At 48.0% G+C, this 53,859-nt stretch carries 51 protein-coding genes; 39 read left to right on the top strand and 12 right to left on the bottom strand.

Annotated elements, in window-relative coordinates; all coding sequences use genetic code 11:
- A partial coding sequence (locus AK963_RS33065; protein ID WP_175404408.1) for an MFS transporter occupies nt 1–1,442 on the bottom strand: 1,442 nt, incomplete at its 3' end.
- 49 nt (nt 1,443–1,491) lie between these two features.
- Here AK963_RS33065 and AK963_RS33060 point away from each other — a divergent pair.
- The 22 genes from AK963_RS33060 (at nt 1,492) to yieH (ending at nt 25,752) form a co-directional block, all read left to right on the top strand.
- Nucleotides 1,492–1,638 carry a hypothetical protein gene (locus AK963_RS33060; RefSeq protein ID WP_175404407.1) on the top strand — a complete coding sequence of 49 codons (147 nt, stop codon included), beginning with the start codon at nt 1,492–1,494 and terminating at the stop codon, nt 1,636–1,638.
- 269 nt (nt 1,639–1,907) lie between these two features.
- Nucleotides 1,908–2,798 (top strand): myo-inosose-2 dehydratase, encoded by an 891-nt coding sequence (gene iolE / locus AK963_RS01490; protein WP_066013488.1) that lies wholly within the window; start codon nt 1,908–1,910, stop codon nt 2,796–2,798.
- A gap of 240 nt (nt 2,799–3,038) precedes the next feature.
- Complete coding sequence (iolD, locus tag AK963_RS01485) at nt 3,039–4,892, top strand: 3D-(3,5/4)-trihydroxycyclohexane-1,2-dione acylhydrolase (decyclizing) (protein ID WP_066013487.1); 1,854 nt, start codon at nt 3,039–3,041, stop codon at nt 4,890–4,892.
- Between the two features lie 114 nt (nt 4,893–5,006).
- Nucleotides 5,007–6,167: a Gfo/Idh/MocA family protein gene (locus AK963_RS01480; RefSeq protein ID WP_066013485.1), complete on the top strand. Its 1,161-nt coding sequence runs from the start codon at nt 5,007–5,009 to the stop codon at nt 6,165–6,167.
- On the top strand, nt 6,164–7,162 hold the full coding sequence (gene iolC, locus AK963_RS01475) for a 5-dehydro-2-deoxygluconokinase (protein ID WP_066013483.1): 999 nt from the start codon (nt 6,164–6,166) through the stop codon (nt 7,160–7,162). The genes AK963_RS01480 and iolC overlap by 4 nt, the downstream gene beginning before the upstream one ends.
- Nucleotides 7,125–8,123, top strand: coding sequence for a 5-deoxy-glucuronate isomerase (locus AK963_RS01470; protein WP_202969699.1), 999 nt, complete (start codon nt 7,125–7,127; stop codon nt 8,121–8,123). The genes iolC and AK963_RS01470 overlap by 38 nt, the downstream gene beginning before the upstream one ends.
- An 86-nt stretch (nt 8,124–8,209) precedes the next feature.
- A complete protein-coding gene (locus AK963_RS01465) occupies nt 8,210–9,052 on the top strand; it encodes a class II fructose-bisphosphate aldolase (RefSeq protein WP_066013482.1) in 843 nt (280 codons plus the stop codon).
- 104 nt (nt 9,053–9,156) lie between these two features.
- Nucleotides 9,157–10,050 carry a MurR/RpiR family transcriptional regulator gene (locus AK963_RS01460; RefSeq protein WP_083232382.1) on the top strand — a complete coding sequence of 298 codons (894 nt, stop codon included), beginning with the start codon at nt 9,157–9,159 and terminating at the stop codon, nt 10,048–10,050.
- Between the two features lie 876 nt (nt 10,051–10,926).
- Entirely contained in the window at nt 10,927–12,441 is a 1,515-nt protein-coding gene (gene caiT / locus AK963_RS01450; protein ID WP_066013479.1) for an L-carnitine/gamma-butyrobetaine antiporter, read from the top strand.
- Between the two features lie 64 nt (nt 12,442–12,505).
- The gene (gene caiA / locus AK963_RS01445) at nt 12,506–13,642 is read left to right on the top strand and encodes a crotonobetainyl-CoA dehydrogenase (RefSeq protein ID WP_066013477.1); all 1,137 of its coding nucleotides are present in this window, start codon (nt 12,506–12,508) and stop codon (nt 13,640–13,642) included.
- A 166-nt stretch (nt 13,643–13,808) separates the two neighbouring features.
- Nucleotides 13,809–15,041 (top strand): L-carnitine CoA-transferase, encoded by a 1,233-nt coding sequence (gene caiB, locus AK963_RS01440; protein WP_066013475.1) that lies wholly within the window; start codon nt 13,809–13,811, stop codon nt 15,039–15,041.
- Nucleotides 15,042–15,147: 106 nt separating this feature from the next.
- Nucleotides 15,148–16,746, top strand: coding sequence for a crotonobetaine/carnitine-CoA ligase (caiC, locus tag AK963_RS01435; protein ID WP_066013473.1), 1,599 nt, complete (start codon nt 15,148–15,150; stop codon nt 16,744–16,746).
- A gap of 95 nt (nt 16,747–16,841) precedes the next feature.
- Nucleotides 16,842–17,693 carry a MaoC/PaaZ C-terminal domain-containing protein gene (locus AK963_RS01430; protein ID WP_066013472.1) on the top strand — a complete coding sequence of 284 codons (852 nt, stop codon included), beginning with the start codon at nt 16,842–16,844 and terminating at the stop codon, nt 17,691–17,693.
- 101 nt (nt 17,694–17,794) lie between these two features.
- Nucleotides 17,795–18,586, top strand: a complete 792-nt coding sequence (gene fixA, locus AK963_RS01425; protein ID WP_238593611.1) for a putative electron transfer flavoprotein FixA — start codon at nt 17,795–17,797, stop codon at nt 18,584–18,586.
- Between the two features lie 11 nt (nt 18,587–18,597).
- Nucleotides 18,598–19,545 carry an FAD-binding protein gene (locus AK963_RS01420; RefSeq protein ID WP_066013468.1) on the top strand — a complete coding sequence of 316 codons (948 nt, stop codon included), beginning with the start codon at nt 18,598–18,600 and terminating at the stop codon, nt 19,543–19,545.
- A gap of 120 nt (nt 19,546–19,665) precedes the next feature.
- Nucleotides 19,666–19,863, top strand: a complete 198-nt coding sequence (locus AK963_RS01415; protein ID WP_020581999.1) for a hypothetical protein — start codon at nt 19,666–19,668, stop codon at nt 19,861–19,863.
- Nucleotides 19,860–21,461, top strand: coding sequence for a sodium:solute symporter family protein (locus AK963_RS01410; RefSeq protein WP_066013461.1), 1,602 nt, complete (start codon nt 19,860–19,862; stop codon nt 21,459–21,461). Before AK963_RS01415 ends, AK963_RS01410 begins: the two co-directional genes overlap by 4 nt.
- A gap of 180 nt (nt 21,462–21,641) precedes the next feature.
- Nucleotides 21,642–22,928, top strand: a complete 1,287-nt coding sequence (locus tag AK963_RS01405; RefSeq protein WP_066013459.1) for an FAD-dependent oxidoreductase — start codon at nt 21,642–21,644, stop codon at nt 22,926–22,928.
- Nucleotides 22,925–23,212, top strand: coding sequence for a ferredoxin family protein (locus tag AK963_RS01400; protein ID WP_020582002.1), 288 nt, complete (start codon nt 22,925–22,927; stop codon nt 23,210–23,212). The genes AK963_RS01405 and AK963_RS01400 overlap by 4 nt, the downstream gene beginning before the upstream one ends.
- A 106-nt stretch (nt 23,213–23,318) precedes the next feature.
- Nucleotides 23,319–23,915 carry a carnitine operon protein CaiE gene (gene caiE / locus AK963_RS01395; RefSeq protein WP_066013458.1) on the top strand — a complete coding sequence of 199 codons (597 nt, stop codon included), beginning with the start codon at nt 23,319–23,321 and terminating at the stop codon, nt 23,913–23,915.
- Nucleotides 23,916–24,082: 167 nt separating this feature from the next.
- On the top strand, nt 24,083–25,051 hold the full coding sequence (aes, locus tag AK963_RS01390; protein WP_066013456.1) for an acetyl esterase: 969 nt from the start codon (nt 24,083–24,085) through the stop codon (nt 25,049–25,051).
- Nucleotides 25,052–25,110: 59 nt separating this feature from the next.
- Nucleotides 25,111–25,752 carry a 6-phosphogluconate phosphatase gene (gene yieH / locus AK963_RS01385; protein ID WP_066013454.1) on the top strand — a complete coding sequence of 214 codons (642 nt, stop codon included), beginning with the start codon at nt 25,111–25,113 and terminating at the stop codon, nt 25,750–25,752.
- An 11-nt stretch (nt 25,753–25,763) separates the two neighbouring features.
- On the opposite strand, the gene AK963_RS01380 is transcribed toward yieH, so the two are convergent.
- Nucleotides 25,764–26,309, bottom strand: coding sequence for a superoxide dismutase family protein (locus AK963_RS01380; RefSeq protein WP_066013452.1), 546 nt, complete (start codon nt 26,307–26,309; stop codon nt 25,764–25,766).
- 554 nt (nt 26,310–26,863) lie between these two features.
- On the opposite strand from AK963_RS01380, the gene AK963_RS01375 reads away from it, so the two are divergent.
- A complete protein-coding gene (locus AK963_RS01375; RefSeq protein WP_066013449.1) occupies nt 26,864–27,208 on the top strand; it encodes a hypothetical protein in 345 nt (114 codons plus the stop codon).
- Nucleotides 27,209–27,222: 14 nt separating this feature from the next.
- Here the strand turns inward: AK963_RS01375 and AK963_RS01370 are convergent, their stop codons facing one another.
- The gene (locus tag AK963_RS01370; protein WP_066013447.1) at nt 27,223–28,089 is read right to left on the bottom strand and encodes a nuclear transport factor 2 family protein; all 867 of its coding nucleotides are present in this window, start codon (nt 28,087–28,089) and stop codon (nt 27,223–27,225) included.
- Nucleotides 28,090–28,231: 142 nt separating this feature from the next.
- Nucleotides 28,232–28,471 carry a hypothetical protein gene (locus AK963_RS01365; RefSeq protein ID WP_066013445.1) on the bottom strand — a complete coding sequence of 80 codons (240 nt, stop codon included), beginning with the start codon at nt 28,469–28,471 and terminating at the stop codon, nt 28,232–28,234.
- A gap of 415 nt (nt 28,472–28,886) precedes the next feature.
- On the opposite strand from AK963_RS01365, the gene AK963_RS01360 reads away from it, so the two are divergent.
- The 7 genes from AK963_RS01360 (at nt 28,887) to AK963_RS01330 (ending at nt 35,550) form a co-directional block, all read left to right on the top strand.
- On the top strand, nt 28,887–29,762 hold the full coding sequence (locus AK963_RS01360) for a DMT family transporter (RefSeq protein WP_066013443.1): 876 nt from the start codon (nt 28,887–28,889) through the stop codon (nt 29,760–29,762).
- Entirely contained in the window at nt 29,755–30,525 is a 771-nt protein-coding gene (locus AK963_RS01355) for a class I SAM-dependent methyltransferase (RefSeq protein ID WP_066013441.1), read from the top strand. Before AK963_RS01360 ends, AK963_RS01355 begins: the two co-directional genes overlap by 8 nt.
- A 111-nt stretch (nt 30,526–30,636) precedes the next feature.
- Nucleotides 30,637–31,389, top strand: coding sequence for a tRNA pseudouridine(65) synthase TruC (gene truC, locus AK963_RS01350; protein ID WP_066013440.1), 753 nt, complete (start codon nt 30,637–30,639; stop codon nt 31,387–31,389).
- 31 nt (nt 31,390–31,420) lie between these two features.
- Entirely contained in the window at nt 31,421–31,855 is a 435-nt protein-coding gene (locus AK963_RS01345; RefSeq protein WP_066013438.1) for a hypothetical protein, read from the top strand.
- A gap of 279 nt (nt 31,856–32,134) precedes the next feature.
- Entirely contained in the window at nt 32,135–33,196 is a 1,062-nt protein-coding gene (locus AK963_RS01340; protein ID WP_066013437.1) for a Fic family protein, read from the top strand.
- Between the two features lie 119 nt (nt 33,197–33,315).
- Nucleotides 33,316–34,353 carry a histone deacetylase family protein gene (locus AK963_RS01335; protein WP_066013436.1) on the top strand — a complete coding sequence of 346 codons (1,038 nt, stop codon included), beginning with the start codon at nt 33,316–33,318 and terminating at the stop codon, nt 34,351–34,353.
- Nucleotides 34,354–34,446: 93 nt separating this feature from the next.
- The gene (locus tag AK963_RS01330) at nt 34,447–35,550 is read left to right on the top strand and encodes an extracellular solute-binding protein (protein ID WP_066013431.1); all 1,104 of its coding nucleotides are present in this window, start codon (nt 34,447–34,449) and stop codon (nt 35,548–35,550) included.
- A gap of 61 nt (nt 35,551–35,611) precedes the next feature.
- On the opposite strand, the gene AK963_RS01325 is transcribed toward AK963_RS01330, so the two are convergent.
- The 4 genes from AK963_RS01325 to can all read right to left on the bottom strand — a co-directional run bounded on the left by AK963_RS01325 (nt 35,612) and on the right by can (nt 37,947).
- Complete coding sequence (locus AK963_RS01325; protein ID WP_066013430.1) at nt 35,612–36,145, bottom strand: cytochrome b; 534 nt, start codon at nt 36,143–36,145, stop codon at nt 35,612–35,614.
- A gap of 111 nt (nt 36,146–36,256) precedes the next feature.
- Nucleotides 36,257–36,733 carry a hypothetical protein gene (locus AK963_RS01320; protein ID WP_066013428.1) on the bottom strand — a complete coding sequence of 159 codons (477 nt, stop codon included), beginning with the start codon at nt 36,731–36,733 and terminating at the stop codon, nt 36,257–36,259.
- Between the two features lie 13 nt (nt 36,734–36,746).
- Entirely contained in the window at nt 36,747–37,172 is a 426-nt protein-coding gene (locus AK963_RS01315; RefSeq protein WP_066013426.1) for a hypothetical protein, read from the bottom strand.
- A 118-nt stretch (nt 37,173–37,290) separates the two neighbouring features.
- The gene (can, locus tag AK963_RS01310; protein WP_066013492.1) at nt 37,291–37,947 is read right to left on the bottom strand and encodes a carbonate dehydratase; all 657 of its coding nucleotides are present in this window, start codon (nt 37,945–37,947) and stop codon (nt 37,291–37,293) included.
- A 410-nt stretch (nt 37,948–38,357) separates the two neighbouring features.
- Between can and AK963_RS01300 the strand changes: the two genes are divergently transcribed.
- The 3 genes from AK963_RS01300 to AK963_RS01290 all read left to right on the top strand — a co-directional run bounded on the left by AK963_RS01300 (nt 38,358) and on the right by AK963_RS01290 (nt 41,765).
- Nucleotides 38,358–39,779 carry a CmpA/NrtA family ABC transporter substrate-binding protein gene (locus AK963_RS01300; protein ID WP_066013422.1) on the top strand — a complete coding sequence of 474 codons (1,422 nt, stop codon included), beginning with the start codon at nt 38,358–38,360 and terminating at the stop codon, nt 39,777–39,779.
- A gap of 42 nt (nt 39,780–39,821) precedes the next feature.
- The gene (locus AK963_RS01295) at nt 39,822–40,850 is read left to right on the top strand and encodes an ABC transporter permease (protein ID WP_066013420.1); all 1,029 of its coding nucleotides are present in this window, start codon (nt 39,822–39,824) and stop codon (nt 40,848–40,850) included.
- Between the two features lie 66 nt (nt 40,851–40,916).
- Nucleotides 40,917–41,765: an ABC transporter ATP-binding protein gene (locus tag AK963_RS01290; protein ID WP_066013417.1), complete on the top strand. Its 849-nt coding sequence runs from the start codon at nt 40,917–40,919 to the stop codon at nt 41,763–41,765.
- A gap of 200 nt (nt 41,766–41,965) precedes the next feature.
- Here AK963_RS01290 and AK963_RS01285 read toward each other — a convergent pair whose 3' ends face one another.
- The 3 genes from AK963_RS01285 to AK963_RS01270 all read right to left on the bottom strand — a co-directional run bounded on the left by AK963_RS01285 (nt 41,966) and on the right by AK963_RS01270 (nt 45,320).
- On the bottom strand, nt 41,966–43,597 hold the full coding sequence (locus AK963_RS01285) for a hypothetical protein (RefSeq protein WP_139117192.1): 1,632 nt from the start codon (nt 43,595–43,597) through the stop codon (nt 41,966–41,968).
- Between the two features lie 152 nt (nt 43,598–43,749).
- Nucleotides 43,750–44,577, bottom strand: coding sequence for an orotidine-5'-phosphate decarboxylase (gene pyrF / locus AK963_RS01275; protein ID WP_066013412.1), 828 nt, complete (start codon nt 44,575–44,577; stop codon nt 43,750–43,752).
- Nucleotides 44,578–44,720: 143 nt separating this feature from the next.
- Nucleotides 44,721–45,320, bottom strand: coding sequence for a glutathione S-transferase family protein (locus AK963_RS01270; RefSeq protein ID WP_066013411.1), 600 nt, complete (start codon nt 45,318–45,320; stop codon nt 44,721–44,723).
- A 229-nt stretch (nt 45,321–45,549) separates the two neighbouring features.
- On the opposite strand from AK963_RS01270, the gene AK963_RS01265 reads away from it, so the two are divergent.
- The 3 genes from AK963_RS01265 (at nt 45,550) to AK963_RS01250 (ending at nt 48,168) form a co-directional block, all read left to right on the top strand.
- Nucleotides 45,550–45,819, top strand: a complete 270-nt coding sequence (locus AK963_RS01265) for a hypothetical protein (protein WP_202969698.1) — start codon at nt 45,550–45,552, stop codon at nt 45,817–45,819.
- A 169-nt stretch (nt 45,820–45,988) separates the two neighbouring features.
- Nucleotides 45,989–46,879 carry a DMT family transporter gene (locus tag AK963_RS01260; protein ID WP_066013409.1) on the top strand — a complete coding sequence of 297 codons (891 nt, stop codon included), beginning with the start codon at nt 45,989–45,991 and terminating at the stop codon, nt 46,877–46,879.
- Nucleotides 46,880–47,706: 827 nt separating this feature from the next.
- Nucleotides 47,707–48,168, top strand: a complete 462-nt coding sequence (locus tag AK963_RS01250) for a nucleoside deaminase (RefSeq protein WP_066013405.1) — start codon at nt 47,707–47,709, stop codon at nt 48,166–48,168.
- Nucleotides 48,169–48,177: 9 nt separating this feature from the next.
- On the opposite strand, the gene AK963_RS01245 is transcribed toward AK963_RS01250, so the two are convergent.
- Nucleotides 48,178–49,044, bottom strand: a complete 867-nt coding sequence (locus AK963_RS01245) for an SDR family oxidoreductase (protein ID WP_066013403.1) — start codon at nt 49,042–49,044, stop codon at nt 48,178–48,180.
- Nucleotides 49,045–49,332: 288 nt separating this feature from the next.
- Between AK963_RS01245 and AK963_RS01240 the strand changes: the two genes are divergently transcribed.
- The 3 genes from AK963_RS01240 to AK963_RS01230 all read left to right on the top strand — a co-directional run.
- Entirely contained in the window at nt 49,333–51,102 is a 1,770-nt protein-coding gene (locus AK963_RS01240) for a type I secretion system permease/ATPase (protein WP_083232381.1), read from the top strand.
- A 1-nt stretch (nt 51,103) separates the two neighbouring features.
- The gene (locus tag AK963_RS01235; RefSeq protein WP_066013400.1) at nt 51,104–52,429 is read left to right on the top strand and encodes an HlyD family type I secretion periplasmic adaptor subunit; all 1,326 of its coding nucleotides are present in this window, start codon (nt 51,104–51,106) and stop codon (nt 52,427–52,429) included.
- A 70-nt stretch (nt 52,430–52,499) separates the two neighbouring features.
- On the top strand, nt 52,500–53,859 hold a 1,360-nt coding region (locus AK963_RS01230; protein ID WP_175404406.1), incomplete at its 3' end, for a retention module-containing protein.

Genomic DNA, 53,859 nt, shown 5'->3' with positions numbered 1-53,859 from the left:
TGCGCTTCAAGATCCTGATTTGGGTGTTTTGATCTGCCAGAAATCCACGACAACTTTACTCTATGTAGTAGCTTATAAACTGTCCGTAGGTCGCATTCAGTTTGGAACTCCTCCTCCAACAGTTTAAGAACATCCCGACCAATGATACGCCCTCCGTCCTTGTCGTCCTGCAACTGGAGAACAGCTTCTTTAAACTCATCATGAGATTCTTCAGGAATTATGGGCTTTCGCCCCCTCCCACCCTGATCCTTCATAGCTGGAAGGCCACCCTCTTTAAATCGATGCAGCCAGTCATGAACCGCATCATTGGTGACTTTAAGAAGTATGGATGTCTCAGAAACAGAATGTCCTTGTTGTATAAATGACAATCCCAACAACCGGATACATTCACGATTATCATCTGCATGACGGGCAGCATGCTGAAAATCAACATCATTAAAACCTTCGGGTAGCTGTGGTCGACGAGACATCTGTTCTAGATAATGCATGGTAATGATGCCTAAGCATAGTTGGCGGCAGCTTAAGGATTTAGAAAATGCGATTGGTATCACTATGGTCTGCAGAAGTGCCATCTCGGTTCCGCCAGCCAGAGGCTTAAGGATTTCTGGTGTGTAATACATAATCACGTTGATACCGATGATCTGCTGCATACTGGCGATCATGATACCGATGATTACAACAGGCATCAGGCCGGACTTAAGGATGCTGACACTGCCTTTGCTGCCGGTATCTTTCATGGAAGCTTTAATGTCTGCCAGTACCCGCTGAGCGTGATCAGGGTTGGAGATGCGGCTGAGAATGTCCAGTGCCTGTTTGTCCCGTCCTTTAAGTACACACCAGCGTGGAGATTCAGGAATCAGGAACAGCAAACCACCAAACAGTAATGCTGGAATAACTTCGGAACCCAGCATATAGCGCCAGCCCATATCAACAAGCCAGAGCTCAGAGGCACCGCGGGCAATCAGGAAGTTAACAAAGAACACCACCGTCTGACCGATAACAGCTGACTGCTGGTGCATGCTTACTGTACGACCGCGATAGTCTTTTGGAGCAACTTCAGACATGTACATCGGAGAGATTACCGATGCGATACCCACAGCCAGGCCGCCGATCATTCGGTAAATAACAAACCAGGTGAAGTTGGAGGCAATTGCAGAGCCAAGGGCGGAGATGAAGAAGAGGACAGCGGCAATAATCAATGCATTCTTACGGCCTGTGGCGTAGCTGAGTTTACCGGCAAAGTAACTGCCGATGATGCAACCTACCACCACGTTGGATACGGCCCATCCGGTCATGGCCGGAGTCAGAGAGAAGTACTCTCTCAGAGGCCCAATGGCGCCGGAAATAACGGCGGTATCGTAACCGAATAGCAGCCCTCCCAGTGCTGAAACCATACAGATACGGATTACATATTGAATATCGTGGGTTTGACTCGATTTCACAATGATTTCCTGACCATTCTTTTTTGAAAGGCCAGCCAGGGGCTGTCTGATGACAGATGCTCTTCCCCAAGACAGTGATACCGCTGTTAGCTGGTATCCATTGCCCTCATCCACCTGGCCGACCGCCAGCCCGACACTTCCGTTCTTCTTTCACATCCTTTCAGGGATGAACAAAGCACTTCCTGAAATTCGTTAATAAACGACAAAGTATGATTAAAAAAGAAACAGCGTGTTTCTTTTCGGGCAGTTTTGCGCCGTGACTGTTTCGAGATGGTGAAAGGATGAGTTTTTTTGTTCTTTGAAACGTTGATGCTTGTCAAAAAAAGTGCAGAACTGGAAAATATTTTCTAAAACCATGTTGACTGGAAATTCGTTTTTTTTGTTAGATAGCGTCAACGCCGTGACGAACTGTTTGAAGAAAATCAGAAGGGCTTCCCTTCATACCAAACCTTAGGAGTCGTAACAATGAGCAAGGTACAACTGGCAATCAGTCCTTTGACCTGGAGCAACGATGACATGCCTAGCCTGGGCGGTGAGATCGCTCTGGAAACCTGTCTGGCAGGTATGCATCAGGCTGGTTTCAAAGGTTCTGAAATGGGTGTGAAGTATCCACGTACTACTGAAGAGCTGAAACCAAAACTGGAAGAAAATGGCCTGGTTCTGGCTTCTGGCTGGTACAGCCTGGAACTGTGCCATCGCTCTGTAGAAGAAGAGATTGAAGCGGTTCAGAGCCATCTGGCCCTGATGAAAGGCTGCGGTTGCAAAGTCATGGTTGCCGGTGAAGTCAGCAACACGGTGCACGGTGACATCGAAGCCCCTCTGTCTGGTCGCGTAGTCCTGACTGAAGAAGAGTGGAAAGAGTACGGAGCCAAGGTAACCCAGTTTGCTGACTACCTGAAAGAGCACGGCGTTCGCCTGGCATTCCACCACCACGTAGGCACGATCTTCGAAACCCCACGTGATTTTGAAATGTTCATGCAGTACACCGGCCCATCCGTTGGCCTGACTTTCGACACTGCCCACACTACTTACGGTGGTGGTAATGCAGCTGAAATCATCCGTCTTGTTGGTGAGCGTATTGTTCACTTCCACACCAAAGACGTTCGTCTGGATGTCATGAAAGACGCTCGAGAAAAAGACCTGCCATTCCTGAAAGCGGTTCTGAACGGCGTATTCACTGTACCTGGTGATGGTGACCTGAACTGGGATGAAATCTTTGCTGCCCTGAAAAACTTCGATTACGAAGGCTGGCTGGTGGTCGAAGCTGAGCAGGATCCTGCGGTTGCTCATCCACAGACTTATGCAGACATGGCTTACAAGAATCTGACTGCCTACGTGGCTAAAGCAGGTCTGTAACTACGCTTCCCGCCTCCCGATGTCCGCTGCCCGAAAAAGACGAGTTTGCTTTTGCGGGAAGCGGTTGGCGGGAAGCGGATAGCGGAGTAAGTCGGTAGTTTTTTAATTGCTACGTCGACAAGTACTGACTGTTTCCCGGGGTGTTCCCCCTGCCTGTCCCAGGTGACTGGGCGAAGAGGGGGATTTACGGGAATCATCAGTCAACACATTCCGGGAAATTTTTAACGAGTTCAATCAGCAATGAAACGCATTCGTCTAACAACTGCAGAAGCACTGGCCAAATACCTGGTTGCCCAGAAAATTGAGGTGGATGGCAAGGTTGAGCAACTCTTTGGTACCTGCTTTGGTATTTTCGGTCACGGTAACGTTACCTGTTTCTCTCAGCAGTTAAAGAATATAGAAGACAAGATTCCAACCTGGCGTGGCCAGAACGAGCAGTCCATGGCGATGGCTGCCGTTGCCTATGCCAAGGCAAATAAGCGTCAGCGTATTGGTGTTGCGACCACGTCCATCGGTCCTGGTGCTGCCAACATGATTACCGCTGCAGGTGTAGCCCATGCCAACCGTCTGCCGCTGCTGATGATCTCTGGCGATACCTATGCCAGCCGTCTGCCTGACCCTGTACTGCAGCAGACCGAACATTTTCACAACCCAACCATCAGCACCAACGATGCGTTCAAGGCCGTTACCCGTTACTGGGACCGTATCACTCACCCTGAGCAGCTGATTCATTCTCTGCCTCATGCGGTTGACACCATGCTCGACCCAGCCAGCTGTGGTCCTGCTTTCCTGGGTGTTCCACAGGATGTCTGGGGTCATACCTTTGATTTCCCAGAATGCTTCTTTGAAGAGAAATTACACAGAATTCGTCGTCCACAACCAGAAGCCTGCATGGTGGCAGAAGCCGCTGAACTGCTCCGCAACGCCAAGCGTCCGCTGATCATCAGTGGTGGTGGTATTCACTACTCAGAAGCGTCTGAAGAACTGAAAGCGTTTGCTGAAACCCACAACATTCCGGTGGTAGAAACCATTGCCGGCCGTGCCACCATGCTTCAGGACAACCCGCTGAACTGCGGTCCGATTGGGGTTACCGGTTCCGATTCCGCCAACTACATGGCTGGCCATGCTGACCTGGTACTGGCTGTTGGTACCCGTCTGCAGGACTTCACCACCGGTTCCTGGTCCGTATTCCGTGATGAAGCGCTGAAAATTGTCAGCATTAACGTAGCGCATTTTGATGCGATCAAGCATCGCTCCGTCCCTGTGATCGGTGATGCCCGCGACACACTGCCAAAACTGAGTGAGCAGCTTCAGGGCGTTCGTTTCTCTGAAGAGTGGACTGCCAAGGGTGTGGAAGTGACCAACGAGTGGAAGGCTCTGGTCACCAAGCGTATTACACCAGTTGAAGGCGATATGGCGTCTTACGCCCAGGTTGTTGGTGCTGTTAACCGTTTGACCGAAGAAGGCGACACCGTTCTGACAGCTGCGGGTGGTCTGCCTGCAGAACTGGCCATGAACTGGCAGAGTATGCAGCTTGGTAAGTTCGATATCGAATTTGGCTACTCCTGCATGGGTTATGAAATTGCCGGTGGCTGGGGTGCCAAGATTGCCAATCCGGACAATGATGTTGTGGTTCTGGTGGGTGACGGCTCTTACATGCTGATGAATTCCGATATCTACAGCTCTGTCCTGACCGGTCACAAGATGATTGTGGTGGTGTGTGATAACGCTGGCTTTGCCGTTATCAACAAGCTGCAGAACAACACCGGTAACGAGTCCTTCAATAATCTTCTGAAAGACTGCCGTCGTGAAGTAACGGGTGAACTGGCCCGTGTTGACTTTGCCAAGCATGCAGAAGCTCAGGGTGCTCTGGCGATCAAGATCAGTGGCATGCATGAGTTTGATGAAGCGTTCGCTAAAGCCAAGGCCGCTGACCGAACCACTGCCATTGTTGTGGATATCGATCCGAACGCCTGGTCCAAGTGTGACTGCTGGTGGGAAGTGGGTCTGCCAAAAGTTACCCGTGATGACCGTACTGCCAAAGCGGTTGCTGACTGGGAAGAAAATCGCATGTACCAGCGCCCCGGCGTCTGATCACCCAATAGAAAACTGAATCAATACGTTATGGATAACGGGCAGGTGGGGAAGCCTGCCCGAACCAGAAAAAATTAATTCAAAACATTTTTAAGACCATTTGAGAGTAAGACCATGATTCGCACTGATAACCTGAAGCAGCCACTGCGCTGGGGGCAGATTGGTGGTGGCAAGGGCAGCCAGATCGGTTATATCCACCGTGATGCAGCCCAGCGTGACCGTAACTTTAAACTGGTTGCTGGCGCTTTCGACGTAAACCCTGAGCGTGGCCGTGCCTTTGGTGTGGAAGAGCTGGGTCTGGATGCTGATCGTTGCTATGACGATTACCAGCAGATGATCGAAGTGGAAAGCAAGCGTGAAGACGGTATTCAGGCCGTCACCATCGCTACGCCTAACAGCACTCACTATGCCATTTCCAAAATGGCGCTTGAGCATGGCATGCACGTCGTGTGTGAAAAACCACTGACGTTTACAGCGGCTGAATCTGAAGAACTGAAAGAAATTGCCCTGAAGCACAATCGTGTATTCGGCGTGATGTATGGCTACACCGGTTACCCAACCATCGCCCAGGCCCGTGAAATGGTTAAGCGTGGTGATATCGGTAAGGTTCGTATCGTCCACATGCAGTTTGCCCACGGCTACCATGCGGAAGAAGTTGAAAAGAACGACCCGGGTCTGGCCTGGCGTGTAACCCCGGAAGCTTCCGGTCCTTCCTATGTTCTGGGTGATATCGGTACTCACTGTCTGCAGATGGGTCATCTGATCAGTGGCATGGAGATGGACAGCCTGAGCTGCATGCGCAAGAGCTTTGTAGAAAGCCGTCAGCTGGAAGACGATGCACACGTCATGATCCGTTACAAGAACGGTGCGGTAGGTACGCTTTGGTGTTCTGCTGTAGCCGTCGGTAACGTCCACGACTTCAAAGTAGAAGTCATTGGTGAGAAGGGCACCATCCGCTGGTGGGATGAGCATCCAAACCAGATCGAATACGCACCACTGGGCGAGCCTTTCCGCAAGCTGGATCGCGGTATGGGCTATCTGCACGATGCAGCACGATTTGAGCGGATCGGTGGTGGCCACCCTGAAGGCTTGTTCGACTCCTGGGCTAACCTCTACCGCAACATGGGTCATGCCATGATCGCTGCTGACAACGATGCCCAGCAGGAACTGGCCAGTATCTGGTTCCCTGGCATTGACGATGGTATCGAAGGAGTACGCTTTATCGAGCGTTGCGTTGAATCCGCAGACAACGGCAGCCAGTGGGTGAATGTATGACCACAATCGATTTTCAGAATCCTTCCCTGAAAGACCGTCCACTGGATGTGATCAGTATGGGAAGAGCTGGAGTCGATCTTTACGCCCGTGAAGCCAACACCGACATGAACGATGTCACTGGCTTCAACAAGTTCGTCGGCGGTTCGCCCGCGAACATCAGCGCTGCGATCGCCCGTCAGGGCGGTCGCCCTGGTCTGATCAGTGGTGTATCGAACGACGTTCTTGGACAGTTTGTCTGCCATTACCTGGAAGGGTTTGGTATCGATTTGAGGGGCGTAAAAGTAGACGACTCCGGATCAAGAACCAGTCTGGCTATCTGCGAGCTGAAACCATCCGGTGGCTCGGTGGTTATCTACCGGAATAATGCAGCCGACCTGACACTGACCCCAGAAGATATTGACCGCGATTACATCGCCAGTGCCAAAGTGCTGCTGGTAACCGGAACGGCGCTGTCAGAAAGCCCATCCCGGGAAGCGGTGTTCCATGCCATGTCTGTGGCGAAAGAAGTGGGAACCATTGTTGCGCTGGACCTTGATTACCGCGCTTATTCCTGGAAGTCAGAAGCAGAGAGTGCGATTTATTACCGGCAGGCTGCCAGCATGGCTCACATCCTGATTGGCAACCGTGAAGAGTTTGATGTTCTGGAAGCGCTGATTGCTCCGAACAACCGTGATGATGATGCTACTGCGAAGCGTTTCATGACGGGTGAGACCCAGATCATTCTGCTTAAGGCGGGTGAGTTGGGTTCCAAGGTATACACCCGCGATGGCGAGCGTTTTGAGCAGGGTATTTTCCCGGTCACTGTGAAAAAGCCATTTGGCTCCGGTGACTCTTATGCAGGTACCACACTACTGGCACTGATTCGTGGCAAGAGCCTCAGAGAAGCGGTGAAGATGGGATCGGCAGCAGCTGCCATTAACGTCTCGAGAGATACCTGCACTGAAGCTATGCCAACCAGTGAAGAGCTGGCTGAATTTATCGCTGAACGTTGTTAAGACGCTTCCCGCCGTCCGCTGCCCGCCACCCGAAAAAGACAAGAAAAATGCTTTTACGGGGAGCGGGCAGCGGGAAGCGGAAGGCTTAAAAAACCACTCCGGGAAAGAGTTAAACATGGGCAAGCATATTGAACCTTTTGATAATCGCAACGAAGCGATTATTGCAGAAAACGACGATACAACACCGCTTTGTTATTTCAACAGCGTCAAGCTGGTAAAGGGTGGCACTCACACTTATCGCCTGGGAAATTATGAAACGGCAGCCGTACTGGCCAATGGTACCTGTCGCATCACCGTTGATGGCGAAGTATTCGAAAATATTGGTGAGCGCGAGCGTATCTGGGATGGTCATCCCAGTGCAGTTTATGCCCCAATTGACAGCGAAGTGCTTATTGAGTGCATCAGTGATCATGCCGAGGTCATGATTGCCGGTGGACGCTATGAAGAGAAACTGACGCCATTTGCCGTTCGTCCTGATGACGTTCAGGCGGTTCAGTATGGCAGCGATGACACCAAAACCCACCGTAAGATCAAACACGTTCTCGGTCAGGCTAATGCAGACAAGCGTGGTCGCCTTCTGGTCAGTGAGCTGTTTACCGTGGGCAAGGGCGGCTGGTCTGGCTTCCCGACTCATAAGCACGATGAAGATCGTGAAGGGATCGAAACGCGTTACGAAGAGGTTTACCAGTTCCGCTTTGATCCTCCCCAGGGATTTGGTGCCCAGTTCCTCTATGCCGAAGAAGAAAAGTGTGGCCCTTGCTACATGGTGAAAGATGGCAGTGTTATCGCGATCGACAAAGGCTATCACCCAAGCGTAGCGGCACCAGGCTATCAGATGTATTACTTCACCATCATCGTTGGTGAAACTTCCAAGTCTTTGATCCAGTACTTTGAGCCGGCTCATGCTGATCAGGTGAACACCATTCCCGGTATCAAAGACATGATTGCCAAATTCAAGTAAATGGCTGTGACAATTTGGGGGTACTGCAGTAGGGGGTAAGGGAGCCTGCAGTACTTTCCCTCTCTCAATAGTAAGGTGGAAAGACCATGTTGGTGAACCTTGGGGACCTGCTGCCGGAAGCAGCAAAATCAGATTATGCCGTACCCTGCTTTAATGTTTTTGGCTATGAAGATGCCAGGGCAGTGGTTAATGCAGCCGAAAAAATGAACCGACCGGTCATTCTCGCCGCTAATAAAACCCTTGTGGATTTTATGGGAGTTGCGAGTGCTGCTCAGATGATCAGTGCTCTGGCAAAAGAGGCCAGTGTACCGGTCTGTGCTCACCTTGATCATACGTATGAGGAGGATATTATTTTCAAGGGCATTCATCATGGTTTCAGCTCCGTGATGTTTGATGGTTCTCAGTTACCCCTGGAAGAGAATATACGTCGTACCCGTGCAGTGGTTGACGTCGCTCATGCCTGTGGTGTGTCTGTTGAAGGGGAGATTGGTTCCGTTCCTTACGACGATATTCGTCCACACATTAAAACCATTGCTACCGATCCGTTTGAAGCCGCCGCTTTTGCCAGAGAATCCGGTGTTGATGCCGTAGCCGTATCCGTAGGAAATATCCATCGTCTGAAAGAGCCAACGGCCACGATTGATCATGACAGTCTGGCGCGTATTGCTGATGCGGTAGAGACCCCTCTGGTTATTCATGGCACCAGTGGTATTAAGGAAGAAGACCTGACCAGAATGCGTAAGGGGGCTGTCGCTAAATTTAATATTGGCACCGTTCTGCGCATGGCCTTTGGCCGTAAGCTTCGGGAAACGATGATCGCCAATCCTGAGGAATTTGACCGGCCGGTCTTGATGGCAGCGGCGATGTTGGCTGTTGAAGACGCTGCTCGTCATCAACTGGAGCTGTTCTACGGGAAGAATATTGGCTAATTTTCAAACACTAGTCCGTATATAATAAAGTTCTTCCCTGAGCTGCCAAAAGAAGAGATCAAAAACAGGTAATGGGTTTTTTATAGCACTCGGGGAACGGCTTCATGAAAGGCTACTTGGAATCTGGCCCATTACCAAAGTTACTAAATATGAATACTGAGCTGAAACCAGCAACGCCACAGACACTTGAAGAACTGAAAAGTGCAATCATTAACCGCTACGACTCCATGAGTAAGCGGCTGCGACTGGTCGGGGACTTTTTTGTTCAGAACCCGAATACGGTTGCGCTGGAAAATCTGGTGGTGATTGCCGGTGAGATTGACGTGTCCCCTTCAACCCTGGTGCGTTTTGCCAACTTCTTTGGCTTTGCCGGTTTCTCTGAATTGCAGCAGTTGTACCGCAGTCAGTTGAAAGGGCAGGTCAGTGGCTATCGTGAGCGGGTTCGACATGCGTCGGAAATGACCGGTGCGATTAAAGAAGGTCATCATTTACTGGATGCTTTTTCCGGCCCGCAGAGCTTGGCGATTGAAAACCTTTCTGTAGATATCTCTCCAGCCGATTTTGACAAAGCGCTCGATTTGATGAGCAATGCCCGCATCATTTATGTAACCGGCGCTCGTCGTGCATTTCCGGTGGCTTATTACCTTTGCTATGCCCTGATGCGCGCTGATCTTGACGTTATTCTGCTTGATGGCGTGGGTGCTATGCATAAAAATCAGTTAAAGAGGCTAACCGAAAATGACCTGCTTCTGGCTGTCAGCTATCACCCGCATGCCGATGAGACCAATGAGTGCATTCAGATTGCCCATGAGCGACATTGCCCATCTCTGGTTCTGACCGATCACAGTATCCATCCCTGCAAAGAAGTGATTACCCACGGGCTTCAGGTTAAAGAAGCGGAAATGATGGGGATGCGCTCATTGAGTACCTCTATGCACTTGGCCCAATGTCTGGTGATGGGGTTACTTTGTCGTCAGGAGGATCAGGTATCCGGTTAATGTTGGGTTATGTATCTTTCTGGATACAGAAATTCAATATGAGAATCCTGTCACAAACAGCCTTTATAAAAATGAGTCATTGTTATAAAGGCTTTCCTAAAAAGTACATTTCAGAGATCAGAGCTGGGTTGTTAAAAAGATATAGGATTTCGCCGGTAATGCTTTTTCTCAAGATGATTGTTTTATTTCTTAGAAAGTAATGCTCTTCGATTCGGATATGTTTTGATAATTAATAAATGATTCTCATCAAATTATTGAAATGTATTTTTGTATGGATGGTTGAGGAATTGATCCAGGTTAATAAGTTTGACTATTTTATTAGTGCTTTTTTTAACCGCTGCTCAATCAGTTAACAGTAGAACAATATTTATCCTGAATAATATTTAATCTGTTTTCTAATAAATAGTGACGTACGCTTTGTGTTGTTTAAAAAACGCTCAAAAATCTTTAAGATTATGAATAGTAAATGAAAGATAAAGGAAAAAACTATTCATCCAATAATTGCTTCAAATCAAATTATGGAAATAGTGAGTATATTATATTCTGCCTGCCTTCTTAGAAGCGCTTATTTTTTATCTCCTGATTAACATGAATGGGAGAAGTTGCATTTATTACTATGACGTGTTGTTGATCATTTAAAGACCAGTTGTCCTGCTATGGCGACCTTAAGATCTGGTCTTCTTCATGATGAGTTATTCGTAAAATTCTGAATTAATTTTTATTCCAGATTATTCATTTTCTGTTTCAGAGTCTGTTTTCGAGTATTCAATTGATCCATTGTTAAAAATACTTATTTATAGAAAAAAGATTGAATACCCAAAAATCAGATTAGCTTTTTAGTATGTTATTCAAGGCTTTTAATAGGGGGAAGTTTGAATGGATGCTGAACCAAAAAAGGCAATAAAAATAGATACGAAGATAGCAATACCTTCGTTAGCTATTGTTGCCATATTGATTTATTTCACGGTTCGGGACCTGGATGCCGCTAATCAGGTAATTAACCAGGTCTTTCAATATGTGACCTACAAATGGGCCTGGGCATTTGAGTGGTACATGGTCATCATGCTGGGCGGTTATTTCTGGTTACTCTTCGGCCCTTATGCCAATAAAAAGCTGGGTGATGAGGAACCTGAATTCAGTACTGCCAGCTGGATCTTCATGATGTTTGCCTCGTGTACGTCGGCAGCCGTACTTTTCTGGGGTACGATTGAAGTTTATTACTATATCCTCACTCCTCCATTCGGTATTGAACCTTTCTCTCAACAGGCAAAAGAATACGGCGTTGCCTACTCTCTTTTCCACTGGGGACCTTTACCCTGGGCAACCTACAGTCTGTTAAGTGTTGCTTTTGGCTACTTCCTGTATGTGAAAAAGGTCAATGTTATTCGCCCCAGTAAGACCATTGAACCACTGGTGGGTGAAAAGCACAGTAACGGCCTTTTTGGAACCTTCGTAGATAACCTGTACATCGTTGCGCTGATTCTGGCGATGGGTACCAGTCTTGGTCTGGCAACACCACTAGTTACTGAGTGTATTGAGTATCTCTTTGGTATTGAGCGTAGCCTTGAAGTTGATGCCACGATCATTTCTTTCCTTATTGTGTTCAACGCGATCTGTGTGGCCTTCGGTCTTCAGAAAGGCATCCGTATCGCCAGTGACCTGAGAAGCTACCTGAGTATCTTTGTTCTTGCCTGGGTTCTGATCGTTGGTGGTACCACCTTTATTCTGAATTACTTCACCGACTCCTTTGGTGTTCTCCTGATGAATGCCGGCAGGATGCTGTTCTATACCGATGCCATCGGTGAGAGTGGTTTTCCTCAGAACTGGACCGTCTTCTACTGGGCCTGGTGGATGATTTACGGCATCCAGATGTGCATCTTCCTTGCCCGTATCTCCAAGGGCAGAACAGTACGTGAACTCTGTCTGGGCATGGTGGGCGGTCTTACTCTGACCACATGGACACTCTGGGGCATCCTCGGCAGCTATACCGTTGAGGTTATGCACAAGGGACTGCTGGATATCAGCACCATCATCAGTGAGAACGATGTACCACGGGCCATTATCGAAATCTGGGCAACACTGCCACTCAGCACCTTCACCATCGGTGTCTTCCTGGTGCTCTGCTTCCTGGCCACGATCACCCTGGTAAACGCCTGTTCTTACACCCTGGCCATGTCTACCTGTAAGGAAGCGACTGGTTACGACGAACCACCTCTGTGGATTCGACTTGGCTGGTCTCTGCTGGTGGGGATTCTGGGTATTACCCTGCTTGCCCTGGGTGGCTTGAAGCCTCTGCAGACAGCAATCATCGCAGGGGGCGCGCCACTGGCCATCGTAAATATTCTGGTTATCTGGGCATTCCTGAAAGATGCCAAAAAGAATCGCTGGTAAATCAATTATTCAGTGAAGCAGCATTTTTGAAACAAGCACCACTTAAGAAAGAAGAGTATTAGACATGGATTTTAATTTATCTGACGAGCAGGAACTGTTTGTTGCGGGTGTCCGCGAACTGATGGAAAGAGAGAACTGGGAAGCCTATTTCGTTGAGTGTGACGAAAAGCACGAATACCCACTGCGCTGGGTGAAGGCTCTGGCTGAACTGGGCATCGACACTATGCTGCTGCCAGAAGAACACGACGGTATGGACGCTGGCCTGGTTACCCTGACTGCTATCTGGGAAGAACTTGGACGTCACGGTGCGCCTACTTATGTGCTGTATCAGCTGCCTGGCTTCAACACCATGCTGCGCCACGGTACCCAGGAACAGATCGACAAGATTTTTGCTCTGCGTGGTACTGGCCAGCAGATGTGGAACTCTGCCATTACTGAACCAAGCGCCGGTTCTGACGTCGGTAGCCTGAAAACCACTTATACCCGCAAGGATGGCAAAGTCTATCTGAACGGCCACAAGTGCTTTATCACCAGTAGCTCACACTGCCCTTATCTGGTGGTGATGGCCCGTGACTCAGCGTCTCCAGACTCACCAGTATTCTCTGAGTGGTTTGTGGATATGAGCAAGCCAGGCATCAAGCTGAACCCGCTGGACAAGATCGGCCTGCGCATGGACAGCTGCTGCGAAGTAATTTTCGACAACGTTGAGTTGGAAGAGAAGGACATGTTCGGCTCTGAAGGCAATGGCTTTAACCGTGTTAAGGAAGAGTTCGATGCAGAGCGCTTCCTGGTGGCCTGCACCAACTACGGTATTGCCCTGTGTGCCTTTGAAGACGCTGCCAAGTACGCCAACCAGCGTATCCAGTTTGGTGAAGCCATCGGTCGTACCCAGCTGATCCAGGAAAAATTTGCTCACATGGCGATCAAACTGAACGCCATGAAGAACATGGTTTATGAAACTGCATGGAAGTGCGACAACGGCACTGTGAACTCCGGTGACGCTGCCATGTGTAAATACTTCTGTGCCAATGCTGCCTTCGAAGTAGTGGACTCTGCCATGCAGGTTCTTGGTGGTATCGGTATTACCGGTCATCGCGTTGGACGTTTCTGGCGCGACCTTCGTGTGGATCGTGTATCTGGTGGATCCGACGAGATGCAGATCCTGACACTGGGTCGTCAGGTTCTGAAGAAGTACCGATAAACATCACTTGTCGCCATCCGCTACCCGCTACCCGCTGCCCGAAAGCTTTTACGGGTCGCGGGTAGCGGGCGGCGAGAAGCGTTGCTTCCCGGAACAAAGCCAAAAGGGTCAGCAACAAGAGCAGTATTAAAAGCGGGTAATTTGCGTTACCCCTTGAGAAAACACCATGTCCAATAAACTGTTTACACCGGGTTTTGGTCCCTTGAAGGGATTGAGGGTTGTTTTTTCAGCCATCGAAGTGGCTGGACCTTATTCAGCACAGATGTTGGCCGAGTGGGGTGCTGAAGTTATCTGGATTGAGCACTCTGCCTATGGCGATACCATCCGGGTTCAGCCTAACTATCCGGAAATGTCCCGTAGAAACCTTCATGCCCTGGCTATCAATATCTTTTCGGATGAAGGTAAAGAAGCATTTCTTAAGTTAATTGAAACAGCAGACATCTTTATCGAAGCCAGTAAGGGGCCTGCTTTTGCACGCCGTGGTATCACTGACGAACTGCTGTGGGAACACAATAAGAAACTGGTTATTGCCCACCTGTCCGGCTTTGGTCAATTTGGCGTGGACGAATACACGAATAGTGCCGCTTATAACACCATCGCTCAGGCCTTCAGTGGTTACCTGATCCAGAACGGTGATGTGGATCAGCCAATGCCTGCTTTCCCATACACCGCTGATTATATCTCCGGCTTTGCGGTAACCAGCTCTGTTCTGGCTGCGCTGCACAATGTTCACAAAACCGGTGTTGGCGAAAGCATTGATGTGGCTATGTATGAAGTGATGCTTCACGTTGGTCAGTATTACATGATGGACTACCTCAACGGCGGTGAAATGTGCCCACGTATGACCCGTGGTAAAGACCCACTGTACGTTGGCTGCGGAGTGTACAAGTGCCGTGACGGCTACGTGGTTATGGAGCTGGTAGGTGCCAGACCGATTGAAAAAATGTTCCCCGCCATTGGTATTGGGCACCTGCTGGGCACCGAAGAGTTTCCTGAAGGTATCCAGCTTATCAGCCGGAAGTCACCTTCTGCACAGCTGGTCGAAGATCATCTGGATGAATTCCTGGCTGGTAAGACCATTGCTGAAGCCCAGGCCATTTACGGTGAGTATGGTATTGCCTTCTCCAAGGTACTGGACATCCCTGAACTGGAATCCCATCCACAGTACGTAGCTCGTAACTCCTTTATTGAGTGGGAAACCCAGTCCGGCCAGATGTACAAAGGCCCAAATATCATGCCGCGCTTCAAGAACAATCCCTGCAAGGTATGGCGTGGTATGCCAACGCACGGAATGGATACCGCCAATATTCTCGGTGACATTGGCTACAGCGATGAAGCCATTCAGGCATTGGCGGAGAAGGGCATCGTCAAACTGGGAACTGTTCCTGCCACAGAGTAATGCCGTTCGATAAACAGCATGGAGTTTCAGGTGGGCATGACGCCCACCTTCTAGAGAAGAAAAACTGAGCAAAAGACAACCTGCTGCTCAGTGATGGGGTGATTCAGTGGACTTAGTGGGCAACAAAAATATCCGACAAGCCTGGGACCAGCTAGCAGCGATGCATGGTTCAAAAACAGCTGTCGTATTTGAGGACGCGGTAGGCAATATCAGTGAATATTCCTACGCCGAATTTAATGGTGAAATTAACCGGGCCGCTAACCTGTTTCTCAGTCTTGGTATTGAGAAAGGCGACCGTGTTGCCACACAACTGAATAACTGCCCCGAATTTCTGATCAGCTGGTTTGGACTGGCTAAAATTGGCGCAATTACCGTTCCCATAAATGCCCAATGCCTCAGAAATGAATGTGAATACATCATTCAACACTGTGAAATAAAAACAGTGATCGTTGAGTCACAGTTTGTTTCTCACTATCAGAGTGAAGATGCGGGTGGCAGTCAGCCAAACATTCTTGTTGCCCGTATTGCGGATCACATTGAATCTTCAGGAACCATCAATTTTTCCAGAGAATTAAAAAATCAGCCTTCGGAACTCCTCCAGAATGTGCCTGTCAGCAGTGATGATATTGCCGAGATTATTTTTACTTCCGGAACAACATCCTGTCCAAAAGGTGTGGTAATCACCCATTACAATCTGCTGTTTGCGGGACATTACAGCTCATGGATGTGCTCACTGAGAGATAATGACCGTTATTTGACCATCATGCCGGCCTGTCACATTGATTTTCAATGCACAACGGCAATGCCAGCCTTTCATTCCGGTGCAGCATTGATTCTGGTGGAAAAATACAGTGCAACGAAATTCTGGGGACAGATCTGTCACCACCGGGCAACGGTTACCGAGTGTATTCCTTTAGTGATACGCACGTTGATGTTGCAGCCAGAAGCCCCCTGGGAAAAAGATCATCAGTTACGAGAAGTTCTCTTTTATTTGAATCTCTCTGAAAAAGAGAAAGAACAATTTACCCACCGGTTTAATGTCAGGCTGTTAACTTCTTACGGAATGACGGAAACCATTGTCGGCAATATCACCGACACGCCTGGCTTTGAAAGACGCTGGCCCTCTATTGGCAGGCCCGGCTTCTGCTATGACGTTCGAATTGTCGATGCTGATAACCAGGAAGTGAAGCCGGGTGAATTAGGGGAAATTGTCATCAAGGGCATCCCCGGGAAAACACTGTTCAGAGAGTATTACAACAACCCGGAAGCCACCGCTAAAACCTATGACAGTGAAGGTTGGCTGCATACCGGTGACTTTGCCCGCATGGATAACGACGGGTATTTCTTCTTTGTGGATCGCAATGTCAATTTAATCAAACGGTCCGGTGAAAATATTTCCAGCACCGAAATTGAAAATGCACTGCTCACTCACCCACAGATTCTGGATGCTGCTGTGATTGGTGTTCCTGATGAAATGTACGATGAGATTGTGAAAGCCGTGGTTGTTCAGGAAGAGAATGCCTTCCTGACCGAAGCGGATATTCAGGGGTACTGCTCAGAAAGACTGGCCAAATTCAAAGTTCCGGCAGTGATTGAGTTTCGAAAGAAGTTGCCAAGAACCAGTACCGGTAAAGTTAAAAAAAGCGTGCTGAAGAATGAGCGGGTTTGTGTCTGGACCGATCCGGATCCTTTATCTGCTGAATAAACCTGAGTGAAAAGATTTAAAACCTGATTGTTGAATACACGTTGTGAAATAAACAGCAAAAGACACATCCTCTTAATTAATAGTGGAGAATCGACATGGCTTTAAAACTGGATATGCAGGGCAAAACCTACGGCCCTTTTGAACGGGAATATGACTTCCGTGAACTGATTATCTTTGGCCTGGGTTGTGGTGCCGGTGCCGATGGCAAGACTGATCTTGAGTACGTTTACGAAAAGGATCAGAAAATTCTGCCAATGTTTGCTGCCATGCCGATTGTGGACAGCGAAGTCACCAAAACCATCGACTTTGGTTTTGAATGGGGCGGTTCCCTGCACTGGGGCTTTGATCTTAAGTTTCATCAGCCTCTGACCAAACTGTCTGGCAAGCTCAGCACCAAAGTATTACTGAAGGGGCTTTACGACCGTGGTCCAGGCCGTGGCTGTCTGGCTCAGCACATTGGTGAGACCTTTGATGAAGAAGGCACTCTGCTGTTTACCAATGAAAGCTGGGATTGCTGTCTTTACGACGGTGGCTTCGGTGGTCCAAAAGCACCTGCAGATATTGTTGAGATTCCTGAGAGAGAGCCTGACTTTGAAGTTGTGGAACAGGTGCCTCTGAACCAGGCCATCATCTATCGTCTCAATGGTGACTACCATCCTCAGCACATTGACTGGGAATATGCCCAGAAGTTTGACCATCCCAAGCCAAACCTGCATGCAGTAAGTACTGCCGGTTTTGCCTGCCGTCACATCATCAACACGCTGTTACCTGGTGAGCCTGAGCGTCTGACCCGCTTCAAGACCCGGATCACCAAGTCTCTATATCCAGGCTGCACCATCAAGACCCAGATGTGGAAGTGGGATGACAACTCCATCCACTTCCGTGTGATTGATGCCAACGATCCTGAAATTGCCTATCTGAACTACGCACTGGCTGAGTGGAAGTAGGTCATAGAGAGTATTGAGCATTTCCTCTGTTCCGGTGAGCAGAGACTGTTTTGAAGTATGTCCGGGGCAGAGTGCTCCGGGCAGTTTAGGTAGAAAGCTGAATGACTATGAAAATTATTGTTGGATGCAAACTGGTACCTGAAGAGCAGGATATCGTTGTACAGGCCGATGGCTCACTGGACGTTAGCCGTGCAACGCCAAAGATCAGCCCATTTGATCTGAACGCTATTGAAGCAGCTGTTGAAGTAAAAGGCCTGGTGGGTGAAGCCCACATCACCGCTCTGAGCGTGGGTGACAAGACTCTGGAAAACAGCAAGGCCCGTAAGGACATCCTGTCTCGCGGTCCTGACGCCATGACTGCGGTGATGGATGATGCCTATACGCATCTGCTGCCAGAGCAGACGGCCGAAGTGATGGCAACTGCCGCCAGAGAGATTGGCTTTGACCTGATCCTGTGTGGTGACGGTTCCGGAGACCTTCTGGCTCAGCAGGTTGGTACCCGTCTGGGTGCACTGCTGGATGTCGCCACCCTGAGCGGCGTCAGCAAAATTGTTTCCGCGGACAACGGCAAGCTGGTGGTTGAGCGTGCCCTGGAAAGTGAAGTGGAAGCGCTGGAAGTCACTCTACCCGCCGTTATCTCTGTTTCTGCAGACATCAACACCCCTGCTATTCCTGGCATGAAGGCCATTCTGGCTGCCGGTAAGAAGCCAGTAGGCACGATGACACCAGCAGCGCTGTTTGTAGAGAAAGGGATAGCGCAGGGCACAGCATCGGTTGAATTGCTGGAAACCAAAGCACCCAAGCAGAAAGAACGCCTCAACGTCATGATTGAAGGCGACGGTGAAGATCAAATCGCTGAGCTGGTAAGCCACCTGCGTAAAATTCTGAATTGATAGGTTGACCAATGAGTAAGATTGCAAACGTTTGGGTTTTCAGTGACGTCGAATCCCGTCAGGCAGAAGTACTTGCCGGTGCCCGCGAACTGGGTGAAGTGGTTTCTGCTTTTGTGATTGGCACCGATGGTGATGTAGCAAAAGCCTACGCCCAGGGTGCTGACAAAGTTTATCTGCTGGGTGCCAGAGAAACTTCACGAATTGTTGAAGATTACGCTGACACCATGGCCAAGGCCATCTCTGAAGCTGCCGATTCTGCATTGATTCTGCTGCCAGGCACTCGCTGCTGTAAGGCTCTGGCTTCACTGCTGGGCGTTAAGCTGAAGGCGGGTGTGGTAACTGAAGCGTATGACGTGACCGTTGAAGACGGTGGTGTTACCGGTAAGCGCATGGTTTACGGTGGTCTTGCCCACGGTCAGGAGAAAGTGGCTTCTCCGTTTGCCGTGATGGTTGTCAGTGGTGGTGTATTTGCACCTGAAAGCGAAGACGCTGCCAGAACCGGTGAAACCATCAACGTTGAATTCGTTGCACCAAAAGCAGCCATCAAGTGTCTGGAGCGTCAGCCTAAGCAGGCTACTCAGGTAGACCTGGGTAAGGCCAAGCGTATCGTTAGTATCGGCCGTGGTATTGCCAAGAAAGAAGACATTGCCATGGCTGAAGCCCTGGGTGCTGCCATTGATGCTGAGCTGGGTTGTTCCCGTCCAATCGCTGAGAGCGAGAAGTGGCTGGAGCAAGAGCGTTATGTGGGTATCTCCGGTGTGATGCCAAAACCAGAACTGTATCTGGCACTGGGTATTTCCGGACAGATCCAGCACATGGTTGCTGCCAACAGTGCCCAGGTGATTGTTGCAGTGAACAAGGACAAAAATGCTCCGATCTTCCAATACGCGGACTACGGCATTGTTGGCGATCTTTACAAGATCGTGCCAGCACTGACTGCTGCGTTTGGCGAGAAATAAGCATCAGCTGATTCGCCGTCCGGTCTCCGCTGCCTGCTCTCCGAAAAAGATAAGACATATGCTTTTACGGGAAGCGGCCAGCGGAAAGCGCTCTTATAACTGGCAGGGAGACGTTCAATCATGGGTGAAATCATTTTTTCATTGTTTATTGGCAGCTTTCTGTCAGGTGTTGGCCTGTTGATGAATAGAGTCTTATATCTTGAGCAAAAAAGACACAACTCTAACAATCAGCAAAGCATTGATAGTAACAATATTGAAGAAACATCTGTGACAGCACCAGAAGCATTACCGGGCGCACCTGTGGGAAGTGGGTTATGAGTATTTATGCCGCCGGCGTTCTTGTCAGCATTGTTGTATTCGTGTTGATTGGTGCATACGCCGGAATGAAGGTTAAAGGCATTGATGATTATTATGTCTGCGGTCGCAATGCTCCCACGTTATTTATTACCTGCACCTTATTTGCCTCCATGCTCAGTACTAATGGGTTTATGGGGGATACCGCTTTCAGCTACGGTGGCAACATTACCACCATGCTTTTACTGAATACGCTCTGTGCCGGAGGGTATGTGATCGGTGGCCTGTTTTTTGGTCGCTATATTCGCAGGGCCATGGTTAATACCATGCCTACCTATTTTTCTAATCGGTTTAACAGCCTTCGTATTCGCCGGTTGGCTGCCATGATTACGGTAGCCTCCCTGTTCGCTTATCTGATCAGTGTTCTACAGGGTACCGGCCTGCTGATGGAAACATTAACTGGTTACAGTCGTATAACCTGTCTTTTGATTGCCTGGGTCGGCATCACCCTGTTTACCTTCTATTCCGGTGCTCGTGGAAGCGTATTGACAGACACCGTTATGTGCCTGTTCTTCCTGGGCATCACGATCTTTGCCGGGCCTTATGTATTTGAAGCCGCAGGTGGTCTTGAGAATCTGCTTGATACGCTGGCCCGTAATCCAGAAACGCCACCGGGACTGCTGGATTACCACGGTAACCCTCGTGGTGGCTCCGAGTTTGATATGGTGTTTTACGGCATCACCATGGGCATTATCTGGCTGGTAACGGTAACGGTAGCGGTAAGCCCCTGGCAGGCTGGCCGGAACCTGATGGCGCGAAATGAACATGTGATTCTGCGCTCCAGTGTGATGATGGCGCTGCTGACGGTAATTTTTCTGCTCTACCTCTATCTGAGGTCCATCAGTGTCATTCCTGTGAATCCAGCGATGGATCAGCCTGAAAAGGTCATGATCTGGGCTGCCATGGAGTTAATGCCTCCGCTGGTGGGTGTAGCTCTGCTCGCGGGTATTCTGACTGCCGGTCTTACTTCAGCATGTACTTTTCTGTCGGTGGTGGGCTTCAGCCTGTCCAGCGATATTCTGAATATCAAGTTTGCCAGTGAGAAATCACAACTGCGCTTCACCCGTGGGATGATGCTGCTGGTCAGTTTGCTGTCACTGATGATTGCCAGTATGGATATGGCCAGTATCCGTGTCATTGCCTGGTTTGCCAGCACGATCATCGCGGCATCCTGGGGTTACGTTGCTTTTGCCAGTGTCTGGAGTAAGAAGCTGACAGAACGTGGCGCTTACCTGGCCATGGCGGGCGGTTTCTTTGGGTATATGGTCGCTAAGCTGCTTAAAGAGCTGGCCGGTGTGCCATTGGTTAATCTTTTTGATCCTTTCTTTATTGGCGTAGCCATCAGTATCGTGCTTGGTATCTGGGGCTCAAAAGGCCAGACCAAGACCATCGAAGAGATTACTTACCAGGACAAAATTCACCAGATACCCGCATCAGAAACGGTGGCGGCAGAGTATGTCAGAAGTCGCTACTACGGCTGGATTATGGTGGCTGCCGGGGTATTGGTTTCCACCTTCCTTATCTATTACTGGGCCATCCCATATAACGTTCTTTTAAATTAGTGAGGATTTATTTTTACGTAATTTTGTGGTGGTCGCTGCCCGCCGCCCGCTTCCCGCTGCCCGAAAAAGAGAAGACAAATGCTTTTACGGGTAGCGGGCGGCGGGCAGCGGGAAGCGATTCTGGACAAGTTACTGCAGAAAATAATCCCGGATTCATATCGTTAGAAGTGAGGGGACACCATGTCCGAAGATAAATTTGATGTAATCATTGTCGGGGCAGGACTTGCCGGTTGCATCAGTGCGTACCTGTTAGCCAAGGCTGGTCTGGAAACACTGGTTATTGAACGGGGCAATTTTCCAGGGTCAAAGAATGTGACCGGCGGTCGTCTTTATGCCCACAGTATCGAGAAAATCTTCCCCAACTTTGCTGAAGAAGCACCAGTTGAGCGCTGCATTGTCCATGAAAAGGTCTCTTTTATGGATGGTAGCAGCAGTGTGACGCTTGACTATGCAAGCCCTGAAGCCGCAGACCTAGGCAGTCGCTCTTATGCTGTATTGCGTTCAAAGTTTGATCAGTGGCTGGCAGAGCAAGCTGAATCTGAAGGTGCCAGCATTGTTCCGGGTGTTCATGTTGATGACCTGATTGTTCGCGACGGTAAGGTCTGCGGTGTTATTGCCGGTGGCGAAGAGATGGAAGCCGATGTCGTGCTTCTTGCCGATGGCGTGAACTCCATGCTGGGCCAGAAGCTGGGCATGGTGACCGGTGTAAATGCACACAACACCGGTGTGGGTGTTAAGGAAGTCATTGAGCTGAGCCGTCAGCAGATCAACGATCGTTTTGGCTGCATGGATAATGAAGGTGCTGCCTGGCTGTTTGTTGGCTCACCTTCTGATGGCCAGATGGGCGGTGGTTTCCTGTACACCAATGAAGACAGCGTTTCTCTGGGGCTGGTGTTTGGTCTGCATAACATCGACAAGGTCAGCAAAAGCATTCCTCAGATGATGGAAGACTTCAAAAATCATCCAACCGTTAAGCCGCTGATCGCTGGTGGTAAGACCGTAGAATATTCTGCCCACGTTGTACCGGAAGGTGGTTATGACATGGTGCCGAAGATGGTGGGCGATGGCGTTCTGATTGCCGGTGATGCCGCAGGTCTCTGTCTGAATATTGGCTTTACCATTCGGGGAATGGATCTGGCCATTGCCTCCGGTGAAGCGGCTGCCAATGCCATCATCAAGGCCAAGGAAGCTGGCGACTTCAGTGAAGCAGGCCTGGCTTCCTACAAAACAACGCTGGATAACAGCTTTGTGATGAAAGACCTTCAGCTCTATAAGAAGGTTCCCGGTTTCCTGGATAACCCAAGAATGTTTAACCAGTATCCAACCATGATGACCGGCATCATGAAAGACCTTTACACCATGAACGGCACTTCTGCTCCACTGCGGAAAATTGTGATGCCTCACCTGAAGCAGGCCGGTTTCATGAACCTGATTAAAGATGGCTTCAAGGGAGCGACTGCGCTATGAGCGAGAAGGTCAATGTTGATGTAAAGCTGGGCATTAACAAATTCTTTGTTGATGAAGGCAATCCTCATATCGAACTGGTAGAGAACCCGGATCCGGCAGAATTTGCCAAGCTGGAAGCTGCCTGCCCTGCTGGCCTTTATAAGCGTGACGAAAATGGCAATATCCATTTTGACTCCGCTGGCTGCCTGGAGTGTGGTACCTGTCGTATTCTCTGTGGTGACACCATTATCAAAAAATGGCACTACCCACAGGGTACCTTTGGTATTGAGTTCCGTTACGGCTAATTGAAAACGCTCACCGCTTACCGCCTCTCGTAAAAGCCAGAATTGCCTTTGTTTTACGGGAAGCGGGCAGCGGATGGCGGGTAGCTTTTTTAAGGGAGTTATCGTAATGCCCTGTTATGAGTTTGAAGGACTGGTGCCGGTGGTAGACCCTGCTGCCTATGTCCATCCAACCGCAGTATTGATTGGTGATGTGATTGTCGGGCCGGGCGTTTATATTGGCCCTGTTGCCAGTCTGAGAGGCGACTATGGTCGTTTGATTCTGGAGGAGGGTGCCAACCTTCAGGATGGCTGTGTGATGCATGGCTACTGCGATATGGACACGGTTGTCGAACGTGATGGACATATCGGCCATGGCGCTATTCTTCACGGCTGTGTCATCCGTCGAAATGCACTGGTTGGCATGAACTCGGTGGTAATGGACGGTGCTGTGATCGGGGAAGAGAGCATTGTAGCGGCCATGAGTTTTGTGAAAGCTGGCTTTCAGGGTGAAGCAAGACAGCTTTTGGTTGGTTCACCGGCCAAGCCGATTCGTCAGGTGTCTGACCAGGACATGCACTGGAAAGGCTTGAATACCAAAGAGTATCAGGATCTGGCAATCCGCTCTGGCAAAACCATGAAAGAGGTGATGCCACTGGTTGAAATGGAGTTGAACCGACCTCGGCTGATGGGTACCACTGACGTGAAGCCTAAAATTTCTGCCTGATCATTATCATGTACTCCCTTTCATGGGGTAAAGATTGAACCACAGAGATCACAAGAGAAAAGAAAAGCGCTTCTTCGCTCTCTTTGTGGTTCAACAATAAATCCCTGCAGTATGGCCAGACTGGTTGTCATTGGTCTAAAAGCTCATACAACCCACAGAATCTCCGAATGAATAAAGTTGATGTTTTGAGTCGATTGTCTGAAGAGATGACAGCCGCTCTGCACTGTGCGCCACAAGTATCAGGGCAGGAAATATGCAGTGACCCGCTGCAGCAGATGCGCAGTGATTATGAAAAAGGGCGGGCTTTCTGGAATGAAGGCGGTCCACAAATGCATAAAATCAAAGAGCTGGATGTCGAATATGAAGGCGGTCATGTAAGAACAAGGCTCTATTACCCAACCCAAAGATTACAATCACCGGCACTGATTTATATTCATGGTGGCGGTTTTATTGTCGGCAGCATTAATACCCATGATCGAATTATGCGGATTCTGGCTGAAGCATCCGGAGCAGTTGTGATTGGTATTGATTATACCCTGTCACCTGAAGCGAAATATCCTCAAGCCATCGAAGAATGTGTCGCCGTAAGTCAGTTTTTTCTGAAGCATGGTCACGAACATGGCATCGATTGTGAAAACATGGGGTTTGCCGGAGACTCTGCTGGAGCTTATCTGTCACTGGCCAGTTATCTCTGGCAACGTGATGCTGGAATGGATATCGGGTATATCAAATGCCTGTTGCTTTATTATGGACTCTACGGCCTTAAAGACTCTTGTTCTCGAAAACTGTACGGCGGTGAGTGGGATGGTTTGACGAAAGAAGATCTAGAGTATTATCAGGAGATGTATCTGAACAGTGATAAGGAGATAGACGCTGCCTACTACTGCCTATTTAACAATAACTTATCTGAAAATATTCCTCCCAGTTTTATCGCGTCCAGCGAATTTGATCCACTTCTGGATGACAGTGAAGCACTTTATAAAATCTTCGAAAGTCATGGAATAGAGTGTGAATACAAAATGTACCTGGGAACCCTTCATGCTTTTCTTCATTACTCAAAAGTTATGAACGCATCCAATCAGGCGTTGTCTGATGGGGTTAACTATTTTCTTCAATGCCTGAAGTATCAGAAATAATATCCTGCAATAGTGTCTGTTTTTCCATTGAAGGGCTTTTGCAGTATAGGGAGTGAACTATTAATAACATCGAGTGTGTAATTTTCGACTGTGATGGAACACTGGTTGATAGTGAGATTCTGTGTAACCAGGGACTGGTCAATGTGTTTTCCCGCTATGGTGCTCAAGTCACGCTGGAAGAGTGTCTGATCAAATACAAAGGCGGGAAGATGGTGGAGATCCTGACGGCCATCTGCGGTGATTATCACCTGTCTCTGGATCTGGATGAGCTGGAGAAAGAGTATCGGGAGGAATTACGTCAGTTGTTCGATAAGCATCTGATGCCGGTGGAAGGTGTTCCCCAGATGCTGGAGAAGATTCGGTTGCCCGTATGCGTAGCGTCCAATGGTCCAGCAAGCAAGATGGAACATACCCTCGGGCTGACTGGATTGCTGTCACGATTTGAGGGAAAACTGTTCAGTGCCTTTGATGCCAATTGCTGGAAGCCCGATCCGGGATTACTGGCTTATGCGGCCAAAGGCATGGGGGTTAATCTGGCAAACTGTGTACTGGTGGAAGATTCCGTACCCGGCGTGATGGCAGGCATCAATGCTGGTATTCCTGTTTTTCACTACTGCAGGGATGAGCATGCTGAACCGGTTGATCATCCTCTGGTTACCCGGTTTTCAGATATGGGAGAGCTGATCGGTTTATTGGTTTAGTCTTGCAGTCATCATGGGATAACACCACAGGCGAGTCTGATATCACCAGAGAGAGATGGAGCTGTGAAGCTGTCCCCACCTGCATGGATGACCAGTGCGAGACCTTTCATTTTCTGCAAGGTCAATCCGGGGATGAAAACAGGCTTAATTGCGTTTTTCCGAGTATCTACTTTAAGTGTGGCAAGGTATCCTGGATGAATATTGCATTCCAGCCCTTCATGGATGCCTGTTTTATTTTTATTGTGGTTGCTTTCCATGTCTACAATCATTGTCGTATTGCTGTGGCCAGCCTTTTCTGCGGGTTCGCAGGATGAGGCTGTATATACATGAAAGTCATGCATACTTCGTGGTAAACCATGTAGATCAGGGGTCAGCTTTATGCCTTTTTTTCCACGGGTGCTGCTGATTAATATTTTGCCAATCTTAGGGGCTGTTCCCTCCTGTGTGACTTTATACATGGTAACGTCCAGCTTTTTCTCTCCGCTCTCCATACATCCAGCCAGTGCAGAACAGAAAATGATCAGTGTGGTTTGAAACCAGTGCTTGCAGATAGTCATGGCAAGCAGGCCTCTTTGTTAGTCGGTAGCATGCAGTATAGAGGCTTGGTCAGGGTTGAGAGGCGGGCGGGTTGTGAGTTGCTCAGAATCATGCTTGGAACCTTTCTGCCCTTGCTGACTGTATGTTCCCGGTTGCTCGACTAGAGGGGCAGTTTATGTCTCAATCATGGTCTTTAATGATATAGTGGGAAGTACTTTTCTATTCTCTTGCTGCCTTTTTCCGGATAGCTGCGTTTGTGATATAGGTTCCTTAGTGTAACCCATCAGCATCAGTGACAGCGTAACCAGACAGCCTGTTTTTTTGTTAGCAGCCAGACGATCAGCATTTTATTATTCCCCTTGTGTTTGGAGACTTTAGGGCTTGGGAGGCTTTTGAATATTTGTTGTGCAAATTCGGTTAAGGAGGAGGGATAAAAATATTTCTCATTCTCGTGGTTGTTTATAATTATTTGCAGTGGTGCGTATCGACAGCTAATCATCCCTGATTGCGGTGGAGCTTAGGTTCTGCCACAAATATTTTCAATTTCCTATATGCAAAAGTGAACAGGTCAGTAATGAAATTTATTAACCGCTGTGTCATTACCTTGAAGCCAAAAGCAGAGTTCATTGATTGGGTGAAAAGCCTGAATGTTGAGCTTCCTGAGACGTGGGACTTTGAAGGTGGCGCTTATCTTTTTGATGAGCATGAATCTGAAGAGAGTCTGGTTGATGGCGTCAGTGAGGAAGCACGCTCAATTCTTGAGAATGAGTTCTCTGTGTGGACTGAGGATGAAGACAAGTGGCCTAAGTCGAGAGACTTTGCCACTCTGAAGCAACTGTTTTCCCTGCATATTGCGGTTGCTGGCTTTGATCTTGGTAAGGAACCGCTGCTAAGAGCTGATGTTGCTGACTTGGTCTAAAGAAAAGGCCGTTATCAAACGACATCGGGATGAGGTAATGACCAGTGGCTGTGTCGGCATAACCACTGGCCTTCATGTTCTTGAAGTATGTAAGTAACCCGAAGTGGTGAGACACTGATTTTTTCTCCGGTAGTCTTATCCAGGCAGGAAGACTCGGCATAAGCCGATAGACAAACTAGAGACTGATCCCGAAAGGCGACCGGGTGATGGTATTTAAGTAACGGGTTGGCGTATTTTTCGGCAAGGGCGTGAAGGTACTGGGTATACTGTCGGGTTCCACGAAGTTCTGTACTTCCCTGAATTGGGAAGTAAATCCTGCTCTGACTTGGGTGCTGAAGAGACTCAAGCCCATCCATATCAACGGATTCACTGTAATTGACCCGCCTATTCAAAGCATCAAGAAATGGGGCAATGCTGATAGAGTCCAGCCTTGCAGAGTGACCAGCCAGTTCTGGTTGGGGTCTTTGGGGAACAGGATTAACCGGGAATGGCGTTGTCTCTGGCCAGGCTTTGCTGAGATGACCATGACGGATCTTCAGCTTGCCCTGATGCTCAACAAGGTAAAATGTCAGCCTCAAGTCATCATCTTTCAGCCTTAAACCATTCTTGAATTGAATATCACGCTTAAAACGGCAGGCGACCATCATGGCTTTACCGTTTCCAAAGCTATCTAGTGGATCCAGCTGAATATCGACGGACTCCCGTTCTTGAAAATAGCGCCCTGAACGCTTATACAGGTCATCCAGACGGTTGTAATCATCACTTTCGGTGATACCCCAGCCTGTGATGTCATCAGGCATATTCAGTTCCAGGACCTGATCTTCATTACCATTGAGCAGGCAGTCCCTGAATTCATTGAGAAAATTAACAACTAACGACATAGCTCTGCACTTGATTTGGCTGAGAAAAATCAAGTTTAGACCAGGGAAATAAAAGTGTCTGATAGAAGGTGTGAGCTATATCAGAATGAGAAGATATGGTTGTGATTAAGCGTTATCACAACCATATTTTTAAGAATGGAGATTAATTTCCTCTTCTTTCAGAGAGCTCTTCCATTCTAGCCTGAAGCTTTTCATGCCTTGTAGGGACAACGATAGAATCCAATGATGCTCTGGCATTGAATACGTTCATCATAGGCATTGATAAAGGCTCTTCCATGCCGTGTCTTTCCATGGCCTGAGCCGCATAGTCCCGATCAGCTGAAGCGTTGGCACTGAAAAGAATGACAGAAGAAGATACGATGGCAAATAGTGTCTTTTTCATTGTTGTTCTCCATTGAAGTTAGGCAAACCTATTCCCGACCCCTTTTATTAAGGGTTTAAGTAATAGTGAAGTTATATAGCGATCAAATAACAAGAAAGTGAAAGAGAGTTGTGATTCTTAATTTCAACGAGTAATAATTAATTGGCCTTGTTTGATTTTAATTTATTGATTTTATTGGCTGATTATCTGCTGTTTCTATTTCTTCGATCTTTTAAATTTTGTATTTATTAAAACTGCTGCACATGAGTCCATAGCGGTTCTCTTGCCCATAATGTCATTTTTCCAGCACTTTTCTGATTAATCAGTTATTCTTCCAGCTCTTTTCTACACGGGCTTAGGGCAAAAGAACCTGGCATGCCCGCTTTCTGGTTGGCCGACAGGCTGCCTTTTCCTGTTTTAGATGTAAGGGAAAGTAATGAACGATAGCCGACAGGCTTTATTCACGCTTCATATCGCCATTTTGTTATTTGGTATTTCAGGGCTATTTGGCAAGCTGCTGCCTATTGATCCCAGCTGGATTGTGCTGGGAAGAACATTGGTTGGAAGTACCGCTCTAATACTTATTCTGGCGCTTACAGGGAAGGTTCGGCGCCTGTTTGTATCTGGTCAATGGCCAGTGAATGTGATGCTTGGGAGTTTGCTGGCTGCCCACTGGATCACCTTTTTCCAGGCTATTCAGGTTTCTTCTGTTGCGATAGGACTGCTGTCATTCTCCTCTTTTCCGGTATTTGTGACATTGCTGGAGCCCTTGCTATTCAGGGAGCGTTTAAGGTGGCTGGATATGCTCACGGCGACCGGAGTTGTTGCTGGCCTGTTTATCGTTTTTCCCCTTTCTTCCATGAATACGGAGAGGGGGATTGCTGAAGGAGTTGGCTGGGGCATTTTGAGTGCTTTCCTGTTTGCTATTCTCTCTCTCGCTAACAGAAGCCGTATTCAGAAGACCGATGCAATGGTATTGACCTGCCTCCAGAATATCGGGGCGGTTATTACCACGTTACTGGTCATGCCAAAAGTGGGTGTCAGTACCATTGCAGACTACTGGTTGCAGCTGTTGCTGCTTGGGTTGTTATGTACAACGCTACCTCTGATGCTGTTTTTAAACAGCCTGCGTTATTTAAAAGCACAGCTGGTAAGTCTGGCAACCTGTCTGGAACCTGTTTACGGTATTGTTTTAGCTGGGCTCTTCCTGTCAGAGATACCTTCGACCAGAACGCTGTTAGGAGGAGCTGTCATTCTTGGTGCTATTACCATTGGCAGTTTATTTGCGGAGGAGAGTATGAATCATGGCTGAGTTTAGTCTGGCACCTTCAGGTGTTGGTTACGCCTTTGCTCTGGAAACGCCCCTGCTGACTTACTGGACCGATTGCTGGCAAGGAAAAGGGCCATTGCTTGATATTGGCTGTGGTGATGGAACCCATATCCATGCCGGTTTGAAAAGTGGGGCTGATATTATCGGATTGGATCTATCTGATAGCGGGTTTGAAGCTATCCACCGAAGCCTTGATGTTGATCAAAAAGCTCGCTTTCAGAGTCGGGTAGGGCGATTGCCAGATAATATCCCTTTTCATGATGAATCTGTGGCAGGTGCACTGTGCTCACTGGTTTTGCACTTCCTTGACCATGCTGAAACGATCGCTGCTATTTGGGAAGTACACCGGATTCTCGAGCCGGGTGGGCGTTTTGTTTTTACCTGTGTTTCGGATCAAATGGCTATTCTTGACGGTTTGGGGCTGCAGCAGCAATTTGAAGATGAACGAAAAAGCTCGCCTCTGTTTCTCTCCGGTATGGTGCCAGATTTTGTTGAATTACTGGAAAAGCAGTATCGTCGTTGTCCTGCCAGTCAACAAGACGAAGCTCTGGCTACTTTAGAGCGATACCGGAGAGATAAGCTCTCTATTCCCCTGCATTTTTTTAACCTGAACCAGCTTATCATGGTTTTGCTCCGCCTTGGTTTTTCGATTGAGTACAGCTGCATGGCTCCCGCAGATCACTACCCAATATGGAAACATGGCCCGGAAGATGAAATCAGGATTGTGGCCAGAAAAAACAGCTGATCTGGGTATATGCAGACTTTAATTAGTGCATCTTTTTGAAAACAATCACTAAATAGATTTGATCTTCGATAGCCTTTATTCTTGGGGACTTTTTATTGTTGGGCAAAAGGCATGATTGAAGCGCCTGCAGAACAGCTTGATATTATCTATCAGGACCAATGGCTGGTGGCTATCAATAAACCCTCCGGCCTGCTGGTCCACCGCTCCATGATTGATCGTCATGAAACCCGCTTTGCCATCCAGTTATTGAGGGATCAGATAGGTCAACATGTCTTCCCCCTTCATAGACTGGATAAACCCACGTCGGGTGTGCTGGTTTTTGCCCTGTCAGCCGACGTTGCCAAAAGAGCGGGTGAGCAGTTCCAGGAAGGCCTGGTCAGTAAAACCTATCTTGCCATCGTTCGGGGCTATGCGCCTGAATCCGGTGTGATTGATCACCCGTTGAAGGAGAAACTGGATAAAATAACTGACCGAAAAGCCCGCAAGGATAAGCCGGCTCAAGAAGCGATAACCGATTATCGTAGACTGGCAACCATTGAGCTACCAATAGCGATTGATCGATATCCCTGCAGCCGATATTCTCTGGTGGAGGCAAAGCCCAGAACCGGTCGCAAGCACCAGATTCGTCGGCACATGAAGCACATTGCCCATCCAATTATTGGTGATGCCAAACATGGAAAGGGAAACCATAATCGGTATTTTGCAGAGAACTTTGATGCTGACCGATTACTCCTGCATTGTTCCAAAATGGAAATGGACCACCCGGTCACCGGGAAGCCCATCTCTTTTTATGCTTCTATGGATATTGTGTTTGATCAACTTTTGGAACGATTTGGCTGGACAATGTCAAATGCCAGTGAATAAATACCATTTTTTATAAGGTTGAGATATTTCAATGAAAAAAGTTATTTCTGGAATGCTGGTTTCGCTGGCAATTCTCCTGGCTGGCTGTGCTTCAACTCAGGAGTCACAGGATATTAATGCTGAAAACTCGGAAGTTGAAGTAACCCGTCAGTTTACCGGTTCAACCATGACCCCGGATCCTGTTATGCAGCAGGTACTTGAATTAAGCAAGGCAGGTATCCTGAAAGATGTGCGCATGACCCGCTCTATTCCTGCCCAGATCACAGCAACTGGACCTGAGAATGTTCTGGCGTGTATTTCTTCTGAGGGAAGCCGCTGGCTGGAAGAGCATCAGGAGTGTGAGTTCATGGCAGAAGAAACCTGTACAGAGCTGGGTGGGGAATTTAATCCCTGCGCATCCGCCTGTCGTAATGACCCTGAGGCGATGGCCTGTGTGTTGATGTGTGTACAGGTTTGTAAGTTTTAATTATCAATCCATCTCTTCCCGCAAAAGCCAGTCCAATGACTTTGCGGGAAACCTTCCTCTTTTCTTCCTTGCCTTAGATTTTACGTTGAAGTGCATGCCTGGCACTCGTCCTACTATCGGATAGGTGTTTTTACGAGTTTGATTAAAAATTATCCAATAAATATCCTATTCTTAGACTTTCCTCAAATTTCTGAATTTAATGGGTATTAATTAACGCTGTGCTCTGGTTTTCAGCTTTATGCCCGATAAATACCTATTATATTTTTAATCGTATTACGTATGAAAACACTGCAGCATTTATCCGGTTATGCCTTCAGCAGTTATCAGTTGGGGCTGTTCAGGCAATTGGGAGAATTCAGAGGTCGGCAGCTGGTGACTATCCGTCAGCAACCGGAGGTTCTGGATACACTTCGTCAGGTTGCGGTACTGGAATCCGTTGAATACAGCAGTCGTCTGGATGGCATTGTCGCTTCCAGAGAGCTGGTTCGTAAGCTGGTGCACAAGGAATACCGACCGACCGCACCGGTAGAAAGACAGGTTGCTGGCTACCGGGATGGTCTGGATATTGTGGTTGAGCCTGGCGAACACATGACCTTGTCAGTAAGCCTTATCCGCCAGCTGCATGCCATGTTATATGCCCACGTGCCCCATGAAGGAGGGCGCTGGCGGGTTACCAATAAAGAAATTGTCGAGCGGGACAGCAAAGGTCAGAGAATCGGTGTTTTATATCGAACCATGCCAGCCACGGCGATTGCCGGCGCAATGGAAGAGCTGGTTGCCTATTACCATGAAGGGCTTCAGCAACAGGTTGAGCCTCTGTTACTGATACCCGCAGTCGTATTGGACTTTCTCTGTATACACCCTTTCAGCGATGGCAATGCCCGAATAGCCTGGTTGATTATGGCGATGATGCTGGCACTTAACGGCTATCAGGTTGCCCAGCTGATCAGCCTTGAGCGGGTTCTGGTGCGCCATGAGCAGGCCTACAAAAGAGCATTACAGCTGAGTGTCAAAGGCTGGCATGAAGGGCAACACAACCCGATGCCATGGATCGACTTTTTTCTGAATACCCTGATTCGTGCTTACGATGAGCTGGAAGATAAAATTCATACTCTGCAGTGGCAGGGGAGTCGCGCTCCTAAATCACAGCTGGTAAGGATGGCCATTGAACAGACCAGCCATGCCTTTTCCATTGCCGATATTTGCCTGCAGATACCCACAGTCAGCCGGGAGCTGGTCAAAAAAGTGGTTCAGCAGATGCGCTCTGAAGGTCTTCTGGAGCCTGTAGGAAGAGGGCGTGGTGCCCAGTGGCAAAAATGCAACCGACTGACCGTTGCATGAAGCTCTCTGCTGCCAGTATTTGCAGTGTCTGGCGACGTATTTATGCGTGTATACCTCATTTGAAGATTTCTATAGGATGACCTGCTTTTTGACTTACCAATCAGGTTCTTTCTATAGAAATGATCACTATCTACTCTGAGCAGCAGGCGCTTCACTGCAATATTCAGGAAGTACTCAGTGGTGAACTGGTACCCAGCTTTGAAGTCGCTGAACGAACCGGGATTGTTCTAAAGCATATTACGGCCAGAGATCTTGGGCCGGTTATTGCTCCGAATCACTCTACGGTTGATCTGGCTGCGCGGGTCCATTCCCGGGAGTATGTGGACTTTCTTCAGCAGGCCTGGTCTCTGTGGCAGGCAGAATTTCCTGAAAGCACCCAGGCTATGCCTTACTGCCTTCCGGTTAGAAGGTTTCGTTCTGTCTGTCCCGAGCACATTGAAGGGAAGCTGGGCTATTACTCCTCAGACCTGACCGCTGCTATTGTTGAAGGTAGCTGGCAGGCGATCTGGGCTTCGGTCGAGTGTGCACTTTCTGGCCAGCAGTTGATTCAGCAGGGTGAGCGTTCTGTCTTCAGTCTGTGTCGTCCACCCGGGCACCATGCCAGTCAGGATCAAATGGGTGGTTATTGTTATCTGAACAATGCCGCTATAGCTGCTCAAGCCTATCTGGACAATGGCAGTCAGCGAGTTGCCATTCTGGATGTGGATTACCATCACGGCAATGGCACACAGTCGATTTTCTACGATCGTGCAGATGTTCTCTTTACATCCGTTCATGCCGATCCTGCCTGGGACTACCCTTATTTCCTGGGCTATCAGGAAGAAACGGGAGAGGGTGATGGTAAAGGTTTTAACTTGAACCTGCCTCTGGCCCTGAACAGCCACTGGTCTGACTATGAACCGGCTCTGCAGAAAGCACTGAATAAGATTGCTGCGTATAAGCCTGATGTTCTGCTGGTATCTCTTGGGCTGGATAGCTACGAGCAGGATCCTATCTCGTTTTTCAAACTGAAGTCGGACAATTACACAACAATGGGCCGCTTGATTGCGGAACTGGGTTTACCTACTCAATTTATTTTTGAGGGTGGGTACGCTGTTGATGCCCTGGGCACGAACACTGCCAATGTGCTTGAAGGGTTTCAAAAGTACGAAGCCTGAATAGGCTTTAGGTAATGGCTACTGTTTCAGTGGCCTTTTTTATGGGGGCAGTCAAAGGACTGTATCACTCTTAACTTTCAACAGGAGTAATGATTGTTGAAAGCATTGATTTCCGGGTTGTTGTCTGTAGCGGTTTCCATCTCTGTAATCTCCACTGGCCATGCAGAAGAGAAGCCACAACTGAATGTTTACAACTGGTCTCACTATATTGCCGAAAATACGGTATCTGACTTTGAGAAATCTACCGGTATAAACGTTACCTATAGTTTGTACGACAGCAATGAAATGCTGGAAGGCAAGCTGCTGGCGGGACGTTCAGGTTTCGATGTGGTGGTTCCATCCAGTTATTTTGTACCGAATCAGATTAAAGCAGGGGTTTACGAGGAGCTGGATAAAAGTCGTATTCCTAACTGGCAGAATCTGGACCCCATTCTGATGGAAAAACTGGAAGCCTTCGATCCGGGTAACCGTTATACCATTCCCTACATGTGGGGGACTTCGGGTATCGGCTATAACGTTGAGAAAGTGAAAGCGGTGCTGGGTGACGATGCCCCTCTGGATAGCTGGGACCTGATTCTTAATCCTGAGAATGCAGAAAAGCTGTCCTCTTGTGGCATTGCCATTCTTGATGATCCCATGGATGTTCTGGCTTCCATTATGGTTTATCAGGGCAAAGACCCAAACAGCAAGAACCCAAAAGATTGGCAGGCTGCCGGTGATCACCTGGCCAAAATTGTTCCTCATATTCGCTATTTCAGTTCTTCCCAGTTTGTGGATGGTCTGGCCAGTGGTGAAATCTGTGCTGCGATTGCTTACTCCGGCGGTACTCTGCAGGCCTCCGAGCTGGGTAAAAAAGACGGGATTAATATTCGTTATTACATTCCAAAAGAAGGTGCGACCGTATGGTACGACGTTCTTGCCATGCCAAAAGACGCCATGAACAAGGAGAGTGCTTACCAGTTCCTGAATTATATTCTGGAGCCCCAGGTAACTGCTGACATCAGTAACTATGTGGCTTATGCCAATGCCAACCGCAAGGCGACCCCTTTGGTGGATGACGTGATGCGCAATAATGATGGCATCTATCCATCAGAGGCACGGCTGAACTCTCTGTTTGTGGTGAAGTCTCCGAACAAGAAAATTGTCCGTACGGTAACCCGAGCCTGGAACAGGGCGAAAACTGCAAATAAAAGCTGAGATACGTAGTCAATAAAAAGGCCCTCAATTGAGGGCCTTTTTTAAATCTGTATGAAATGAATCAGAGCATTCGACGAAGTACATCATGCTCGGGCTTATCGAAGTAACGATGCTTAATCGCTGCCAGAGTGTGCAGTACCACAATACCTAGCAGAATATAGGGGATAGTATGGTGAACTTCATGAAAAAAAGATGCTAGATCCTGGTTCTTTTCCAGAAAGCTGGGCATGACCAGGTTAAACAGAGGCACATCACGACCGCCCGCATCAGACATCAGGTATCCGCTTACTGGTACGAGGAACATAAAGAGGTAGAGGAGCCAGTGCACCAGTGTTCCCAGTTTTCTCTGATAAGCAGGCATGCTGTCAGGTAGTTTCGGAACCTTGCTGGCCCAGCGAATCACCAGACGGGCAAACAACAGGAAAATCACCAGAACACCGAAGGACTTGTGCCAGTGGTAAATATCGTATTTATAACTGACGCTATCTTCCAGGCCGACCATATACCAGCCAGCACCAATAATTCCAAGGATGAGAAGACCGACAGTCCAGTGCATCAGGCGCATGAGTATGGGGTATTTATCAGAGTTGCTCATCTATTTGCCCTGTTTTTTTTTAGGTAATAAGATATCGTAATTTATTATAGTGTTTTTGTGCTACAGCTATTCATATTGAGGTTGTATCAAAGCGTATCAGTTGTCTAATCATTAGTCATTTGTACCAATACCAAGATCTTCCGGGCGGCCAAGCCAGAATGCACCGACTTCCTTCAGCTGATAGCTGGCCACTTTGTTTTTCACAAACGGCATGTCTGCCAGAATCGCTTTTGCCGTTTCAGGAGATGTTGCTCGAACAAAAAATGCGACAGTCCCGACTCTCTGACCTTCCTGGTCGGTTGGCTTGGGATCAATATAAACGTTTTCAATTTTACCCGCTTTCCAGAGCTTGAGCAGGCTGCCCGCCTGATCTGAAAGCAGTTTGTCAAACTTCTTTCGGTTGGTGATGGACTTGGTGTCCCATGTCACCAGGTAAAAATTATTAAAGCTGGCGGCTTTGGGCGCTTTCTCAGAAAGATCTTCAGCATGGCTTGTCTGGACATAAAACAGGAGAGTCGCCAGTAAAGGAACCAGTGCATAACAGAACTTTCTGATGGAAAAGGGGACTCGGCAAATCAAAAGAGTCATGGTTAGATCCTCTCTATAGTTTGGATAGTGCACATCGCTGACGTCTGGCCATGTTCAACTCCTGCTGCAGTTCTGCTTCCGTCGCTTCAGTAAACAGCATTTCCTGACCTTCTGTATCGACTAGCCTGAGCTTTTTTGATTTCCTGGTCAGAGTGAACACGTTGCTGTGGTCTACCTGATTCTTCAGCTCCCATGAGTGTTCTTTTCGGCGCACATTACCTTCCACCTTGTAGAGTTGGCAGTTACTGTCAAACACCAGAAGAGAGAAGGCTTTCGGGCGATTAAGTTTGAGCCCACCATAGGGCTTTTCAGGGTCTTTATTTTCAAGCACCCAGAATCCATCTGGCTGTTCTGTCTGGTTAGCTAAAGCAGTCGCAACCGCCCCAGAAATCAGAAAACCGGAAAGGAGCAGGGATGCTCTACAGCAGGTGATCAGCATAAAAGCACACTTCCACTTAATTTAAATGGAAGGAAAGTATAGACGGGGGAAATGAAGACGTTAGTTCTAGTAGCCTGTCAGATTAACCTATCAGACAGGCTATCCTGGGGGGATAATGTTAACCGGACTTATGAGCAATTTTATCAAGGGCAGCCGGGTACTGCTCATCGATGTCTTCATTTGAGCCGACGCTCAGACCAAGATCCCTTACTAGACCATCCTTCAAACCATAAACCCAGCTGTTTACGGTCAGTTTCTGGCCACGATCCCAGGCGTCCTGAACGATGGTTGTCTGGCAGACATTCAGTACCTGCTCCAGAACGTTAAGTTCACACATTCTCTGGAACTGCTCATCATCACTGCCAGCATTCTCAAGCAGCTCTGTGTGCTTCTTTTTAACGTCCTGAACGTGTCTCAGCCAGTTATCGATCAATCCCAGCTTTGAGTTGTTCATGGCTTCGCGCACGCCGCCGCAACCGTAATGCCCCGTCACAATGATGTGCTCCACCTTCAGGTAGTCAACAGCGTATTGAAGCACTGACAGGCAGTTCAGGTCGGTATGGACCACCACATTGGCAACGTTTCGGTGTACAAAAAGTTCGCCCGGAAGGAGGCCAACGATTTCGTTGGCAGGTACCCGGCTATCTGCACATCCGATCCAGAGGTACTTGGGAGCCTGCTGTTCAGAGAGTTTTTCAAAAAAACCGGGCTTTTCTTCACGAATGGACTTGGACCACTGGTTATTGTTTTCGAGGAGGTTTTCCAAACTAGACATAGTTTCCAGATCCATATTCCTGTTCCATAACTGGGGAACGTTATAGCAACTCCGCTTCGGCAAGACCAGCACTCTAATGTAAGAGGTTTGTAACCGGGAAATGAGTCAGATGATGACTTGGTAACGTCCCAGATTGGTGCAAACCCTGCGACCTGTCTGATGTAGCTGCACCCTTGTTGCTATCTCTGATTGCTTTTTACTCTCTGAAAACAGGTAAGGTATTTGTCAGTCAGAATAAGCTAATGCTTTTAAATTCAGTTGGTTATCAGATTTTCTGTTATCTGGCACGTTTTCTGCTGACTCCCTGGCAGTACATCTCTGTGCGTTGGCTGATACCGGAAAAGAGTGATGCCTGATTACGGTTACTCCAGCTCAACGTAGAGAGGCCGGTTATACGGGGGAGGGGAATAATGACGTGGTTTAAGCCTTTTAAGAAGGCATCGGTTCAGCAGGTTTTCAGGTTAAGCAAGGTTGCTGCCATCAGTGCGGTCATGGGGTTGAGTGCTGTTACCGGGCAAGCCATTACCAAGGCAGATTTTGAACTTGGCTATCCGGAAAAAGAAGAGCTGACCATTGGTTTTATCAAGCTGACAGATATGGCACCCATTGCCATTGCTTATGAGAAGGGCTTTTTCGAAGATGAAGGGCTCTACGTCACGATTGAAGCGCAGGCAAACTGGAAAGTGCTGCTTGATGGCGTGATTGACGGGCGTCTTGATGGTGCCCATATGCTGGCTGGACAGCCTCTGGCTGCCACCATGGGCTTTGGCACCAAGGCTAATATCATTACGCCATTCTCCATGGATCTGAATGGTAACGGGATTACGGTTTCCAATGAAATCTGGGATCAGATGAAGCCCAATATTCCCAAGATGGCCGATGGCCGACCTCAGCACCCGATTAAAGCGGATGCCCTGAAACCGGTGGTTGAAAAATACCAGTCTGAAGGGAAGCCGTTTAATATGGGTATGGTTTTTCCAGTCTCTACCCACAATTATGAACTTCGCTACTGGCTGGCAGCCGGAGGTATTCACCCTGGATTTTATGCACCACATAAAGGGGATACGTCTGGGCAGATAGATGCCGATGCTCTTTTATCCGTCACTCCACCACCACAGATGCCATCCACAATGGAAGCTGGCACCATCTATGGTTACTGTGTGGGCGAACCCTGGAACCAGCAGGCGGTCTTCAAGAACATTGGTGTGCCTGTGGTGACCGATTATGAGATCTGGAAAAACAATCCTGAAAAGGTGTTTGGGATTACCGAGGAGTTCTATAAAAAGTACCCCAACACCACGATACGTTTGACACGAGCCTTGATTCGCGCAGCCCAATGGCTGGATGCCAATGATAATGCCAATCGACCTGAGGCGGTCAAAATCCTTTCGCAATCCAACTATGTTGGCGCTGACTATGAAGTCATTGCAAATAGCATGACAGGTACCTTTGAGTATGAGAAAGGCGACAAACGACCTGTAGAAGACTTCAATGTTTTCTTTCGCTACAACGCTACCTACCCATATTACTCGGATGCAATCTGGTATCTCACACAGATGCGTCGCTGGGGACAGATTGCAGAAGACAAGAGCGATGAGTGGTACAAGGAACTGGCAGCCAAGGTGTACCGTCCAGACATCTATGAAAAAGCGGCGCTGTCTCTCGTGGATGAAGCGCTGGCTAAACTGCAGGATTTTCCAGACTTTGAATCAGAAGATGGTTTCCGTGACCCACAGACCCACTTTATCGACAAACTGGTCTACAACGGCAAAAAGCCAAACGACTACATCAACCAGTTCACCATCGGTCTGAAGCAGGGTGACAGGATTTGATCCTGTTGCCTTTCTTAAAGAGAAAGTGAAGGAGAGTGGATTATGACGGATGCCACGGTTGTCAGTCAGTCAGTGCATGGCGAACAGAACAAGCCATCGCCACTGTCTTTTCTTTCCAGGCTAAGCGAAAAATTCGCGGTGAATCCCGGAAAGGTGTTTAGCACGGTACTGATGCCCATCATTGGTATCGTTGTCTTTCTGCTGATATGGTCTGGAGCTGCCCAGAATATTGATACCTCGCTGGGTAAATTTCCCGGACCAGTGGTTGTGTGGGAGCAGTTTGGTTCTCTTTATCAGGAGCATGTAACCGAGCGGGAAAAGGCAGAAGCATTCTATGAGCGGCAGGAGAAACGTAATGCTGCCCGCGTTGCCAAAGATCCTGACTACGTTCCGAAAATACGCGCCTATACCGGCAAGGAAACCTTTCTCGATCAGATCGCTACCAGCCTGATAACCGTGATGAGTGGGTTTCTGCTGGCGGCTCTAATTGCGATACCTCTTGGTATTGCCATTGGTCTTAATAAAACACTGAATGCAGCGGTGAATCCGATCATTCAGATATTCAAACCGGTTTCTCCCCTGGCTTGGCTGCCGCTGGTGACCATGGTTGTCAGTGCTCTATATATCAGCCCTGATCCACTGGTAGCCAAGTCTTTTTTAAATTCGATGATCACCGTCATGCTTTGCTGTCTGTGGCCAATGGTGATTAATACCTCGGTCGGTGTGTCTTCACTGGATAGTGATTTGGTAAACGTTAGTCGTGTATTGCGCCTGCCAGCACTGAAACACATTCAGAAAATTGTTCTACCTGCATCTGTACCCATGATCTTTACCGGTATGCGACTCTCTCTGGGGGTGGCCTGGATGGTGCTGATTGCTGCAGAAATGCTGGCTCAGAACCCGGGGCTGGGTAAGTTCGTCTGGGATGAGTTTCAGAATGGCAGTTCTAACTCTCTGGCGCGCATTATGGTTGCCGTAATCGTGATTGGTGTGATTGGTTTTGGCCTTGATCGAACCATGCTGCAGATTCAACGGTTTGTCTCCTGGGATAAATCAAAGGTCAGTCATTAGGCTCTGGTTTGAGCCACTGAGCCTGCAACCTTATGTCAACAGAGTCTAATAAAGGGAACCCAATTCATGAGTACACTGCTGGATATCAGTCATATCGATATGATCTTTGATACACCGAAAGGCCCTTTTACCGCCCTCAAAGGGGTTGACCTGAAAATAGCCAAAGGGGAGTTTGTCTCTCTGATTGGTCACTCCGGGTGTGGTAAGTCAACGGTGTTGAATATCGTGGCAGGGCTTCTGCAGGCCAGCAGTGGTGGTGTGATTTTAAACGGTCGGGAGGTTTCCGAGCCTGGTCCTGATCGAGCGGTGGTGTTTCAGAATCATTCACTGCTTCCCTGGCTGACGGCATATCAGAATGTTGAGCTGGCGGTGAAGCAGGTATTTGGCCGTTCAAAAACCAAGGCAGAGGTCAAAGACTGGATTGAGCATAACCTTCAGCTGGTGCATATGGATCACGCCATGCATAAGCGCCCGGATGAAATCAGTGGTGGGATGAAGCAGCGGGTAGGTATTGCCCGGGCACTGGCCATGCAGCCGGAGATTCTGTTAATGGATGAACCGTTTGGTGCTCTGGACGCTCTCACCCGGGCTCATATGCAGGACTCTCTGATGGAAATCCAGCAGGAACTGAATAACACCGTGATCATGATCACCCATGATGTGGACGAAGCTGTTCTGCTGTCAGACCGTATCGTGATGATGAGCAATGGCCCAGCCGCCACGGTAGGGGAGATTCTTGAGATCAACCTGGAAAGACCCCGTGACCGCTTGGAGCTGGCACAGGATCCGGAATATACACGACTGCGCTCAGAAGTCTTGAAGTTCCTTTATGAGAAGCAAAGGAAGGTTGAACCCATTGCTAAATCTAAGGCTAAGAAAAAGCTGAAGGAAAGCAGACAGCATGAAGCTGCTTAAGGAGTGTGTGACTAATTGCACCTTTTTCTGTGACTTTCATTGAGATTATTTACACGAGGAAAAATAGACTCATTCTCAGTTTTATATATGGCTGTTTTGGTGACGGCGCTCCCTCAATAGAGAGGAAAGCGCTACGAGTCTTTTAATGTGATACTTCGTCAGAAAATAGCTACTCAGTAATCCTTGATAAATTAGTTGTCTCAACGATCGGCAAGTACTTTATTAAGGTTTCTTATATCAGCCATAACCTCTTGATGAAGCATGTGTATTTGATCTTTTTGCTCATCAGAAAGCTGCTTATCGCTTTGGCTTGTTGTCATAAAAGGATGAGGAGAGGGGGGCGCCATTTTTGGTTTTTCCTGAAGGGATTGAAGTTCCTGTCGAGGGTTTCGTTTTTCTGCGGAATCAGCTGACGCTTCAGCTTGTAATCTATCTCTAAGACCCGGCTTATAGCGAGGAGGCGGTGGAGGCGGAGTAGTCTTCTTTTCTTCTTCTAAAGGCTGAGCTTGCGAGGCGGCGCTTAGTTGCTCTGTATCACTTAGCTGGGGCTGCTGCGCATGATGTTTTTGTATATGTGGTAGGGCTGAAGTTTTAAGGTCGGAATTATTCTTATTTACCGATGTGGCCAGTATTTTTTTTGGCTGGCTTGCTATTGGCTCGCTTGATGTTCGTTGACCGTGGCTAGATTTTATAAGTGACTCGTCGGGTTTCTTGGGCACCGGAGGGGCTTTCCTCTCTTTTCCTTCAACATTGCCTGTTTCTCTTAAATCACTGTCTTTTGCAAAGGCATGTGAAATCCCTGCTTTTGGTTCAGCTGTTAGAGAGGGTTTATGTTGAGGTAATTTTCCGGCAGATCCCATTTTCAGGGGGGTAGTTTTAAGATCTGTGTGATTTGATGACCACCTTCTTTCAGCTACAGATGATGATTCTGAACCCTGATAAGGTTTCTGATGTGTAGAGTGTTGGCGTGACGCTACAGGCTCATTGAGTATCGCTTTACTTCGATCAGGCTTCTTTGGCGGTGGTGGGGCTTTCTTCTCTTTTCCTTCAACATTGCCTGTTTCTATTAAATCACTGTCTTTTGCAAAGGCATGTAAAATCCCTGCTTTTGGTTCAGGCATTTCAGCCATTAAAATGGGTTTTGGTTGAGATAAATTTCCAGCGGATCTCAGCCCCAACTGGTTAGGTTTAAATTCTGGGCGATTGGTTAACTTTTTCTCAGCTGTCGATAATACATCCGTACCCTGATAAAGCCCCTGGTTTCTAGAGTGTTGGCGTATCGCAGCCGGCTCATTAAATACCTGTTGACCCTGGTCATGCTTAATAAGTGACTCTTGGGGTTTTTTGGGTACTGGAGGTGGGACTTTCGACTTTTTTTCTCCTGTATCAATTTGTACTCTATTTTCTGTCGCATGGACATCGGTGCCCCTAACTTTTGGCCCAACCATTTGAGTTGGTTCCTGGGGTGATTTTATTGCTGAATTCTGTCTTGGTGGTTTAGGCGGTACTTTTGGGTAATCAGTACGCTGTTGTATCGTTGTTGATTGAGGTTTGAAGTGTTGATCTGATGCTGGTTGCGGACCCTTATCATGTTTTCGACTGGTAGATGGTAGTATATTGCCTGAATGCTCTGTTCTTCTGGTGGTAACAGTAAGTGCCTGATGTTCGCTATATGTGGAAGAAGGTGAGCCAGACTTTGTACCCGTAGTAATGGATACATCCATATTTAGCATTCTTCCTGTATCTTTGTTAGGGCTGCTTTGAGAAAGGGGGCGCAAGGTATTTGCAGAAGTTGCTCTATCAAAGGATTGTAATGGGCCACTATTTTCCATGGAAAAACCTTTTCTACTCTCGAATTTGGTGTATCAAGACGTTTCCATACAATAGACATCAATGCGTTATATTCTGTTCAAATTGTATAAACTATTTATCAACAGAGTTTTTAGCTATGGATGACAGAGTCATTCATAGCTATATGAGATACTTATCGGAACTGGTTTACCTGATCCCGCAATTCAATCGCAGCATTTCTTGCCGCCTCGGCAAAATCATCCCCGCCACTGGCATAAATAATGCCGCGAGATGAGTTCACGATAATTCCCTTACCTTTGCTGTTCAGGCCATTTTTTACGGTAGCTTCAACATCACCACCTTGGGCCCCAAGACCTGGTACCAGAAACGTCATGTCCCCGGTAATTTCCCGAATACGCTTCAGCTCTTCAGGGTTTGTTGCACCGACAACCAGCAGAATGTTGTTGTTCCCATTCCACTGCTCCCGACACATTATGGCAATGACTTCATACAGCATGGCAGACTCACCATTGGCCTGCTGGACGGAAAGGTTTTGAATAGCCGCAGCACCGGGGTTTGAAGTTCGGCACAGAACCACAGTTCCCTTATCTGCATAGCTTGAGAATGGCTCAATGGTATCAACACCCATATAAGGGTTTACGGTAACGGCGTCGGCCTGATAGCGCTCAAAGGCTTCAATGGCATACTGACTGGCAGTACTGCCAATATCACCTCGCTTGGAGTCGAGAATAACCGGGATATCAGGATATTGAGTACGAATGTAATCAATCGTCATGGCCAGCTGATCTTCCGCACCGCAGGCATGGTAATAGGCAGCCTGAGGCTTATAAGAGCAGACAAGGTCAGCTGTTGCATCAATAATGGCTTTATTGAATTCAAAGATAGGCTTTTCCATCGCCTGAATCGATGCAGGAAAGCGCTCGGGTGAAGGATCAAGGCCTACGCACAAGAGAGAGTTGTTTTTCTCCATGGCAGCCTGAACCCGATCAAGAAACCCCATTTTAAACCTCAGCGTTATCTAAAAAGTGCTGAGCGGGGAGTCTAGCAGCATCCGTTATCTTTTACATGCTTTGGCAGGGCCTGAGTGGTTCTCAGAAAGTGTCTGCCCTGAGTTTCCATACAAAGCAGACACTTATATAGCAGCTAGCCCATCTTCACATGTTTTGGATGTTCCCTGACCCGTTTGAGCCAGGCCATGATATAAGGAAAGTCGGTCAGACCATATCCGCCTTCTGGAGCAACGTGTGTATAGCCATACAGGCTGATATCGGCAATGGTCATCCGGTCACCAACCAGCCAGTCGTGATGCTCCAGATGAGTTTCCATGACCTGTAGCGCCTTATAACCACTGGCTTTCTTTGCCTGAAGTGCGGCCTCATGTTTCTTGGGTCTGCCCAGGTATTTCACGATAAATCTGGCTGTTGCGATATAAGGCTCGTGGCTGTACTGCTCAAAAAACTGCCACTGCAGAACTTTTGCCCTGAGGAAAGGGTCTGAAGGCAGGTAGTCTGTGCCGTCGGCCAGGTAGTTCAGGATGGCGTTGGATTCCCACAGGTAACTCCCATCAGGCAATTCCATGACAGGAATCTTTCCATTGGGGTTCATGGCCAGGAATTCATCAGTATGCGTTCCACCCCCCAGGATATTGATGTGCTCCCACTCACAGGCAATATCCAGATGACTCATCAGTAGCTTGATCTTGTAGCAGTTGCCGGACTGGGCATCTCCGTAAACTTTGTACACAGGCTTCCTCCTGTTTGCCAAAATTTAATCCGACATTCGTACTCTTTATTTAAAGACGACGCAAGTTCAATTTGCAGGTTGGTGGTGACAGCGGGGAAGCATTTGGGGTATTTGGTGGTTTCATAAAGACTGTGTGATAAGCGACACTGCTCAGTCCTTTATAAAGAGTGGGCTTTTAAAACCTGCCGCCTATAAAATGCAGAATTTTTGAGAATATAAGGTGTTTGGAATGATTGATAATGATGACTTGATGGGTGGTGAGGCAGTCATCGAAATAGTTGAAAACCAGCTGGCAGAAAATAACCCGCCCAGGGTAAAGGAGACCTTGATGAGACTGATGCTGGAAGGTATTGATCGGGAAGAAGCCATTCAATATATCGCCTGTGCCCTGTGCGTTGAACTGGTGGATGTGGTTAACCATCAGGCAGCATTCAATGAACAGCGGTATAACACCAACCTGGATGCTTTGCCGGAAATGCCCTGGGCTGAAGATTTTTAAAAAACACTTTCATTTTTAAATATCAGCTATTTTGTCTCTTCCTGATTCAAATTAATGAGCCGTATTGGTTAATCCAGCATAAAAAACAGGGTTGTTGCCTGAGAGTTTGGGGCTATTTTGCAATATACGGCTCTTGCTTTGCTTTTTTTGAAAAGAACGGTGAGACAAAATGCAGAATATCCTGCTGTTCAGCCTGTGCTCATTTGTGTGGGGCTCTACGTGGTATGCCATTACCTTTCAGTTGGGTGATGTTGATCCACTATGGTCTATCAGTTACCGATTTCTCCTGGCTGGCCTTATTTTAATGGTGGTCTGCTTCCTGCAGCGGGCACCTGTCCAATTCACTCCGCGGCAACATCTCAGAATATTTCTGCAGGGTATTTGCTTCTGCGGTATGTCCTACTGGCTGGTGTATCTCAGTGAGCTCTATATCAACAGTGCACAGTCTGCGCTGGTGTGTACCAGCATGCTCTATCTCAACGTCATCATTGGTCACTTCTGGCTGGGGAACCCGGTCCGTTTGCCTGTAGTCATTGGTGGAATGCTTGGTTCTCTGGGAATCGTGATGGTCTTCCTGCCTGAGTTAGCGAGTAGTCTGACTACTGATCTGATGAAGGGTATTATGATGGCGTTTGTTGGCTGTATCTTTTTTTCAATTGGCAGTTTGATATGTGAAATCAATAAAAAAAGTGGGCTTCCTCTATTGCCTGTAGTGATGACGGCGATGATGTACAGTTCAATATTTACTGCAGCCTTTGCTCTTTCCCTGGGAAAACTGCCTTCGTTCCAATGGAGTAAACCTTATGTGTTTTCTTTGCTGTACCTTGCTTTATTCGGATCGATTCTGGCAATGACATCCTATGTTGCCCTGATTGGCAGAATTGGTGCTGATCGCACAGCGTATGTAGATGTTATTTATCCAATCATCGCTTTATTTATTGCTACCATGTTTGAAGGCTATCAGTGGACGACATTGAGCTTGCTGGGGGTTCTGGTTGTCCTTGCTGGTAACTATATCGCGCTTGGAGTGAATGCTGATAAAGCGCACATCGCTAACTAAACTGCACTTCAGTTGGGAAGAGGCAGTTTCTGTTGATCTGCTTAGGCCTTGCGTGCGGTGAGTTATATAGATGGGAAGCAAAGTTTAGCTAGTGGAACTGAAAGTCCATGGGGATTAAGTCAGTATCCGTTATTTTTACTGCAGTAAATGACGCAACTTCACCAGCAGGAGACTTTCCTGCACTGTGAGACAAAACCCTCAGAACTGAGCCTGTGATGATCAGTGCCTGATTTTGTGCTCCATGCATCGAGGATTCAAGTTGAGCCGAATAATTATACTTCCATGGTTCCTGGTCAACTATACCATCGCCTGTCAGCATAAAGGTGTGCTTTCCATCAGCCTGTAAACTTTCTTGGCCGGATAGTTCAAGTTGCCAGCCTTAGTCTCCTATACAACCAGTCACAACAGCGTCGTCAATGGAAAGAATCAAATACCCTTTGTCAAATTGAAGTTGGTTAAAGTCAGTATCAAGGTTCTGGTTATTTTTGAATGATTGGTAGGTCCATACACCACTCAAAGATAAATCTGAATCCTGAGGTGATGCTGTTACTGATAGGCTAAAACTCAGGAGTATTGATGAGAGTAGATATGAAGTTTTATGAACTCTTCTGTTGAAGATTTTTTGAAGCATCGAAATAAATTTCCAGATAAAAACGCAAGTCAAAGGAATAAAAAGTCATAACATTATGTGTCCCATGTGACTGATGACTAAAGAACATTTTGTGTATTGCAAAGGCGTTAATATGCGATAAAAAATTAACATGCAGTATCGTGTGCAGGAACTAAACTAACGTCTTATTAGTTGCTATTATACTTGGTCGTGTTTCATGAATGAGTATTCATCTTTGCTCCTAAGAAGTATTGAGTTAGCGAGGCAGGAGGCTAACCAGGGGCAACTGCCATTTTCAGCGCTGCTTGCAAGAGAAGGGCAGGTGTTGATCGAAGCAGGAAACACTTCGAAGGCTGATGCTGATGTGACTCGACATGCGGTTATGAATCTGATCACTAAAGCGTATCAGCAGTTCTCCTTGAGTGAGCTGAAGCAATGCACTCTTTTTGCCAGTTCTGAACCTTGTGCGATGTGTTCTGGGGCTATTTACTGGGCGGGTATATCAAGAGTTGTGTTTGCCTGCAGTGGAAAAGTCCTTCAACAGGTTACTGGAGAATCCATTAGTGTAAGTTGCCGTGATATTTTTAATCACTGCCATCCCACAATTGAATCTATTGGTCCACTTGAAGAAGAGCTGGCTTCAGAATTGATAATGGAATTCTGGCCACACCCTTCATGACATAATTCATTAATTATAAAACTTAGACAGTCGGTTATCAGTCCAGCTCCATAATGTTTTCGCCTGAACGCTATCCTTGGCCTGCTTCCCCAATTTCCTGACTTTAGAGCTTGCATAATAAAAACCATTCTGGCCATCAGCTTTTGGCTCAAAGGCTACGTGTAAAGTCGTTGCTGCGCCTTGTTCCGGTGTCTTGAAGAATGGCCGTAGCATTGGAAATAAAAAGCGACTTAGGATTGTGTTGTCACCAGAGCCAAGGTTGGTGTTCACAGCGCCTGGGTGAACAGCATAAGTGTTTACCGGATGGTATGAAAGCTGTTCAGCAAGCTCAAGATTGAACAACATGAGTGCAAGTTTTGAGTGGCCATATGCCGGGAAAGTTTTAAATCCCTTCTCGGCATTGATATTTTCAAAATCAATACGCCTGGCCATCTTGTAGCCTTCTGAAGTGACATTAACAATCCGGCTGCTGTTGTCTTGATTACCAGAGCTTTTCAATACAGGGAGGAGTTGAGTTGTTAGTAGAAATACACTCAGGTAGTTAACGGCAAACATCGCTTCATAGCCATCTTGAGTAATTTCGTGAGTCGTATTAATAATACCTGCGTTATTGATAAGCAGGTGAAGCGGTTTGCCCGAATCTATATAACACTGGCTTGCCTTGCTAACGTCTTCCAGGGAAGTCAGGTCTGCAAGGATGATATCGATGTCATGATTACCCGTTTCTGCAACAATTCGCTGTTTCAGGGCTTCGCCTTTTGCTGGATTACGGCAGATCAGAGTGGTGTGATAACCACGCTTTGCAACTCCGATAGCCGTTGGGATGCCGATGCCACTGGTGGCACCGGTTATGATTGCATATTTCTTATCTTCCATTTTGTATCCATTCGTTTTTATTATTTTTTCCGCTACAGAAAAACTCTTTTGATCTCAGTAGGCTGAGTCACTTTGGTACGGTACGGTTTATGAAAGTTTAGGTAGTAATAATACCTATAAAGTGGTAAAAGTGTGCGGGAATTCACATTTTTTTGTATGAGTTGGTCAGGGCTCCTTTTGTTCACTGATGATGCCAAAGCCAGTTTTTCGTACGACGGATAATTTACAACATCTTGAGCCGTAGATTCCCAATCTTCAGATGTAAACACTTTTCAACTAACTACAAGAATCAAAGTGCATACACCCGATAAAGAAACCACTTATAACAATAAGCAGGCTTCTGTTTACCCATGGTTCTGGCATGCCTTGTCACCCTATTGGCGTGTCTACAGGGATGTGCTGCTGGCCAGTTTGCTGGTCAATCTTTTTGCACTGGTATCGCCTCTGTTTGTCATGAATGTATACGACAGAGTGGTTCCTAACCAGGCATTTGAAACGCTGTGGATGCTGGCAACCGGAGTTGTCCTCGCTTTCTTTTTTGAGGCTGTTATCCGGCTTATCCGGTCCCGCTATATTGATCTGGCTGGACGGCAGGTTGACCTGACACTTTCTTCCCGTCTGATGGATCGCCTGTTAGGGCTGAAGTTATCCAGTCGGCCTGGCAGTGCTGGTAATCTTATGAACCAGCTTGCGGAGTTTGACAGCGTTCGTTCTTTTATTACCTCAACAACGGTTATGGCCTTTATCGACCTGCCATTTGTTGTTCTGTTTCTTGGGCTGGTGGTCTGGTTGGGAGGCTGGCTGGTAATAATCCCGGTTTTCTGTATTGGTGTTGCCTTAACCGTAGCCTGGCTGCTGAACAGGCCTCTTCAGTCAGTTATTGCTAAACAGCAGGGGGCTTCAGCTAAACGGCAGAACTTTTTGATGGAGCTGCTGCTCGGGCTGATTTCTGTGAAGAGCTGCAATGTTGAAAAGCAGAGTCAGAAACAGTGGAGCCAGATGAACAGGGAGGTTGCAGACGCCTCGCTAAAAATACGCCATCTGCAGACCATCACCAGTCAGGTCACCACACTGATGCTCCAGCTAAATACCGTTGCATTGGTCATCTCCGGTGTTTATCTCATTAGTACCGGCGATCTTTCCATGGGCGGGTTAATTGCCATCATGATGATTTCCGGTCGCTGTGCTGCTCCGGTTTCACAGGTCATTGGCTTATTAAACCAGTATGAAAAAACAGTGCAGGCACTGGACCATGCCGGGCAGATTATGAACCTTCCCCAGGAATACCCGCAGGAACGGAAACTGTTGAGGCCTGATGAGTTTTCCGGACATTTTTATATCAACAATATGTCGTTTGCCTATCCGAATGCTCCCGACCTGCTAAGTGATATTAATCTGCAGATTCCGGCTGGAACCAAGCTGGCCATACTTGGGCGAATGGGATCTGGAAAAAGCACTCTTCTGCAACTGCTGATGGGGCTCTGGGAGCCCAGTAAAGGGCTGATTGGTATTGATGGTATGGATCTTCGTCAGATTGATCCGAACTGGTTTCGCAGTCATGTGGGTTATGTCGGGCAACGTACAGAGCTGTTTAATGCCTCATTGCGAGACAACATCACCATGCATCGTGAGGGTATCAGTGACAGCGATATTTTGAGAGCACTGGAGCAGTCCGGATTGCAGGACATTATCCAGGCAGGCAGTGCCGGACTTGATTTTATGGTCGGTGAGGGTGGGCGTCACCTGTCCGGAGGGCAAGCGCAGGCAGTTGGCCTGGCTCGGGCACTCGTGACGAACCCCGCAGCCATTATCATGGATGAACCTTCCAGTGCCATGGATTCACAGGCTGAGTCGCGTTTCCGTCAACTGCTTCTTGAACTGAAAGAGACCACGGTAGTTCTGGTAACTCACAAAATGAACCTGCTGGATACTATGGATCATATTGTGGTTCTCGACCAGGGAAAAATCAGTGTCAGTGGCAGTACCAATGACGTGCTGCGAGGATCGAACAAGGCTCAACCTTCAGCAGAGAAAAACGCAGAGGAGGCTGTAGTTTGAAATGAGCGACCTCTCCAATAATGAAGGCCCTGCCTGGCATGCTGCCAGTGAAGCGGAAATCAATAAAATCACCAGGGGAAGCCGTCCGCTGATCATTGCAGCTGCCCTGTGTATCCTGACTTTTATTCTCTGGGCAGGCTGGTGTGAGCTGGATGAAATTACCCGGGGAGAAGGAAAGGTGATTCCGTCAAGCCAGGTTCAGAATGTTCAGAACATGGAGGGTGGCATTGTTGATGACATCCTGGTTTCCGAAGGTGAACTGGTAGAACAGGGGCAGGTTCTGATGGTAATGGACGACACCCGGTTTACCTCTACCCGTCAGGGGCAGCTGGCCAATCGTAATGCGTTGATGGCCAGGAAAGCTCGACTAATGGCAGAGGTGGAAGGTGGTGAGCCGGTCATGCCAGATTCTCTCACTTCACAGGTGCCAGTACTTGCAGACCGGGAGATAGAACTCTTTCACAATCGGCAACTTGAACTGAACAGCAGCGTCGGTGTTTATCAGCAACAGCTGGCTCAGCAGAAAAAGCAGGTACTTGAGACAAAGGCACAACGGGAGATGCTGACGCGCCGCTTTGCTTTATTGGATGAAGAGCTCCAGCTTGCCCGTGATCTGGCTGCAGAAGGTGCGGTGTCGCGTGTAGAGGTACTCCGACTTGAGCGGCAGGTGAGTGATACCCAGGGTGAAAAGCTGATTGCTGAGAAAAACCTTGAGCGGATTGCCGCACAACAGGAAGAGACACAGCAACGTATTAATGAGACTCGACTGAACTTCGTCAATAAAGCGCGGGTAGAGCTTAATGAAACGCTGGCTCAATTACATGAACTAACCGCAAAAGAAACGGCTGTCAGTGACCAGGTTGAACGTACCCGGGTCAGGGCTCCAATGAAAGGTGTTGTAAAGCAGATTCTGGTTAACACCGAAGGTGGCGTTGTTCAGCCGGGTATGGTGATGATGGAACTTATTCCTGTAGACGACACTCTTGAGGTAGAAGCCAGGATCCGACCACAGGATATTGCATTCCTTCACCCTGGGCAGAAAGCCACCGTTCGATTTACAGCCTATGACTTTACCATTCATGGCGGGCTTGATGGTGAGCTGACTCATATCAGTGCGGACACCATCATGGATGAGCAGGGTGAAAGCTTTTACCTGGCGAGAATCAAAACTGACAAGAGCCATCTGGGCGGTGAAGGTGATAACAGCCGTCCCGTAATTGTGGGCATGGTTGCCTCCGTAGATATTTTAACCGGTAAGAAAACACTCCTTGAGTATCTGTTAAAGCCGGTGCTGAGAGCCAAGCAGCTGGCATTCAGCGAGCGATAAAAATTTTGAATTGAAAATAAAAACTGACGCAGGGCCGGAGTTGCCCGGGAAAAATAAAAAGGAGCTATTCGTGGACGCTATTCAAGAAGGTACTGCCAGCAAATCTGCAGGGTCTATTCACTTTACCACAGGAAAGGTCGAGGCCATCAGCTCTGACGGAACTCGCCGTGTACTTCAGGCTGGTGATGTCATCTACCCAAATGAGACTGTCTTAACCGGAGCTGACGGAGTTATCCATATCGATCTGGTTGATGGTCAGGTGCTTGAACTCGGTAATAACGACGAGTTCAGTTTTGCTTCGTTCTATCAGGATTTCATGCCTGAAGATGCAGAAGTAGAAATAGAAGCGGAACAGGTTGAAGTCCTGCCTGTCCCGGATAATTTGCCTCCACCTGCAGCAGGCCAGCCTGATGGTCAGGGTAATTCTGGGTTTGGCAGTCAGACTATTCTCGATCTCAGTGGTATTCAGGTAGATCCTGAAGCAGGTTTTGATACATCCGGGCTTCTAACGGGTATTGAGGACAGTACAAGTTTTGTTGCGGACGAGTTGCTTGGTATTGATGAGAATGATCAATCTATCATTTTGGTTGATCAGGCTAAAGGGGATTCTGATCAAGGATCCATAACTGAAGACCAAGATACTAATAAGGACATTGAAGGTATCCAGCTGCAGCAATCTGGAACCTTGACGGTCATAGATCCAGATATCTTTGATCGTCCAGCATTTGATCCTGCAAAGACGGTTTATCTATCAGATTCTTCAACCAACTCAACTGCTTTGGGGCAGCTAATTATCACTGCGGATGGGCAGTGGAATTATGAAGTTGCTAATGGTGTTGTCCAATATCTGGATGACGGTGAGAAAGTCACGGAAGTTTTCCAGGTTGAAACTACCGATGGGACAACTAAGCAAATTACCATCACCATCAACGGGGCGGAAGACCCGTCGAACATCCTGGTGGACGGCAGTAACGGGGACAGTGACGCGGGGGCGGTGACGGAAGACAAGGCCGAAGACCTGAATGACAGTGGACAGCTGGTCACCGGTGGCACCCTGACCGTGACGGACGCCGATGGCGATGGTGCGTTCAGCCCGACCGTGACCCTGAGCAGCGTGACCGATGAAACCGGGCAGACCACCAACGACGGATCACAGACCGGGCTGGGCAGCCTGGTGATCAACGCGCAGGGCGGCTGGGAATTCAAGGTTGATAATGCGGCAGTGCAGTACCTGGATGCCGGGGAGAAAATCACCCAGGTGTACACGGTGTCGACGGCGGACGGCAACGACACGGAAACCATCACCATCACCATCAACGGGGCGGAAGACCCGTCGAACATCCTGGTGGACGGCAGTAACGGGGACAGTGACGCGGGGGCGGTGACGGAAGACAAGGCCGAAGACCTGAATGACAGTGGACAGCTGGTCA

The organism is Endozoicomonas atrinae (assembly GCF_001647025.1).
Classification (GTDB): Bacteria; Pseudomonadota; Gammaproteobacteria; order Pseudomonadales; family Endozoicomonadaceae; genus Endozoicomonas; species Endozoicomonas atrinae.
The sequence above is the reverse complement of the archived record's forward strand: the minus strand, read 5'-3'. Positions and strand labels throughout refer to the sequence as shown.

Excerpts from the sequence above, each read along its gene's own strand:
- iolD (WP_066013487.1), top strand. The coding sequence starts at position 3,039 with ATGAAACGCATTCGTCTAACAACTGCAGAAGCACTGGCCAAATACCTG.
- AK963_RS01480 (WP_066013485.1), top strand. The coding sequence starts at position 5,007 with ATGATTCGCACTGATAACCTGAAGCAGCCACTGCGCTGGGGGCAGATT.
- truC (WP_066013440.1), top strand. The coding sequence starts at position 30,637 with ATGATTGAAGCGCCTGCAGAACAGCTTGATATTATCTATCAGGACCAA.
- AK963_RS01415 (WP_020581999.1), top strand. The coding sequence starts at position 19,666 with ATGGGTGAAATCATTTTTTCATTGTTTATTGGCAGCTTTCTGTCAGGT.
- AK963_RS01340 (WP_066013437.1), top strand. The coding sequence starts at position 32,135 with ATGAAAACACTGCAGCATTTATCCGGTTATGCCTTCAGCAGTTATCAG.
- AK963_RS01430 (WP_066013472.1), top strand. The coding sequence starts at position 16,842 with ATGGCTTTAAAACTGGATATGCAGGGCAAAACCTACGGCCCTTTTGAA.
- AK963_RS01335 (WP_066013436.1), top strand. The coding sequence starts at position 33,316 with ATGATCACTATCTACTCTGAGCAGCAGGCGCTTCACTGCAATATTCAG.
- AK963_RS01285 (WP_139117192.1), bottom strand. The coding sequence starts at position 43,597 with ATGGAAAATAGTGGCCCATTACAATCCTTTGATAGAGCAACTTCTGCA.
- AK963_RS01345 (WP_066013438.1), top strand. The coding sequence starts at position 31,421 with ATGAAAAAAGTTATTTCTGGAATGCTGGTTTCGCTGGCAATTCTCCTG.
- AK963_RS01365 (WP_066013445.1), bottom strand. The coding sequence starts at position 28,471 with ATGAAAAAGACACTATTTGCCATCGTATCTTCTTCTGTCATTCTTTTC.
- caiB (WP_066013475.1), top strand. The coding sequence starts at position 13,809 with ATGTCCAATAAACTGTTTACACCGGGTTTTGGTCCCTTGAAGGGATTG.
- AK963_RS01245 (WP_066013403.1), bottom strand. The coding sequence starts at position 49,044 with ATGGAAGATAAGAAATATGCAATCATAACCGGTGCCACCAGTGGCATC.
- AK963_RS33060 (WP_175404407.1), top strand. The coding sequence starts at position 1,492 with ATGACAGATGCTCTTCCCCAAGACAGTGATACCGCTGTTAGCTGGTAT.
- AK963_RS01260 (WP_066013409.1), top strand. The coding sequence starts at position 45,989 with ATGCAGAATATCCTGCTGTTCAGCCTGTGCTCATTTGTGTGGGGCTCT.
- iolE (WP_066013488.1), top strand. The coding sequence starts at position 1,908 with ATGAGCAAGGTACAACTGGCAATCAGTCCTTTGACCTGGAGCAACGAT.
- AK963_RS01295 (WP_066013420.1), top strand. The coding sequence starts at position 39,822 with ATGACGGATGCCACGGTTGTCAGTCAGTCAGTGCATGGCGAACAGAAC.
- AK963_RS01265 (WP_202969698.1), top strand. The coding sequence starts at position 45,550 with ATGATTGATAATGATGACTTGATGGGTGGTGAGGCAGTCATCGAAATA.
- AK963_RS01370 (WP_066013447.1), bottom strand. The coding sequence starts at position 28,089 with ATGTCGTTAGTTGTTAATTTTCTCAATGAATTCAGGGACTGCCTGCTC.
- can (WP_066013492.1), bottom strand. The coding sequence starts at position 37,947 with ATGTCTAGTTTGGAAAACCTCCTCGAAAACAATAACCAGTGGTCCAAG.
- AK963_RS01405 (WP_066013459.1), top strand. The coding sequence starts at position 21,642 with ATGTCCGAAGATAAATTTGATGTAATCATTGTCGGGGCAGGACTTGCC.
- AK963_RS01315 (WP_066013426.1), bottom strand. The coding sequence starts at position 37,172 with ATGCTGATCACCTGCTGTAGAGCATCCCTGCTCCTTTCCGGTTTTCTG.
- pyrF (WP_066013412.1), bottom strand. The coding sequence starts at position 44,577 with ATGGGGTTTCTTGATCGGGTTCAGGCTGCCATGGAGAAAAACAACTCT.
- AK963_RS01355 (WP_066013441.1), top strand. The coding sequence starts at position 29,755 with ATGGCTGAGTTTAGTCTGGCACCTTCAGGTGTTGGTTACGCCTTTGCT.
- AK963_RS01325 (WP_066013430.1), bottom strand. The coding sequence starts at position 36,145 with ATGAGCAACTCTGATAAATACCCCATACTCATGCGCCTGATGCACTGG.
- AK963_RS01320 (WP_066013428.1), bottom strand. The coding sequence starts at position 36,733 with ATGACTCTTTTGATTTGCCGAGTCCCCTTTTCCATCAGAAAGTTCTGT.
- caiT (WP_066013479.1), top strand. The coding sequence starts at position 10,927 with ATGGATGCTGAACCAAAAAAGGCAATAAAAATAGATACGAAGATAGCA.
- AK963_RS01290 (WP_066013417.1), top strand. The coding sequence starts at position 40,917 with ATGAGTACACTGCTGGATATCAGTCATATCGATATGATCTTTGATACA.
- AK963_RS01465 (WP_066013482.1), top strand. The coding sequence starts at position 8,210 with ATGTTGGTGAACCTTGGGGACCTGCTGCCGGAAGCAGCAAAATCAGAT.
- AK963_RS01235 (WP_066013400.1), top strand. The coding sequence starts at position 51,104 with ATGAGCGACCTCTCCAATAATGAAGGCCCTGCCTGGCATGCTGCCAGT.
- AK963_RS01410 (WP_066013461.1), top strand. The coding sequence starts at position 19,860 with ATGAGTATTTATGCCGCCGGCGTTCTTGTCAGCATTGTTGTATTCGTG.
- AK963_RS01360 (WP_066013443.1), top strand. The coding sequence starts at position 28,887 with ATGAACGATAGCCGACAGGCTTTATTCACGCTTCATATCGCCATTTTG.
- aes (WP_066013456.1), top strand. The coding sequence starts at position 24,083 with ATGAATAAAGTTGATGTTTTGAGTCGATTGTCTGAAGAGATGACAGCC.
- fixA (WP_238593611.1), top strand. The coding sequence starts at position 17,795 with ATGACTATGAAAATTATTGTTGGATGCAAACTGGTACCTGAAGAGCAG.
- iolC (WP_066013483.1), top strand. The coding sequence starts at position 6,164 with ATGACCACAATCGATTTTCAGAATCCTTCCCTGAAAGACCGTCCACTG.
- AK963_RS01375 (WP_066013449.1), top strand. The coding sequence starts at position 26,864 with ATGAAATTTATTAACCGCTGTGTCATTACCTTGAAGCCAAAAGCAGAG.
- caiA (WP_066013477.1), top strand. The coding sequence starts at position 12,506 with ATGGATTTTAATTTATCTGACGAGCAGGAACTGTTTGTTGCGGGTGTC.
- AK963_RS01380 (WP_066013452.1), bottom strand. The coding sequence starts at position 26,309 with ATGACTATCTGCAAGCACTGGTTTCAAACCACACTGATCATTTTCTGT.
- AK963_RS01460 (WP_083232382.1), top strand. The coding sequence starts at position 9,157 with ATGAAAGGCTACTTGGAATCTGGCCCATTACCAAAGTTACTAAATATG.
- caiE (WP_066013458.1), top strand. The coding sequence starts at position 23,319 with ATGCCCTGTTATGAGTTTGAAGGACTGGTGCCGGTGGTAGACCCTGCT.
- AK963_RS01250 (WP_066013405.1), top strand. The coding sequence starts at position 47,707 with ATGAATGAGTATTCATCTTTGCTCCTAAGAAGTATTGAGTTAGCGAGG.
- AK963_RS01400 (WP_020582002.1), top strand. The coding sequence starts at position 22,925 with ATGAGCGAGAAGGTCAATGTTGATGTAAAGCTGGGCATTAACAAATTC.
- AK963_RS01300 (WP_066013422.1), top strand. The coding sequence starts at position 38,358 with ATGACGTGGTTTAAGCCTTTTAAGAAGGCATCGGTTCAGCAGGTTTTC.
- AK963_RS01420 (WP_066013468.1), top strand. The coding sequence starts at position 18,598 with ATGAGTAAGATTGCAAACGTTTGGGTTTTCAGTGACGTCGAATCCCGT.